A 57,671-nucleotide genomic window follows, 5' to 3' on the forward strand; every position below is an offset into this window, starting at 1 on the left:
GTTTTTCATCAAAAATTTTGATAAATTCTTCTTTTGAGAAAATCTCTTCTTCTCCCTCTGGAGACCAACCAAGTAGCGCAAAGAAGTTAAACATCGCTTCAGGAAGATAACCTAAATCTTTATATTGCGTAACAAATTGAATAATCGATTCATCACGCTTTGATAGTTTTTTACGGTTTTCGTTAATAATTAATGTCATATGACCAAAGCGTGGATATTCCCAACCAAATGCATCAAAGATCATCATTTGCTTAGGTGTATTCGATAAATGCTCCTCACCGCGGAAAACGTGAGAGATTTCCATAAAGTGATCATCTAAAACAACTGCATAGTTATATGTTGGAATACCATTAGCTTTTACAAGTACCCAATCACCAATATCTTTAGACTCAAATGTAACTTGTCCACGAACTAGATCTTCAAATTCGTATGTTACATTTTCAGGTACACGCATACGGATTGTGTATGGCTCACCTGCCGCTTCTTTAGCAGCGACTTCATCTGCTGATAAGTGGCGACATGTACCATCATAAGTAGGAGCAGCTACACCTCTTGCTTTTTGTTCTTCACGAGATGCTTCAAGCTTTTCAGAAGAACAGAAACACTTGTAGGCTACACCTTGCTCTAATAGTTTTTCAGCGTGTTCTTTATAGATATCAAGACGTTCCATTTGACGATAAGGCGCATAAGGTCCACCAATATCAATGGACTCATCATATTCAATACCTAACCATTTTAGGTTATCTAGCTGAGATGCTTCTCCGCCCTCTACATTACGTTCAATATCCGTATCTTCAATACGTACAATGAATTTACCGTTATGATGTTTTGCATATAAATAATTGAATAATGCTGTACGCGCTCCACCGATATGTAAATAACCTGTTGGAGATGGCGCGTAACGAACGCGAACTTCTTTCGTCATAATTAAAAGCCTCCTAAATTTTCGATCAAAAATTGACTTTGTTCATTTTACCACTCTGTTACAGGAAATAAAAGCGGGGTTCATCCACATTTATTTCTTGATCAATAGAATCGTTGCCATTGCCGCAATACCTTCCTCGCGACCTGTAAAACCTAATCGTTCAGTTGTAGTTGCTTTAACATTTACCTGTGAAGGCTCTGCGTGTAATAATTCAGCGATACGTTGTTGCATCTGCCCAATATAGGGTGCCATTTTAGGACGTTGTGCCATAATGGTACAATCGACATTACCTAGAGAATAACCCTTGTCCTCAACAATCTTCCAAATATACTCTAATAATTTTGCTGAATCCGCGTCCTTAAATGCAGGGTCTGTATCTGGAAAATGACGGCCAATATCCCCTTCTCCAATTGCTCCTAAAGCTGCATCTGTGACAGTGTGTAAAAGAACATCCGCATCTGAATGTCCTACGAGTCCTTTTTCATGCGGAATGGTAATGCCCCCAATAATTAATGGACGACCTTCTTCAAATGCATGTACGTCAAAACCTTGTCCAATTCGAAACATATTCATCTTCCTTTAATTAATATTTATCATTATCATATCAAAATTTGCCCTAGGTTGTTTGAAAAGCGCTTTAATAATTATCCTCCTATAGCAGTAATGGGCAGTTTAGAAAGCTACACTCTCTAGACTGCCCCATATTCTTTAAATATGATACTCTATATTTTTCATTTGACTGTTGCTAATATTCGGAGATGGCTGTGAATTATAGACACGTGAATAAGGGGGAACGGAGTGTGTTAGCCAAATATTACTCCCTAAGACGGAATCATGCCCAATCGTCGTCTCGCCCCCTAAAATAGTAGCACCAGCATAAATGACAACATTGTCAGCAATATTCGGATGACGCTTAATGCCCTTAATCGGATTACCATTTTCATCCAACGGGAAGCTTAGTGCACCTAATGTTACACCTTGATAAATTTTTACATTCTTACCGATAGTACAAGTTTCACCGATAACGACACCTGTTCCATGGTCAATAAAGAAAGATTCTCCTATGGTAGCCCCTGGATGAATATCGATACCTGTTAATCGGTGTGCATATTCTGACATAATACGAGGCACAATTTGTACGCCCATTTCGTATAACTCATGTGCGATGCGGTGAATATAAACAGCCACAATAGATGGATAACTTAGCAAAATCTCCTCTGTGGAAAGAGCTGCAGGGTCACCATTATATGCCGCTTGAATATCTGTTTGTAACACTTGGCGAATGGCAGGAAATCGATTAATCAAATTCATAACAATTTTGTCTGCTTGTTCACGGCAATACTTCTCGCAATTGGCAGGATCACTGTCCTCCATATTATAAAATAATACTTTTTCGATAATATCCCGCAAATCTAATGCTGTTTCACGTAGCTTATTACTGCAAACTACGTTCACCCTTGTTTCATCAATAGGTCTTGTCATATAAATACCAGGGAACAGCACCTCATGGAAATTATCAATTATTTTTATAACCCGATCCCGTCCATCAAAGCCTATTGAGTTGTCAACGTCGATGTACTGTTTATTTATACTAGTTAATGAACCTGTAATTTCTGGAACCTTTTGATTTAACCAATCATTTAATGACACAATAAACACCCCTCACATCTTTTCATCTATTCTATTACCTTATTAATCATATATCCACTATTTCATTTTACACGTAAAACGATCACAAATGGATAAAACCACTTTATTTGAGCTATTCCAACTTTTTATTCTCTTCCTACGCCTTCGCATCTAATTCGACTAGCAAAATGTCATTATTATCATACATATATAGATGAACAGATTACGAAGCAATAAGGCATTCTGACCATACAATTTTCCCCAACCAAAACAAATAAAAAAGACTATCCATCCTCAAAAAACTACGAATGAATAGCCTCTATAAATAATATTTCTTAATGATTGTATGATCCACGCTTACGCAAGATTGCCTCACCAAATACTAAGTCTTCTTGTGTTGTCATTTTTACATTTTCATAACTACTTTCTACGATGTGTACCTGATGTCCGAGACGCTCCATTAGCATTGCCTCATCTGTCCCAAGAAAACCTACCTTTTCAGCTACGTCCTCCGCTTCCATAATTAATTCAAAACGAAATGCTTGTGGAGTTTGCACCATCCAAAGGCTTTCTCGATCAACTGTTTCCTCTATAATGCCATTCTGTGATACTTTTTTCATCGTATCTTTCGCACGAACCCCTGCTATTGCTGCACCGTGATTATGCGCGTTCTGTACAAGCTTTGCAATGATATCATGCGTAATAAACGGGCGTGCTGCGTCATGGACAAGCACAATATCTACCTGTTGCATCTCTTTCATGCACGAATGGACCGAATGCTGTCGCTCAGCACCCCCATCAGGTAAACCCTTCACTTTGGTAATCCTATAGTCCTCTAGCATTTTTTGAACAAATCCACGTTCTTCTGGTTTTACAGCGAGCCAAATACCTGTGCAAGCGGGATCTTGTTGAAACACTTCTAGTGTGTGTACCAGAATAGGTTTCTCTAAAAGCTTTAAAAATAATTTATTTTGCCCTGCTCCCATACGCTTACCACTTCCAGCAGCAGGTAGAACCACTTCATATTGCATTTTCCCACATCCTAATCGTCCTTCGGCTTAGCAAATATCATACGACCTGCCGATGTTTGCAGCACACTAGTAACTGTAACTGTAATTGCCTGTCCGATATAACTACGACCACCTTCAACCACAATCATCGTACCATCATCTAAATAGGCAACTCCTTGGTTATGCTCTTTACCATCCTTTATAACCACAACCTGCATATCTTCACCTGGTATGACTACAGGTTTCACTGCATTCGCTAAATCATTGATATTTAAGACTTTTACATGATGGAGCTCACAGACTTTATTCAGGTTAAAATCATTCGTAACGATGCATGTATCGTTGCCCATTTTTTTTGCAAGACGGACAAGCTTTAAATCTACCTCTTGTACATCTTCAAAATCCTCGTCCGTAATTTCAACTTTTGTCTTACGCTCATCTTGTAATTTTTTTAAAATATCTAAACCACGCCGACCTCTTGTACGCTTTAAGGTATCAGAAGAATCAGCTATATGCTGAAGCTCTGTGAGCACAAATTGAGGTACAACTAATATACCTTCAATGAAGCCTGTTTCAGAAATATCAGCAATACGACCATCGATAATTACACTTGTATCTAGCAGTTTGTAGCTTCCACGAACCTCCTGAGCTTCAGCACCTTCAGCAGCTTTTTTCTTCGTATTGGTACTACGTAATGTAAAAAGCTGTATGAGCTCATCTCTTTTTCTAAAACCTAGTCGGAACCCTAAATACCCTAATACAAATGACAGGATGATAGGGAGTACTTCTGTGATAACAGGGAATTTTACACTATCAATGGCAAAGCCTAAAAAGTAAGCGACAATCAACCCAATTATTAAACCAAACGTACCAAATAATAAATCTCCGATAGGAACCTTAAACAGAACTTCTTCCATCCAGCTAATGAGCCTTACAAAGTAATCGGAAAATGCAAAAGATAGTGTAAACAGTAAAAGTGCGCCTAGAGCTACTGATACATAAGGATTATCTAGCCAAGGATTAGATGATAAATGAAGCAATTCGTATAATGGCGGTAAGAAAACAAGGCCCAATGCTCCTCCAATCAGTAAAAACGCAATTTGAACAAATTTTTTCACAAGCTGTCACCTCCTAATTGTTAGTTAAGATTATACATAGTTTATGGCAGAAAATCTTTCATGAGCTCAGTCAAATTCTCATTATTTTTGATGTTGTGTAACAAGGATAAGTTAGTTAGACAAAATTTCACAAATTTCTATTTTTGTTCGTACTAGATGACAATCCTTTATTCATTCATCAGCTATTATTTAGGACGATTATTCTTTTATTTGAGTTTCCGATATTCGCATCAAAAATTGAAGGAAAATGCATGTCAGATTAATATCCAACATGCACATTTTCCTTTATAACTCTCTAAAGCATGCATTTAGTGCATCTTTTATCGTTTCTACACCAACAATTTCAATTCCCTGCGGAAAATCCCAACCACCAATATTGGAAGAAGGAATGAAGGCTCTTTTAAATCCAAGCTTCGCCGCTTCAATGACCCGCTGTTCTATACGTGATACCCGACGGACCTCACCTGTTAGTCCGACCTCACCAATAAAACAATCCGTTGCACGCACTGCCTGATCCTTAAAACTAGATACAATGCTTGTCAACACTGCTAAATCTATTGCTGGCTCATCCAGCTTGACACCACCAGCAACTTTAATATATGCATCCTGAGCTTGTAGCATGAGACCCATACGCTTTTCTAGTACAGCCATTAGCAATTGTACTCGGTTTTGATCGACACCTGTGGCCATACGTTTAGGATAGTTAAAGCTTGTAGGTGTAACTAAGGATTGAATTTCAACAAGGATTGGCCTTGTCCCCTCCATTGATGCTACAATAGTTGACCCCGCCGCACCTTGTGAACGCTCCTGTAAAAATAACTCCGAAGGGTTTAGAACTTCCTTTAACCCTCCTTGAAGCATTTCAAATATAGCAATTTCATTTGTAGATCCGAAGCGGTTTTTTTGGCTTCGTAAAATACGATGATTATGATGTCTTTCCCCTTCAAAGTACAGTACAGTATCCACCATATGCTCTAAAATACGTGGCCCAGCAATTTGTCCCTCTTTTGTTACATGCCCTACTAGAAAAATAGCAATGCCTTTGGTTTTAGCGATTCGCATCAGCTCAGCTGTACATTCACGAACCTGTGAGACACTACCAGGGGCGCTTGTTACTTCTGGATGAAAGACCGTTTGTATGGAATCGACAATAACAAATTTAGGCTGTACTTCATCAATGGTTTGGTTTAAAAACTCTAGGTTTGTTTCGGAGTATATGTAAAGCTCTTGAGAAATCACTCCTAAACGCTCTGCTCGTAATTTCGTTTGACGAATAGATTCCTCTCCAGAAATATAAAGTACGCGATGCCCTTTATTCGATAGTAATGCGGAAACCTGTAATAGTAATGTTGATTTCCCTATTCCAGGATCGCCCCCGATCAATACTAGAGAACCAGGTACAATGCCCCCGCCTAATACACGATTGAGTTCGCCCATTTCTGTTGCTACACGCGATTCTTCAGTAGCTTCCACTTGGATAATCGGGATTGCCTTTTGTGTGACTGTAGCAGAATGTTGAAATGCTCCTCGTGGACCTTTTGCAACCATCTCTACTTCTTCCACCATTTTATTCCATTCACCACACCCAGGGCATCTTCCCATCCATTTAGCAGACTCATAGCCACAGCCTGAACATACAAATTTCGTTTTTTTCTTTGCCAAATTGCTTTCACCTCGAATATTTGTTCTTATCCTTAATTGTACAGAAAAAAAGACAGCTTGGCACTTAAAGCCTCACTGTCTTTCCTTGAAATTATTTAGAGATGGATACTCCCTCTTTTTTCTTTACAACAAACTCATCGTTTACGTAATCAATGATAACCTGATTACCCTTTTCTACATTACCCTTTAGTAATTCTTCCGATAATCGATCCTCTACTTGTTTTTGTAATGCACGACGTAGTGGACGAGCACCATATTGAGGGTCATAGCCTTCTTCAGCAATTTTCTCAAGTGCTGCATCAGTCAACTCTAACGAAATATCTTGCTCTTTCAAGCGTTTTGTTAAAGCATTGCCCATCATCGCAATGATTTCTTTTAAGTGCTCTTTTTCTAATGCGTGGAAGACAATCATTTCATCGATACGGTTTAAGAATTCTGGACGGAATGCTTTTTTCAATTCTTCTAACATCGTACCCTTCATGTCTTTATGCTTAGACTCTGCACCGCCTACATTGAAACCAAGGCTCTTTTGGTATTTTAATGCATCCGCACCAACGTTTGAAGTCATAATGACCACTGTATTGCGGAAGTCTACTACACGTCCCTTAGAGTCTGTTAAACGACCATCTTCAAGCACTTGTAATAGAATATTGAATACATCAGGGTGTGCCTTTTCAATTTCATCTAATAAAACGACTGAATATGGCTTACGACGAACTTTCTCTGTCAGTTGGCCACCATCATCGAAGCCTACATAGCCTGGAGGTGAACCTACTAGACGAGAAGTCGAATGTTTCTCCATATACTCGGACATATCAACACGAATCATCGCATCCTCATCGCCAAACATTACTTCAGCAAGTGCTCTTGCAAGCTCTGTTTTACCAACGCCTGTAGGTCCTAAGAAGATAAATGAACCAATTGGTCGTTTTGGATCCTTTAGGCCTGCTCTTGCACGACGTATTGCACGAGAAATTGCTTCTACCGCTTCTCCTTGCCCTACTACACGTTTGTGTAACTCTTCTTCGAGCTGTAATAACTTGGAAGATTCTTCAGAAGCAATTTTAGCTACTGGAATTCCTGTCCACATTGAGACAACTGCTGCTACATCATCCACAGTTACTTTAGATTCGGCTTTACCTTGCTCTTCTTTCCAATTTTTTCGGGTAACTTCAATTTCATCCTTCAGCTTTTGCTCTGTATCTCTTAGTGCTGCTGCCTTTTCAAATTCTTGACCTGATACGGCTGCATTTTTTTCAGAACGAACATTTTCAAGCTTATCCTCAAGCGCCTTTAAGTTTGGTGGCACTGCGAATGAGCGTAAGCGTACTTTAGAACCCGCTTCATCGATTAAGTCAATCGCTTTATCTGGTAAGAATCGGTCAGAAATATATCTATCACTCATTTTGGCCGCTGCTTCAATCGCTTCATCTGTAATTTTCACACGGTGATGCGCTTCATAACGATCGCGTAAGCCTTGAATAATTAGAATAGCCTCTTCCACTGTCGGCTCATCCACTTGGATTGGTTGGAAACGACGCTCTAAGGCTGCATCCTTTTCAATGTACTTGCGGTACTCATCAAGTGTTGTGGCACCAATACATTGAAGTTCACCACGTGCTAAAGATGGTTTTAAGATATTTGATGCATCAATCGCACCTTCAGCACCACCCGCGCCAATTAATGTATGCAATTCGTCAATAAATAAAATGATGTTGCCTGCTTGGCGAATTTCATCCATCACTTTTTTCAAACGATCTTCAAATTCTCCACGATATTTTGTACCTGCAACAACTGTCCCCATATCTAAGGTCATTACACGTTTGTCACGAAGGATTTCTGGAACTTCATTATTAATAATTTGCTGTGCCAATCCTTCAGCAATCGCTGTTTTACCAACACCTGGCTCACCAATCAATACAGGGTTATTTTTCGTACGACGCGATAAAACCTCAATAACTCGTGTAATTTCCTTGCTTCGGCCAATGACAGGGTCTAATGTACCTTCACGTGCAATTTGTGTTAAATCACGTGCTAGGCTATCTAATGTTGGTGTATTGGCAGCTTGAGCTGCTTGTTGGCCAGATTGTGCATTATCATTATTACCTAATAGCAATAATACTTGCTGGCGAGCTTTATTTAAGCCGACTCCCGCATTGTTTAAAACGCGAGCTGCCACGCCCTCACCCTCACGTATAAGCGCCAATAATAAATGCTCTGTACCGATATAGGAGTGACCCAATTTACGTGACTCATCAACAGATAATTCAATTACTTTTTTAGCTCTTGGCGTATAATGAACGATTGGACCGACATCTTCTTTGCCCTTACCAACTAATTCTTCAATGCCAGCTTCAATCGTTTGAGGACTAATATCAATGGCTTCTAACGCTTTCGCAGCAATACCGCCGCCTTCACGTATAAGCCCTAATAGAATATGCTCTGTACCGATAGATTCGTGCTTCCAACGAATAGCCTCTTCCTGAGCAAGCTGTAATACTTTTTGCGCGCGTTGTGTAAAACGATTAAACATCATATAAATCCTCTCCTTTTTCCCCATTTATAGGCTTATTCGCATGTTCTTGGGATAATGTCTCACGAAGCATCTCCGCTCGTACACGATCCCGTTCAGCAGGTGGTAATGCCTCACCTGCATAGTGCTGTAAAAAACCTGGTTGCATACTAACAACACATTCATTTAAGGTCGTTGCTTGTATACCATCAATCAATTGTAAATCTACTCCTAAACGAACATTAGATAGGCAAGTAGCAGCTTCCTCACTTGTTAAAATCCTTGCATGTGTAAGTGTGCCTAAAGCTCGATATACGCGATCTTCTAGCGCAAGCTCTGCCTTTTCCATTAATTTACCTCTTGCATGTCGCTCTTTTTGAATAATCTTTTCAGCGACACTTTGTATATCTGCTAATATATCTTCCTCTGTCTTCCCAAGTGTAATTTGGTTAGAGACTTGATAAACATTCCCTAAATTTTCGCTTCCTTCACCATATATACCTCTTACAGTCATTCCTAAGCGTGTCATGGCATTTATAATTTGATTCATTTGCCCAGTTAATGTAAGAGCGGGTAAATGCATCATGACGGATGCTCGTAGCCCCGTACCAATATTCGTTGGACAGCTTGTTAAATAACCAAAAGTATCTCGAAAAGCATATGGTAATACTTTCTCTAGGATACGATCAATCTTATTTGCTTGTTCATAGGCACTTTGAAGTTGAAAACTTGCTGTCATACATTGAATGCGTAAATGATCCTCTTCATTCACCATAATGCTAACGGATTCATCTTCAGAGAGTAGTATAGAGCCCACTTGCTCTTTTTTAGCCAGTTGCGGGCTAATCAAATGCTTTTCTACAAGAATTTGACGCTGTAAAGGGGTTAAATCCTTTATAGCAAAATAAGCATAATCATTTTGAAGCGTTGGGCTATCGCTGATTGCATGTGTAACGGCCTGTTCCACTTGCAGTGCCTCATTTTCTGAAAATGCTAATGGAAAACGATAGCCATCTAAATTTCGTGCAAGGCGGATCCGTGTACTAATGACGATATCTGAGTAATCATCTTTGATATGCATCCATGTTGGTGTCGCACGCTCTAAAAATGATTCAATCATCATGTCACATCACCACCTTCAAATTGTAGATGCTTCTCTAGCTCTTTGACTTCATCACGTAGCTTCGCCGCTTCTTCAAACTTTTCTTCATCTACGGCGGATTTCATACGCTTGCGGATATCCTCTATTTGCTTTTTAATAACATACACATTACTGCGAGCACCAGGCATTTTACCAATGTGTTGTGGACCTGCCTGAATACGATTAAAAAGCTTTGGCAAATGATCTCCAAATGTGTCATAACAGCTTGGGCACCCGAATTTTCCTTCTTTTAAAAATTGCTTATACGAAAATCCACATTGTGGGCATGTTTGCTGCTGTGGTTGTACCTGTTGTTTTTCCCCCACCTTTTGCCATGTAGGAGAGCCAAACCAGTTAGACAATAACTGTTGAATAGATACTGGCTCTTGTTTAAACTCTGCATGAAATGGATGGAATTGTGAGGCGCAGACGTCACAATAATGATGCTCTACTTTTTGCCCACTTTGAACTTGTGTTACTGTAACTGTCGCATTACGTTGTTTACAATGTTCGCATATCATTTCCATCACCTCACTATTTTTGTTGTTCATATTTTATTGTTGTCAGCATTGCTCGCAATATTTTTGATCGAATGACATCTCTTAATGGGAGATGCAAGTCGATCGTGGAGCGATCAATTGCTGCTAACATTAATTTCGCTTCTCGCTTGGAAATTACCTGCTCATCAATGAGTCGATAAACCAAATCTTCTGCCATCGTTTGTGATGCCCCACCTTCAATTTGCCTGAGAACATCGTCGATCAAATCAATCTGTGAATTCGCGCGGACACGTAAAATTCGAATGTATCCACCACCACCACGTTTGCTCTCAACAAGGTAACCCCGCTCGGCAGTAAATCTTGTATTAATAACATAATTTATTTGTGATGGTACACATTGAAATTTATCAGCAATTTCACTACGTTTAATTTCAATATGCCCTTCCCCACCTAATTCAAGTACTTGCTTTAAGTAACCCTCTATGATGTCTGATATATTACGCATTTTAGGAATACACCTCGCTTGCTTCACTGACTTTGACTATCTTTGACTTTCTTTGAGTATATTATACAAAACGCTTGAAAAAAATTGCAATGATTTCGCCCATAGAAAAGTGGAAAGTCTTGAAAATGGCTTTTTAATAAACGAAAAAGGCACTTTTCGATCATTTGTTTACGGTTTAATAATTTCCTCATACACCTAATGTACCCTTATTCGTCATAGAAAAAACGCAAGCATATGCAACTAGCATATACTTGCGTCTATGAAAATTATACCCAGCGACCAACAATTGGATAACGCCAAGGTTCATCAGACAATGCTTTTACGATACCGATAATCGGTACCACAAATAGCATAATGCCGAAAATGATTAAAAATGGTAAGCCAATAAGGACAAAGCTTAAAACAACAGAGATAGCAATTAAAACACCCATGACAATTTGGAATAGCAGTGCTTGAATAGAAATTGCCTTTATTTCCTCATCCGAACTAATTAAAAAGAAAATAATGGGCACTAACCATGGCGCAAAAAATGCACTTGCGTGTATGATTACTTTAGACCATTTAGACTCCATATATATCAACCCTTTCTTTGAACTTTATTCTATGTTTTATGTACTACTATTTACGGAACTATACCCGCAATAGTTTCACATTAAGAAGGATTTTTTAAAATTTTTTTGAAAGGCTGTGAGGAGCGTTGGAATTTAACAACACATTAGCAAATGAATATGAAAAGGGTATTCGCCGTACATTGCCTAGTTATGATACCATGCTACGTTTAATACAAACTTTTTATCATTCTAGGCTATCAGAAAATGCTAACATGTTAGTCGTGGGAGCAGGGAGTGGCAATGAAATTATACAGCTTGCAGAAGGAAGACCTCACTGGTCATTTACTGGCATTGATCCATCAGAATCCATGCTTACTATAGCTAAAGAGCGTTTGCTCACTCTACCAAATAATATGTCATTCCATCAGGCTACAATACTAGATGCTTCGCTGTCCTCTACTCAGTATGATGCAGCAAGTTGTGTTCTCGTCTTGCATTTTATTCACGATTATAAAGAAAAGCTAGAAACAATAAAAGCAATAGCAAGATATTTGAAACCTGGAGCACCGTTTGTCCTTGTTTCAAAATATGGTCAGCTAGGATCTTTAGAAACAGAACTACAATTTGATTTATGGCGTTCTTATTGGCTACAGCATACTAGACTTTCTTTATCCGAAGTAGCAGAGATGGAAAAATCCATTCGTTCCCTTTCTTTTATGAGTGAAGAGGAAATTTTAACACTTTTACAAAGTGCGGGCTTTACTAAACCTTCTAGATTTTTTGCCACTACTTTGTTCGGTGGTTGGGTATGCTTTAAAGAGGATCGCTAACTATTTTGTAGTAAATAATTTGAGGTGAAAACCGTGATAAGCACCATCGGCATTACAAAGCAGCAACAATTGTTAAAGGATTTTCCATTAGAAGAGATACATCAGCAAGAATTTGAATGGTATTGGGTTGATTTTAATTGTCCTACAGCGGAGGAAGAATTATTGTTGGATACATTTTTCCACTTTCACCCTCTTGCTATTGAAGATTGCTTAATGAGGTTGCAGCGTCCTAAGCTCGATTTCTATGATGATTTTCATTTCTTTGTCATTCATCGAGTAAACGAAGAGACGTTAGCTGCGGAGGAGGTTAATATTTTTGCCTCCAATAAATTCATCATAACCTTCCATAAAAATCCTGTCCCTGAGATAGAGAAGGTGCAAAAAATGCTGGAAAACCAACCGAAGAATTGGGAGCGAGGTACTGTATACCTAACGTATCAAACCATTGATAAAATTGTTGATAGTTATTTTCCACTCGTTTACAAAATTGAAGATCATCTAAATGCTTTAGAAGGTGAACTTACATACCAAAGTAATGTAAATGCCATGAAAATTGTCTTCGAGTTCCGTAGTGACTTGCTTGACTTAAGACGTACTATTTTACCAATGCGTGACCTTTTATATCGCATTCTTAATTCTTACCGTTTCTCACTAAAAAAATCGGAGAGAGCTTATTTTGGAGATATCTACGACCATCTACTTAAGCTAACAGAGATGGTTGAATCTAATCGAGAGCTTACAGCAGATATGCGAGATAGTTATATGGCTATGAGTTCTAGCCGAATGAACGGTATTATGATGACTTTAACAATTGTATCAACTATCTTTATACCACTTACTTTCATTGCTGGTGTGTATGGGATGAATTTCGATAACATGCCTGAGCTACATGGGCAATACAGCTATTTTATTGTACTCGGGATTATGATAATTATCGTTATCTTTATGTTGGCCGTCTTTAAACATAAAGGCTGGTTTAAACTGTTTAAACCATAAAAAGACTGCTCGTTTTAATAAAAACGAGCAGTTTTTTAATCTATTAATATGGTCCTCTGTCATCAATCTTATTATCACCTTGCTGTGGAAATAAAAAGTACGCTAATACCCCTGATCCCAAAGCTGCACATATTGTAATTAATAATTGCTCAATATCTGGTACCTCAGCATGATAGTTTCGTAGCATATAAACAGAGCCAATGGCAACAATCACCATAACAGGAATAACAAATTTAAAACGTTTTTTCTCCATACCACCCCTCCTTCCATTTTTATTTTCGTACGATTTTTATATTGCTAAACAGTTCGTATTTTACAGGTTTCCTATTTTAAATTCAAATTTACATTGCTTCACCATTTGGACTAACAATAAAGTAAAAAAAATAAAGAAATAACCAATTTTTTAACCAAATATTCAGCAAATAATAGTAAAATAGATTTAATACCATTTATTTATTAAATTTACAAACCTAACAAATTTCAAAAGTGCTTATTTACTTACAATTTATTATGGATATTAAGAATGGAGCAAATAATAATGAGTTGGTTTTCAAAAAATAGTAGTGCTAGCTACGCAATTACATTAACACCTGAAAATTTTAAGAGCAGTGTACAATTAGATGTATTGAACCACCCCAACCTTCAAAAACAATTACAACTTTTAAATTTAACTCTTGAGGATTTAGCTATCATTAAGCAACTACAGCCTTTAGCTAAAGACTTAATTCCTGAAATGGTGGAGAAATTTTATGCAGCCATTAGTTTGAGCCAAGATTTACTTGATATTATTAATAAAACATCACATATTGATCGTTTAAAAATTACGTTACATAAACATTTAAGTGACATTTTTGAAAGTCATATTAATGATGCCTATATTGCTGAACGAAAAGCCATTGCTGAGACTCACGTTCGAATTGGCTTGCAATCAAAGTGGTATATTGCCTCATTCCAGTCACTCACTACTACTTTTGCAAACTTTGTGAACGAGGTAGATATTTCCAAAACAGATGCTATTCGTGCTATAAACGCTTTTTGTAAAATCATTAATTTTGAGCAACAACTCGTGATTGAGGCATATGAAAAAGAGGAAGAACGTATTCGCTCAGCAGCAGATGCAACAAAAAATTCCCTTGTAACGACGATCCAAAGTACTGCAGAGGAGCTTAATGCCATTAGTGAAGAAACAGCCGCATCACTATTAGTGATTTCCTCACAAACAGATGATATTGCTGTAGCAACCAAGCAAGGATTGAGTTTCGTAGCAGATACACAAGAAAAATCAAGACGAGGCCAACAGCAATTGAAAGAACAAAATGATTTAATCCAAGTTATTTTGCAAAGTGTCAATGGTCTTGAAGTAACGATGAACCAACTACGTACCTCTTCTCAAAAAATTTCTGAAATCGTTGGGCTAGTTACAGGCATTGCTGATCAAACCAATTTATTAGCATTAAATGCTTCTATTGAAGCTGCTCGAGCTGGAGAACATGGGAAAGGTTTTGCAGTGGTGGCTGAGGAAGTTCGTAAACTTGCTGAGGAAACAAAAAATGCCGTCCAAAATGTTTCCCATCTTATTAAGGACACAGAAAGTAATATTACGACTATGGCTAATTCAGTTATTAATGTTGATCAAAAAATTCAACATAGTGTCAATACACAAGAAAGCTTATCCAAGTCATTTAATGATATTGCTGATGCAGTTTCTGGCATTCAGCAGCAATACGTAAATACATCTAGAGATATTTCAGCCATTTCTAATTTAATCACTGAATTATCGCAGGGCGCTACGCTAGTCTCTTCTTCTTCCGACTCGCTCATTAATGTTGTCAATGAACTAAATATGTAAAATAAAAAGGGAACTCATTTAGAGTTCCCTTTTTCCTTAATGCGGCAATGCACGTTTTTGTTTACGGTGCTCTCGTCTTGCTGGCCCAGTTTCAAATAAACGCTTCTCTTCATCTGTTTCAGGATAGATTGAGGGAACTGGTACGGGTTTCCCTTCCTCATTTACTGCAACCATCGTGACAAATGATTCTGTCGTTAATTTTTCCTCGCCAGTCTCAATATTGCGAGAAACAACGCGAACATAAACCTCCATTGAAGAACGTCCTGTAGACGAAACAATACTCTCAATTTCAAGAATATCTCCTACATGTGCAGCGGATAAAAAATCAACCGAGTCAATAGAAGCTGTCACTACAAGGCCTTTAGCATGTTTCATTGCTGTAATAGCAGCGATTTCATCAATATAAGCTAACACTCTTCCACCGAAAATAGAATTGTGATTATTTGTGTCTGGGGGTAATACGAGACGCGATTGAACCGTACGTGATTGGCTCATGGGTACAGCGTTGTTTGGCATAATTCTTGCAACTTCCCTTCTCATGTTGTTCTTTCGTCATCGTATCGCAGAAAAAGAGCTGATGCAAATTTAGAACGATTTTTTCATCGAAATAAATTTCATATCAGTCATTTCTTCTATAGCCCACTTAATTCCTTCACGTCCATAACCACTCATCTTTACTCCACCATATGGCATGTTATCTACTCGGAATGTCGGAATATCATTTATAATGACAGCACCAGCCTGTAATTCATCTGCTGCATATAAAGCATCTGACAATATATTCGTGTAAATACCTGCATTTAGGCCAAGGTCCGACTCATTTACAAGTCGAATTGCGTCGTCTAATGTTTCATATGAAACAATTGAGACGATTGGTGCGAATGTTTCCTGACAAACAATTTTCATATCAGCTGACACATTCGTCATAACTGTTGGCGTTAAAGTACGTTCAGTAAATACGCCTCCAGTTGCAATCGTAGCCCCCTGCTCTTGTGCCTCCTCAATCCATTCCCTGATGCGTTCCACCTCATTTGGGTTTATCATGGCACTAACATCTGTAGTCTTCTCTAATGGATCTCCTACTATAAGCCTTTCTGTTTCTGCAACAAATGCTTTAGTAAATTCATCAATAATGGAAGAATGCACATATATACGTTGTAACGAAATGCATACTTGTCCAGCAAAGTTAAAAGCACCGCTTACACAACGACCAATAATTTTATTTATTGGCGTAGATGGTTCGACAATTACTGCTGCATTAGAACCTAGCTCTAAAGTTACTTTACGTAAGCCTACTTTTTCTTTAATTTTCAAGCCAACTTTACCACTTCCTGTAAAGGTTACTTTTTTGACGTATGGATGTGTGACAAGTGTATCACTTAGCTCGCCTCCACTTCCTGTCACAATTTGTAATGCCCCATCCGGTAATCCGGCCTCTCGGAAAATCTCAGCCATAACGATAGCACTTAGTGGCGTTTGTGTTGCTGGCTTTAATACAACTGTATTGCCTACTGCAAATGCTGGACCTAACTTATGTGCCACTAAATTGAATGGAAAATTAAAAGGCGTAATGGCTGATATTACACCTAAAGGTTCTCTTTTTGTCCAGCCTATTCGATCTCCTGCTCCAGGGGCTGCATCCATTGGAACAGTCTCACCTTTTGACTGTTTAGCTCCCTCAGCCGCAAATTGATAGGTTGCGATTGTACGGTCAATTTCAGCTAAACCTGCAACAATAGGTTTTCCAGCCTCTAAGGCTAAAATCTCTGCTAGTTCTTCTTTTCTTTGTCGCATTATATCAACGACTTTATATAATATTTCGGCACGTTCGTAGGCTGTTGTCTTTTTAAACGATTGGAATGCCTGCTGCGCACCTTCGATAGCTTTCTCTACATCTTGAATAGATGCTTTAGCTACATGAGCAATAACCTCACCGCTATATGGAGAAGCTAGCTCATAGCTTTCCTCTGCATCAATCCACTGACCATTAATCCAAAGTTTTGTTTCCTTCATCCTTCAAATGCACCTCCAAATAATCATGTTCTTCTTTATTCTATCACGAAGAACTTGAGCTAGATGCAATGGCAGCTGCACTAACCGCTGCGATCATTGCTGCTTGCTGTGCTTGGATTAATAGCTCAATAGAAGACATAATGGTCATGGACAAAGACTTTTGTACCTTTGCCATATCATAAATAGCAATTTGTACAGCCATAAAGAGCACAAATTCACGATGCCATTTTAATAACTTCATGTCTTTTAATTCATGGTATAAATCAATCAACCCTTGAAGTTGTGCTTTATTCAGATTAAGTATGGCTAAAAAGCCAAGTAAAGGATAATGCATAGCCTTGACTTTAACGTTTTGCTTTTTGAGCCCATCACGAAGTGTCACAACATCTGGTACTAGCTGACCATCAAATTTGGATGATAAAAATGTTAATACCTGTGAAAGCCATTGGAGCTCATTGCCAGCATTAAAATTATAAGTTCTTAGTTCTTTATAGTATCGATTCATGGTATCCGCGCGTAATTCAACATCATCAGATGGACTGCTTAATAATATGGCATAAGGAATATCCTCATATGAGGTTAAAAATTGATGATGTTTACGTATGGCATCAAATAAGGCTCTAGCCGCCTGTGCATGTGTCTTTTTATCCTGTTCATCCTCCGTCAAAAATTGTGCTCCGATATAGCTAAAATTGCCGCTTCTGAATTTCGCCTGCTTTAAGATGCTCACATTTGTAAGTAAATTCTTTACTGCCTTTTCTGCATCACCTTGCTCCATGAGGTTGGCAGCAATACTATATCCAACTGTTGTTCGTAAAGGAGACAGCCAAGAAGATTGCTTCTTCATCTCTTGTAAAACATTTTTATACTTCGTTGCATCAAAAGTTTTTCCTGACGCTACAAATGTACTAGCAATAGCTAATACAATTTTACGGTCCACCGTCCAGCCTGCAGCCTTTGATACGTCCTCTACTGTATTAACAAATTCATTTTCAATCATCACATAATCCATATTTTTCACACTCCTTTACCCGTTTTACGTAACATAATGTAAGAAAGATTCACCCTCTTTGTAACAATTAACATAAAAAGTAAACATAATTTAATGTATGTTACTTACTTTATTTGATTTAATAGAAAATATTAACAACCTATAAAGGAGGTATGGCCGATGTTAGCAAAAACCACAAAGAAACTATTATTTACCATGACCTTAAAGGATCGATTAAATCTATTCCTTTTTCTAAGGAATTCATCCAATAATATCGCTTTACATACTCTTTTCCATAAAAATTAATATCGAAACACTTGAACGCCCAAAATCAATACTCAATATAAGAAAAGAGTCATGTGTTCTAAAGCCTCCCTTTCCATACAATAACTTTTCTACTTCCAGATAAAAAAACAGCGGCAGAAAAACTTTGCCGCTGTACAGATAACTTGTTAAATTAACCCTAGCTCTTGCACTTCTTCAGATGTGAAGGCTCTCGACCTTGTTAGGAAACGTTTTCCTTCTACGCCCTCGAGTGAAAACATGCCGCCTCTGCCATCCACCACATCCAATATGATTTGTGTATGCTTCCAGTAATCATATTGATTTTTATGCATATAGAAAGGAGCACCACCCACTTCACCAAGGCACACATCCTGATCTCCTATTAGCAAATCCCCTTCTGGATAACACATTGGTGAGGAGCCATCACAGCATCCACCTGATTGATGAAACATAACAGGTCCATGTTTCTCTTTTAATAGATCGATTAGTGCTAGCGCTTCTTCCGTAGCTAATACACGTTCAACCACGCTCATGCACCTCCCTACGAATTAGAAGAAACCAAGTTTGTTTTCGCTATAGCTAACTAATAAGTTTTTCGTTTGTTGGTAATGCGCTAACATCATTTTATGATTTTCACGACCAACACCAGACATTTTGTAGCCACCGAATGCAGCATGTGCAGGATATGCATGGTAACAGTTTGTCCAAACACGACCAGCTTGAATTTCACGACCGAAGCGATATGCCGTATTAATATCTCTCGTCCAAACACCTGATCCTAAACCATATAATGTATCATTAGCAATTTCCAATGCTTCCTCTTTCGTTTTAAATGTCGTGACAGCAACTACTGGTCCGAAAATTTCTTCTTGGAATATACGCATTTTATTATGCCCTTTGAAAACAGTTGGTTTAATGTAGTAGCCATTTTCGAAGCCTTCACCTACATTATTTTTGTCTCCTCCAATTAGACATTCTGCACCTTCTTGCTTACCAATATCTAAATAAGAAAGAATTTTTTCCATTTGCTCACTAGATGCCTGTGCACCCATCATTGTGTTTGGATCAAGTGGGTTGCCAACTTTAATGGCTTCTACTCGCTGTAATACGCGCTCCATAAATTTATCGTAAATAGATTCTTGAATTAGTGCACGTGAAGGACAAGTACATACTTCCCCTTGATTTAGAGCGAATAGCACAAAGCCCTCAACAGCTTTATCTAAAAAGGCATCATCTTTATCCATAATATCTTCAAAGAATATGTTTGGCGACTTACCACCCAGTTCTAATGTTACTGGAATAAGGTTTTGAGAAGCATATTGCATAATTAAACGCCCTGTTGTTGTCTCACCTGTAAAGGCAATCTTACCAATGCGTGGATTTGATGCAAGCGGTTTCCCTGCTTCTAAGCCAAATCCATTCACAACATTAATGACACCTGGTGGTAGTAAATCTTCTATTAATTCTAAAAGCACCATAATCGATGCTGGTGTTTGTTCTGCAGGTTTTAATACGACACAGTTTCCAGCTGCAAGTGCTGGCGCAAGCTTCCATACAGCCATTAATAACGGGAAGTTCCAAGGTATGATTTGGCCGACTACGCCAATTGGCTCGTGGAAATGATAAGCAACTGTATCGTTATCAATTTGGCTTACTGAGCCCTCTTGAGCACGTAATACCCCAGCAAAATAACGAAAATGATCAATTGCAAGAGGGATGTCTGCATTTAATGTTTCGCGTACCGCTTTACCGTTATCCCATGTTTCAGCAACGGCTAGCTTTTCTAAATTTTGCTCGATACGGTCCGCAATTTTAAGTAAAATGTTTGCGCGTTCGGTTGGTGATGTTTTGCCCCATGCATCCTTAGCAGCATGTGCCGCATCTAATGCATGTTCAATATCCTCAGCTGTGGAACGTGCTATTTGTGTAAAAACTTGTCCAGTAACAGGAGTAACGTTATCAAAGTACTGACCCTTCACTGGGGGTGTCCATTCGCCACCGATATAATTATCATATTTCTCTTTGAATTGAACTACCGATCCTTCAGTGTTTGGAAATGCATAAACCATTTTACTTCTCCCCTTTACACAATTTAATGAGAACTATCTACAAAAAACGTTATTTTATATCGGAATAACAATATTTTCATAGAAACCCTCTCACCTAATATATTGTCAGAAACATAAAATAATTTCAACTTTTTCAAAAACTTTTCCAACTAATTTATTTTTGCTAGAAAAGCTTCTAGCATTCACTGTATGTGCGACGTTAAGGTATACTTAAAAATAATATAAAATATAGGAGAACAATATGCGTATTAATAAATATTTAAGTGAAACAGGCATCATATCTCGTCGTGGCGCTGATAAATGGATAGCAGAAGGAAAGGTAACGATTAACGGAGAACTAGCAACAGTTGGTAGTCAAGTTGAAGCAGGAGACATTGTTTGCGTAGATGGTAAAGAGGTAAAGAAAGAACAACAGCTTGTTTACATTGCTCTGAATAAACCTGTCGGGATTACAAGTACGACAGAGCGTCATATAAAAGGCAATGTCGTTGATTTTGTCAATCATCCCCTACGTATTTTTCATATCGGACGTCTTGATAAGGAATCAGAGGGCCTATTGTTGTTAACGAATGATGGCGATATTGTCAATAAAATTCTACGTGCTGAAAATCATCATGAAAAAGAATATATTGTTCAAGTTGATAAGCCTATAACTGCGCAATTTATCCAAAAAATGGGCGCAGGTGTCGATATTTTAGATACAACAACCTTACCATGCCATGTGGAAAAGATTTCAGATAAAGTCTTTAAAATCATTTTAGAGCAAGGCTTAAACCGCCAAATTCGTCGAATGTGCTCAGCACTAGGGTATTCCGTTAAGCGTCTACAACGCATTCGTATTATGAATATTAAGCTTGGTAATTTAAAGGTAGGGCAATGGCGTGATTTAACGGAGAAGGAACGAGCAGAACTATTCAAACTACTCAATTACACACCAAAATAGACACATCCAAAGGGAGGGGCGAGGACTATGATATCCATTCAAAGCACAGACCAACTAACAGGGGTACGAATTAGTGCGGATTATTGGGATTTAGATGAACTAATTAATGCTATTTATAAAGTAACTGGTGATGAAAATAAATACTATGATTATCAGGGTCCTCGACTACGTATTTTAAGCGTTTGCTATAAACTAAGACATGCTATGCTTGGTGAGCATCACCTAGAGTTTGTTAGTAATGGACTTAATAAGAGTGTTCTAACACAACATGAACTCATCTTTCCAAATAAGAATGTCTATTTTTCAACAGAGATTCTTTGGCCAGAAATTATCTTTAGTGCAATCGCATTAAATGATTTTATTGACCTACACCAAAAATTAAACAATGCTTCTATATGGAATCATGAGATAGCTATTATACGCAAATTTCAAGCGGCTATTGCTGAATGTTTAGAACAGGAGGTAAGTGACGAAGATTATGTTGTGTTTTTAAGAATGTTACATGCTAAAAATCCCTTAACTTTCCGTTTCGCAACACAGTACGTGGATGTTCTAAATCTAGAATATATTGAATTAAGTAAAGAGGAACGTCAGGCGCATTTAGCTGCATTTGCTGTGCGATTAATGGTAGAGGACCATGAATATGTAGCATTAAAATCCCACCTGATGGAAGCAGCTATTGAAACGAAACAAGCATTACATGATATTCAAATTCAACTTAATTATCCTGAAGAAATACTGTGGTGAACGAATCATGCCGTCTCAAAATAATTGAGACGGCTGTTTTTCTATTCAATTGTTTTGTAGGCCATTTTATGAATAACTTCCTTGTGCTGAGGATAATCTGCTAAAAGCTCTTCCTGTGTAAACAATTCAAAATCCTCAAAGTCAAAGCCTGGCGCCACCATACATCCGACTAAACTAAATGTATCCGATTCCTCCACCGACGAGCCGAAAATTGTATGCTTTGGTACTGCAAGCTGAGGGACTTCCCCTGCTTCTATATTCAAGCCAAGCTTCTTCGCTTCATATGTCCCATCTGGGAAAATCATATGAACTGTTAGTGGGCTTCCTGCGTGATAATACCATAGCTCGTCCGATTGTAGGCGATGTAAATGTGAAATATCCTGTGAGCGCAGAAGGAAATATATACTAGTATAAATCGGTCTCTGTACATCTCTCACTGCTATATCGTCCGATGCACGAAACGATGAAATGTAATAGCCCCCTTCAGGATGTTCGGCTAACTTTAAATGTTCAATAAAATATTGTGCTGAATACTTCAAAAAGCATCACTCCTTTTTTCAACCTTACCAAAAAGTAAAGTGGAAATGCTACCTCTGATTTTCCTTCATCACGCAAGCCAAAAAGGACATCTCAACATGAGATGTCCTACATTTTTATAATCCGCCTAAATAAGCTGCCTTTACTTGCTCGCTCTCTTGTAGCTCTTTTGCTGAACCAGATAAAACAATACGCCCTGTTTCAAGTACATATGCACGGTTAGCGACAGATAATGCCATATTAGCATTTTGCTCTACAAGTAATACGGTTGTTCCTTCTTTATTAACCTGCTCAATAATATTGAAGATATTTTTCACCATCAACGGTGCAAGACCCATCGAAGGCTCATCCATTAATAACAGTTTTGGTTTTGCCATTAAGGCACGCCCCATCGCCAGCATCTGCTGTTCCCCACCAGACAATGTACCTGACTGCTGTTTTCGGCGCTCTAATAATCGTGGAAATAACTCGAAAACATGATCCATATCTTTCTTAATACCTGCTTTATCATTACGCAGATACGCACCAAGCTCTAAGTTTTCCTCAACTGACATATTAGCAAAAACACGGCGTCCTTCTGGAACGTGTGAAATCCCTGATTTAACAATAGTTTGTGCTGCTTTCCCAGCTATCGAAAAGCCTTCGTATTCAATAATGCCACCTTTTGGCTTTAATAAACCTGACAATGTCTTTAAGAGCGTGCTTTTTCCAGCACCGTTTGCACCGATTAACGTTACAATTTCACCCTCGTTTACTTCTAAAGAGAGGCCCTTTAATGCTTGGATGTTGCCATAATAAACATCGATATTTTGTACTTTTAGCATTAGCCGATAACCTCCTCTCCAAGGTACGCTTCTATTACCTTTGGATTGTTGCGAATTTCTTCTGGTGTCCCGTCAGCGATTAATTGTCCGTGATCAAGTACGTAAATACGCTCACAAATACCCATAACTAAGCTCATATCATGCTCAATCAGCAATATTGTTAAGCCGAACTCTTTACGAATAAATGCAATTAGCTCCATTAAATCGTGAGTTTCTTGTGGGTTCATCCCTGCTGCTGGTTCATCCAATAAGAGTAGTTTGGGATTTGCCGCTAACGCACGAGCAATCTCTAAACGACGTTGCATCCCGTATGGCAAATTCTTAGCTAGCTCATCTTTATAAACATCTAAGCCAAAGATTTTTAAGAACTCAATTGACTGTTGCTCCATTTCGGCCTCACCTTTGAAATGTGTAGGTAAACGAAATATAGAAGCCCACATAGAATGCTTTGCAAGTGAATGATTGGCTACCTTTACATTGTCAAGAACAGATAGCTCTTTAAATAATCGAATATTTTGGAACGTACGGCTGATCCCTTTCTGTGTAACCTGATAGGGTGCAAGTCCATTCAGTTTCAGACCATTAAAAGTAATTGTACCTTCCGTAGGTGTATATACCCCTGTTAACATATTAAAGCTAGTTGTTTTCCCAGCTCCGTTTGGCCCAATAAGTCCTACCAACTCGCCTTGGTTAAGGTACATATTAACGCCCTGTACTGCCTTTAAACCACCAAATTGAATACCCATATTTTCAACATTGATAAGAAGGTTTCCAGTCATTATTTCGTACCTCCCTTTTTACCAAACTTAAATAATTGTGTTATCTCTTTCGTTCCCATTAAGCCTGTTGGACGATAAAGCATCACGATAATTAATACTAAACTGTAGATAATCATACGTGTTTCTGGGAAGTTTGCTAGATAAGTAGACACGACTGTTAGGAAAATCGCAGCAATCACTGAACCAGAAAGACTTCCTAAACCACCAAGTACAACGTAAATTAAAATATCAAATGATTTTAAGAAACCGAATGTTGTCGGTTGAATAATGTAAAAGTTATGTGCAAAAATGGCTCCTGCTAGACCTGCGAAGAAAGACCCAATCGCAAATGCAACAACTTTATAGTAAGTTGTGTTAATACCCATCGCATCTGCTGCTATTTCATCTTCTCGAATGGAAATACACGCACGCCCATGACGAGAATTTGTAAAGTTTGAGATAACTAGAATCGTTAACACTACGCCAAAGAATGCGTATGTCCAGTTCGATAAATATTTAACCTGCATCCCTGCTGCGCCACCAACATAATCCGTATTTAAAAAGATAATACGAATAATCTCTGCAAATCCTAGTGTAGCAATCGCTAAGTAATCCCCTTTTAAACGAAGCGTTGGAATCCCTACGATTAAACCAGCAACTGCTGCTGCAGCAGCCCCTAATAAGATGGCCAATGGGAATGGTAACATTAGCTTTGTTGTAATAATAGCGGATACATATGCTCCAACTGCAAGGAACCCAGCATGCCCAATTGAAAACTGTCCAGTAACACCAATAACAATATGCAAGCTGACAGCCAACATGATGTTAATACACATTGTGATCAACATATTTTTATAGTACAAATCAATTACTTCTGTTGTAATCAACAATTGTACAACTGCATAGATGACTAGCGCTATTACGGCATAGCCCCAGAAAACTTTAGACTTTTTCATAAAACCGCTCACCTACACTTTCTCACGGGCGTTTTTACCAAAGATACCCGATGGTCTGAAGATTAAGATTAAAATTAAAATAACGAATGCCGCAGCATCACGCCATAACGAGAAGCCAAGTGCACTTACTAAGGACTCTACAACACCTAGTAACATACCACCAACCATAGCGCCTGGGATGATACCAATACCACCAAGAACAGCTGCGATAAATGCTTTAACCCCAGGAATAACACCCATTAACGGGTCAATTTTTGTATAATAAACCCCAAAGATAACACCTGCTGCACCAGCTAAAGCTGAACCAATCGCAAACGTTGCAGAGATTGTATTGTCAACGTTAATACCCATTAAGCGAGCTGCATCTGCATCGTGGGAAACAGCACGCATCGCTTTACCGATTTTTGTTTTATGTACGATGAATTGTAAAAGAATCATCAGTACAACTGCGACTGATAAAATTAAGATGGAAGTACTGCTGATTTGAACGCCAAAAATATCTAGTGATTTATTTTTGAAAACTTCAGGATATGCTGCCGGTTGAGCACCTCTGAAGAAAATTGTTGTATATTCAATTAATAGCGATACACCTATCGCTGTAATTAAAGCTGCGATACGTGTCGCATTTCGTAAACGTTTATAGGCAATACGTTCAATTAATACACCAAAAATTGCACAAACTAACATCGCCAATAATAATGCTGGGAAGAAACCAAGCTCCCATTTAGCAATAGCGTAAAAGCCAATAAATGACCCAATCATGAAGACATCACCATGAGCAAAGTTAATCAGCTTGATAATACCGTATACCATCGTATACCCTAACGCTATTAACGCGTAGATACTTCCAAGTGAAATACCGTTCACAAGTTGCTGTATCCATTCCATGCGCATTCACTCCTTTAAATTTTCTGAAAATTGAAAAATAAGTACATAGATCGATACTAAAAGTTATGTTTTGCTCTACGATTCTAGTTATCTAACACACAAAAAAGGAAGGCGTGTTTACCCGCCTCCCCCTTGCTTACAAAACATTAAGGATTAACTTTAGAGTTGAACACTTGTTTACCGTCTTTAAATTCAAGAACTGTTGCTGTTTTAATTGGGTTATGATTTTCGTCAACTGAGAAAGTACCTGTTACTAAAGAAAGATCTTTTGTTGCAGCTAATTCATTTTTAATTGCTTCCCCATCTGTAGAGCCTGCACGTTTAATTGCATCAGCAATGTAGTAAATTGTGTCATAACCAAGTGCGTTGAATGCGTCAGGCGCTTTGTCACCATTTGCCGCTTTAAATGCCTTTACGAAATCTTGAATTTTTTGATCTGGGTCCTCAGCAGAATAGTGGTTTGTGATGAATGTGTTATTCAATGCATCCGCGCCAGCTAATTCAATTAAAGTTGGAGAATCCCAACCATCAGCACCCATCAGAGGTACATCAATGCCCATTTCGCGTGCTTGTTTAACAATCAAACCTACTTCTTCATAGTATCCAGGGATAAAGATAAAGTCTGGATTTGCTGCTTTAATATTTGTTAATTGTGTACGGAAGTCTGTATCCTTCGCTACATAAGCTTCTTCTTTTACAACTTTTCCGCCACTCTTCGTAATCGTTTCTTTAAAGGATTTTGCTAAACCTTTTGCATAGTCTGATGCATTATCTGCAAAAATAGCTACATTTTTCGCATCTAGCTCACCTGAAGCAAAATTAGCTGCTACAATCCCCTGGAATGGGTCAATAAAGCATGTACGGAAAGCATATTCATTAACACTGCCATCCTCATTTACCGTGATATTCGGTGCTGTACCAGAACCCGTAACAATAGGAATTTTATTATCATTTGCAATTTGAACAGTAGCTACTGTATTACCTGAAGTCGCAGGTGCTAGCATTGCTACTACTTTATCCTGCGTTGCTAGTTTAATAGCAGCTGAAGTTGCTTCAGAGTTCTCTGATTTATTATCTACTTTAATCAGTTCAATTTTCTTACCATCAATACCGCCAGCATCATTAATTTCTTTTACAGCCAGTTCTGCACCTAGCCCAATAGAGGAACCATAAGATGCTACATTCCCTGAAAGCTCTAAGTTGGCACCAATTTTAATTGTATCGCCATCAGATGAGCCTCCGCCTGATGATGAGCCTCCGCCAGAACTTGAATCGTCTCCGTTACCGCAACCAGCAAGAACACCAGCAAGTAATGAAGATGCTACTAAAAGTGAACCGAACTTCTTAAGCTTTTTGCTCTCTCTCATAATTAAATTCCCCCTGAAAATTTCTCAAATATTAGATATTTCTGATAATTATAACCAATTAAATTCATTTACTCAATAGCCAAAATAATTATTTATAACTATCTAAAAACAAAAGAAAATATTATTCATATAAGCCTTTTTCATTGTAAAACATTCTTTATATTTAGTCTAGAGTGATTTTTCAGTATAATTAGTTATTTGTGAATTATCTTTTAATTCAAACTATAGACTAGTACAAAACTATCAGATGAAATTGTTTTTTCAAAATAAATTCTAGTTGATTGAAAGACCCCCTTCATCTATTACAATTATTTCCCTGAAAATAATCATAGGGTCTACGAGTAACTAATTGCTGATACCTGTACTGCAAATGGGAAAAGCTTAGAGTGGGCTTCCCCATACTCTAAGCTTTTTTTAATTCAAACACACAAATGCGCTCATTAATATTTGTTTCATTTTCTAAATGAACTTCATGAAGCAACTCAAATGGTGTTCCATGATGTAAAAATTGTAAATAATCGTAAGGCGGATAATATAAAATTATATGAATATCCCGCATGCGCTGCTCATAGGATTTCCAAATATTATGAATGACTGTGCGAAAAATATGGATGGAAAAGGGATTAAAAAAGAAAAACACATTATCACGTGACTTTATTTCATATGATTCGGCTATTGTATGAATAAACTTAATAGGGGCATGTGCTTTCATTTTTTGAAGATAATTACGTTTATTTTCTTCAGCCTCCGTATAAAAACCCGCATCCATCTCTATCCCAATGGTTGGTATATGAAACTTATGGTGCACAAAAATAGGAACTCGTCCTTTCCCGCACCCCATATCAATAAATACTGGATATTCAGGCATCTGATACGTAGCGAATAATTGCTCCAATCCACTGTAGGGTGTTGGCTCATAACGATGATAGTGTGCAAGCTTAGGAAAGCCATATTGCTCTCCCACCGTGTTTATATGCAAATGTTTATCAAATTGCTGTTCATTCATATGAAAGGACTCCTCAGAAAAGAATGCTTTATTTTAACAGATAAAAAGCAAAAACCATACCCAAAGATATTGGATATGGTTATTTTCTAACGACCTCTACGTTTAAATTTAACAACAAAGAGAAGTGCAAGAAGGAGTAGCACTAGACATGTAATGGCTGTAAACACTGTATTTTTATCAATAACAGGCCCGTGATTTGCAGCTTCACTATTCGCACCAGGCATTCCCATTGGGGCTCCATTTCCATCAGGAGGTTGCATTTGTTCTCCATTTTGTCCATCTCTCGGACCTCCACCCTCTCTATTAAAAGGTGGACTCTTTGATGGGTCAAAGTCCTCTGGTAGCTGACTTGGATCAAATTCATCTGGCATCGAATTCATTTCACCATTTTCACTTGGCATTGGCATACCCATATTGCCCTGAGAAGACGTAGATGCTTCCACTACAAGCTCCCCAGACAGTTGCTTTAATATAGATTCCGAGCGCCTTTTGGCAAATTCCGGCAAGCTATTTTCACCTTCAACTGCTTCTAAAAATTGCTCCGTAGTAGAGAACTTGGTTGGATCTGCCTCCACATAAGTAGTTAATAGCACAGCTAACTTTTTAGTAATAGTTTGCACATAATCTTCTGTTAAATAAGTGGACGCTAGCTCTTCTAGATACTCTTCATATTTGGCACGGTATTCTTCATTAGCAAGCAATGCATTTAGGAGTGGCCGCTCCTCTAATGTTGTGCCGGAAACAGGGGTTGTTACACTAAAATTAATAGCACTATCATTTAATAAATTGCCCGACATGCCCATTCCCATATCAAAGCCGCCATCTCGTTGTTGCTTATCCCCATCAACAGTTTGATCGGGTTGTCCATTGTTTTGTGCCACTGGTTTTTCCTTATTAGTAGTAGCGTCAGCTTGATTTCCGCTGTTTCCTCCTGCTATTCTACCACCTCCAGCCCCAAAGCCACCAAAGGACATGTTGTAATCCCAAGGAATAATAGAAAATACACCGTTCTGTTCATATAAATAATAGTTATGTTTCATATTCCCTTGATAACTATCTAAATTCACAAGTGCTGTGTTGACAGCAAAATAACGTAACATTTCATCGACATCGATATACTTTTCTATGTTTCCGCCATTATTAATAGCATCTAGCATTTCAACAAACTTTGATTGTTCAATATTACCTTCATTAGTTTTTAATCCAATGCCTGTATAGTCTTCGATATCGTCGCTAATATATTTTAAATCGCTGCCTATCCCATCTGGCTTAAATAAAAAGCCATCATTAGAGCCGTAATAATTAGCCAGGAATGTCTCATCCACAGCTTCTACCCCTAAAAACAAACCCCGCTCCTCACCATTCACTGTCACATACATATAGGAGTGTGCCGGTGTTGGTAAACCCATTTGCTCCATCAATTCATAAGAGATATACTCTCTCATTAATGTAGAGTCACTATAATTATTGTTTAAATTTAATTTTTTTAAGCCATATAAGCTTTGTGTATCATCATAATAATCAAAATCAATTTTTAAGCTATAGCGATCTGAGTCACTATTGACAACCGATCGTAATGATAGATTGCCCTTAGTACGAATAGCAACATTCTCAATTTTCTTTCCATTTACTGTAATATCTGCTTGTTTTAATTCTTCAGCAGAAGCATTTTCCAGCAGATCTGCCCAATCTTCCTCAGCTATCTCGATATCTACAGTGGTTACTTTATTGCTATTAAACACTATATTCTCATATGAGAACTCAGATTTTTTCGTTTCAATGCCTACATTCGGAAGTACAGCATATATCACGACAAAGTGAAGGAGTAAAATTGCCATGCACAGATAGACAATTCGGGTTTTAATCATAGCCGTCACCTCTCAACGTAGTTCTATTTATTATTGAGGTCATTACGCTGTGAAATTCCCATCATAGCTCAGCATAATGGCTGATTTTACACCAGCTACCTTTGTTAGTTCATCCATCAGTTTTGCATCATTTTGTTTTACACGAATTTCATAAGTTGTTTCGATTTCATTCTGTTGCATAATGGATTTCGATTTGAGAGCGAATTTTTTTGTTTGCGCAGCAATAATTCGCTCAATTTCAGCATTAGCCAACTCTTCTTCAAACTTTACAATCAGTAAATACGGATTTTCTACCGTTATTTTATTAACGAATATGAGCAATACAAGTCCGATTAAAACAGCACCAATAATGACTAATGGAATAAAGCCAGCACCACATAAAATACCTGAAACAATTGCCCAGAAAATATAGACTAAATCCATTGGATCCTTAATAGGTGTACGGAAACGTACAATAGATAAAGCACCAACCATACCAAGTGACAGCAGAACATTTGAACTGATTCCCATAATCACTAGTGCTGTTGCCATTGTCATTATAAGTAGTGAGATATTGAATGAATGGGAGTAAATGACTCCATTAAAGGTCTTCTTATAAACAGCATAAATGAAAAGCCCAATAAAAAACGCGACTACTAAACCAATAATTGAATCGATTAATGAAAATGAGGTTGTTTTTTCTAAAAAGTTGGATTTAAAAATATCACTAAATTTAATTGTATCCATTGTTCATTCTCCTTTATTATTAGCCGTACATACGACTAAGTTGATATTTTGAATAGGCCTCAGCACGAGTATCTACTGACTGTAGTAAATACTTGATGATGTCTGGTAGATACTCATCGTACTTTACCTCTAAAATTACAAGATTCGGCTCCAGCACATCGACCATAGGCAAGTTTTGATTAAACATATCAGTGTTGCGTAGACTCGATTGCACCTTACTATCAAATGTCACACGCACATTGCCAAACGGATAGACATAGGCTTCTCGTTCGTAATCCACTACCGTAGTAGGTCGCAACTGGTTGTAATTCATCTCGAGATATAAATCTCGAATTAGCGCTCGATCATCATTCTCCATCCAGGCTATCTCGCCAATACGTAGTTTTTCATACTCAGCTTGAGATATTGAACATTTTGTTTTAAAGGTTACATTGTTACGTTTACTCTTCCGCTCAAGATTAATAACATCACTCGATTTGCAGTATATGCGTACTCGATATTTATCTCGATTAATAAAGCCCTCTTTTTTCTCATTTAACACTTTATTGGCAAAATTATCGAAGTACGTACTACGAATCAAATATTTACCGTCTAAGCCAGCATGTTGATCTCGCTGCATAACATGCTGAAGCTTGGCTTTTAATAATGCATAATCTGGATAGGAGATCGCTTGTTTTATTTCTTGGCGACCATTTGGATTAAATGAAGTAATTATTGGCATCTCATCACTCTCCCTACTTGTATTAGTGTCAGACTGACAAACCTTCAATGATGCTCGTCCCTATGTTCATTTCCCGTCTACATCGTTTACTATAAAGGGCTTTTATGTCAGGCAGATGTCAGCTTTACAAATTCTTCAACTCTCTTTTACAATACAAAGCAGTTTTCTGGGAGACGGATTAAAACAACATAAAAAGGCTACTGCGCTCTTATAGCGCAGTAGCCTTTTGCAATACTAATTCAAAATGTGTTCCAGAGGGATTGCTTTCAATTAATCGCAAATCGCCCCCTACGGATTGGGCCATCATTTTACTAAGTGGTAATCCTAAACCCAAGCCGCGAACAGTATATTTTTTATTTTCTCCTCTATAAAAGCGCTCAAAAATAAATGCCTGATCCTCTAGAGGGATTCCTTGTCCTGTGTCCTTCACCAACACTGACAGAGTCTCCGCTTGATCTATCACCGTCAAGGTTATTGTTCCTTTGTCCATCGCCTGTTTAGCATTGGTTAATAGGTTTGTAATGATTTGTTGGATACGAACAATATCTACCTGTACCAATGCAGGGTGTTCCAACAAATGTAAATGAACTTTTACATGTTCATCTTCCTGTATTACTTCCCACTGTGCCACCGCCTCTCGTAGTAGCTGATTAACATCAACTGACTCTATCTGCACAGGGATAGCATCGACAGCAAAATGGTTAAAGGCAAGTAAGTCACCAACCATTGTTTTCATTTTTGTCGTTTCGACCATAGCCATTTCAATGAATTCCATAGCATCCTGTCCCGTTACAACACCATCTCTTACAGCCTGTAATAAACCACTTATAGAGGTGACAGGTGTTTTCAATTCATGGGTGACACCTGCTAGTAATTCCGTTCGAGTTTTCTCCAGCTGTTCTAATTTATTTGCCATATTTTTAAAGGAGGAAACAAGCTCATAGACCTCCTCTTCCTTACTATCTTGAGGCAAATCAATTGCATAATTGCCTTCTTGTACATGCTTGGCAGCCTCTGCTACTTGTTTAATGGGATGGGCCAAGCGCTTTGACAGAAAGTAAATAGCGATCCATCCTAATAATGCTAATGCTCCAATTAATATGGCAAGCTGTCCATATGCTTGATTAACTCTTGTTAAATTCTCCTTCTTCTCCATCACCAGGGCCCAACCCAATAACTCATGATTATTTTCTATCTTTCTTTTCACTACATATTCAGGTTCAAGTCCATCCTTTATTTCCTTAGTACCTTCTTTTCCATCCAACAAGTCAGCTACATTTTTGGCACTATCAGGCGGTACTGGACGGTTGCTTGTCAGTATATTTCCCTCTGTATCTACAACATACAAAATCGGATCGATCTCTTTCATATTAAAACGCTGACGATCCCCTATGAAACCTGGAATACCATTTATAGGTCCATTATTAGGATTTGTTGTATCCGTTAAACGATAGACCGTCTCGTCTGCTAAAAACTCCATTAATTCTAATCGGTTTTCAAATGTTGTATGACGAATCCACGTTGCTGAGATCAAAGATACAATAGCTAAGCCTATAAAGAGTGTCAGTAAATATCGGCTCGTCCAATATTGAAGTAAGGATATTCGCTTATTTTTTTTGAACACTTAGCTGATACCCCAATCCACGTAGTGTCTTTATTTCTCCTTCCGCCTCATCCCATTCTTTTAAAGCCTTCCTAAGCCTCTTTATAGCTAAATCTACAGCACGATCACTACCCTCATACTCCCATCCCCAAACTTGATCTATAAGCTGATCACGGGTAAATGTTTGATTAGGGTGATCAGCTAAAAACATGAGCACTGATAAATCTCTTGGCGTTAATACAATCTCTTCTCCATGCAAACACACTTTATGCGCTTTACAATCAATCACTAGAGATCCATACTGCTTACTAGTAGCTGACTCAGGACTACCTATAGCACGTCTTAAAACAGCCCTCACTCTTGCAACAACTTCATCTGCGATAAAAGGCTTGACAATATAATCATCTGCCCCATGATCAAACCCCTTTAGACGGTAATTAACCTCACCTAATGCTGTTAACATGATAACTGGGCAAGTACTTCGTTCTCTTATTTCTTTTAAAATGGTCCAACCATTTTTTTCTGGCAACATAATATCTAGCAACACTAGATCTGGCTGTGTTTCACGAAACATGACCAAGGCTTGACCACCATTGAAACATTGTGTCACACTATAACCCACTTTTTGTAAATACACCTTTAAAACCTGGCTTATTGGATATTCATCCTCTATTACTAGAATGTTTGCCAAAGTCAATCACCTCGCTACTAGTTCACTCTTATGTTCATTATAGCACTGGATTATGTCAGTTAAATGTCAGCCTATCCATTACCCATTAACTACTAGCACAGATTATATAGAGGACATCTATTGACAATGTCTTCCTCAGCCACTTATCATTGAGTGCGAATGATAATCACTGATAATTCATTCAAAAACCTAGTAAATGAAATTAAGGGGGGTAAAAGCATGATTATTGTAACTAATCGTATTCAAGTAAAACCCGGTTTTGCTGCGAGAATGGCACCAAATTTTACAAAGCCAGGTCCTCTGCAACAGTTTGAAGGCTTTCATAAAGTAGAGGTATTAATTTCAACTGATGATCCTACTTATGACGAAATGAGTGTTAATATGTATTGGGAATCTAAGGAGCATTTCCAAGCATGGCGTAATAGCGATGCATTTGCTGCAGCCCATCAACGCCCAAATTCGGGTTCTGAGGGAGAAAAGGCTGACAGTCCAATTATCGGCAGCAAAATAGTGGTGGCGGAATTAGCTTCTTCTATAGAAGCTTTAAATTAGTAAACGACGATTAAATTACTTATACATTATCTTCTGATTCTATCTAAAAAGCCCTGCATGTTGAACGATCATGCAGGGTCTTTTTTCTTGGTATAACAAACACTGATTAAATCAATATAAAAGAATGACTAGTATATAGCCCAGCACGGATAGACAGACTGAGCCAATTAAACCTGCAATAAATGCCTTTACACCTAGCTCCTTAAACGTTTTCATCTCAACATTTAGTCCTAGACCTGCCATTGCCATAGCAATTAAGATATAAGCAGTATCTACTAATACTTGCGATACATTCGCTGGTATAATCCCTAAGGAGTTTATAGCACTCATCGCTAAAAATCCTAAAATAAACCACGGTATGATGGATAAAGAAAATGCTTTTTTCTCTTCACTTTTGTCCATTCTTCGATAGAAAATACCAATAACAATCGCTACAGGTACGAGCAGGGCCACACGTGTTAATTTCACAATGACGGCTATATCAATTGCTTCATTTCCACCAGCTGATGCAGCTGCAATTACATGAGCAATTTCATGTAATGTCCCCCCTGCGAAAATACCATACGCAGTAGGTGTTAAATCGATGATGGAATAGAGTACCGTATAAATAAGTGTAAATATAGTCCCCAATAACGCAACAATCGCTGCCCCTACCGCCGTTTCCTTTTCATTTGCTTTAATTTGAGGTGCAATTGCCACTACTGCAGCAGCTCCGCAAATGGCAGTCCCGCAAGCTGTTAATATCCCTAGCTTTTGTTCGACTTTAAATATTTTTGTTAGGCCGTACACAACAATTAATGCAAATAGCAAATTAATGACTGCAATAAAAAAAACGTTAGCTCCCGCATGATAAATATCTGCCAAATTTAAGCGCATACCCAATAAAATAATACCAAAGCGTAATAGCTTCTTGCTAGAAAATGAAATACCTACTTGCCAAGAATCTTGTACTTTAAATGCTGCTCGCCAGGTCATCCCTAATATAATGGCAATAACCAACTGTCCCAATATTGATAGGAAAGGAAATGTGGCAATATATTTCGCTACTAAAGCAATAAGAAGCGTTAATAATATCCCCTTCAAGAAATTTGGATTAAGGGTGGATTTTAATTTATGTTGTCTATTAACCATGATGTTCACTTCTTTCTCCCTTGTTGATTATTACTTTAATAAAGAGTGCACTATTAGTAAAATACATATATATAATCATTATTATTAATATTTCTAATAATAGAGGTGAAGATATGCAATTGGATGCTTTAAAAACATTTATCACACTGGTTGAGATCAATAATTTTACAAAGACCTCTGAAATACTTCATATTTCACAACCAAGTGTTAGCTTACACATTAAGAATCTAGAGCAAGAATTACAAACAACCTTATTTATTCGCTCCCCAAAATCGGTGCAAATTACACCAACTGGTGAAATTCTTTATAAACGAGCAAAGCAAATCATGGCGATAGCTGAAGCTGCAAAAGAAGATATCGCTGCCTATCACCAAGAAGTACAAGGTACGCTAGTCATTGGGGCAAGCTTTACAATTGGCGAATATATATTACCTCCAATCATTGCAAGCTTACAGCAACAATTCCCACAACTTGAACTTCAAATTATTATTGGCAATACAAAAGAAATCATTCAATATACAAAATTACTGCAAGTCGATATTGGTCTAATTGAAGGACAGGCTCATGATAATGAACTAGTCATTAAGCCATTTATGCAAGATGAGTTATTTATTGTTAGCGACAGTAATCATCCTCTTACAAAGCAACAATCTCTGACTGCTGATAAACTCCAGCAACAAAGCTGGGTTGCGCGTGAAGAAGGCTCTGGAACACGTTATTATCTGGATCATTTATTCAGAGCAAATGGTTTACAGATTCAATCGCTTTTGACTATTAGCAGTAATCAGGGCGTGAAGGAGAGCGTTATGCAGGGACTTGGTCTTTCCTTATTGTCTGCCTGTGTGATAGAACGTGAATTAAAAAATGGGGATATGACTATTCTGCCCCTTGAAGGACAGCATTTTATGCGAACATTTTCTTATCTTTGCTCACCAACCATGAAAAATAAACGCAATGTCGACATACTGATTGATATCTTAATAAAAAAAGCATAGCGGCCTTATCTCGTCGCTAAGCTCTTTTTATGGTTCTTCTCGTATTAAAATGTTTATTTTCGATGATTTCAACAAATTTCATTGCAGCTCTAGAAAGAGGTACTGACTGCAAATAACACATACCAATGCTTCTCGTAGGAATACTTTCCATTAAAGTTAATTCATAAAGAAGACCTCGTTGAAGATAGTCCTTTGAAAATTCCTTTGTTACACATGCAATGCCAAGGTTACTACGCGCAAACTCGAGTACCAAATCATGTGAGCCTAGCTCAAACTCTGGCTCTATGTGAACGCCTCTTGTAAAAAGATAATCTTCCACATACTTCCTTGAATTCGATTTTTTCTCTAGAAAGATAAGAGGAAATTTTAAAAGATCCTCATAGCTTAAACTTTTAGATGAAAGTGTTTTATATTTTTCCCCACAGACAAAAATATCCTGAATATCTGTACATACCGTTAACTGTAATGTTGAATCTTCTATTGGAAAATTACAAAATCCTATATCTACTTCACCTGATTTAATAAAATTACAAATTTCAGAGGTTGTTCCATTTAGCATTTGCAATTTAATATTCGGATACATTGTATGGAATGCTTCTAAATAAGGCATTAAAAAGAAACGTGAGATCGTATCTCCTACCCCTATTTTTAATTGCCCTGTTGTTAAATTTTTGAATTCAAGTAACTTTTCTTCACCAGCATCTAAAAGTCCTAAGGCAGAATTAGTATATTCAAAAAGTAGGCTGCCTTCTGTTGTTAATGTCACACCTTTAGGTGTTCGATTAAAAAGACGTGTGCCAAGCTCATTTTCTAATTGCATCATTGCCTGACTAACAGCTGGCTGTGTCATATATAAATCTTTTGCTGCACTAGAAAAGCTATTATTTTTTGCTACAACACTAAAAACACGATATAAATCTAATTTCCCTATCATATAAGCACCTCTTATAGCTATTATATGAACTATTAATTTTACTTATATCATTAACGAGCCTTATAGTAAAATCATATGGATTTTATATCACTTTACGCTAGATAGAATGAGGAGAGATTAAATTGGAACGTGTAATCGGTACAGTTGTAAGAGGTCTTCGTGGTCCTATTATTAATGAAGGCGATAATATTGAACAAATTGTTGTAGATACAGTGTTAAATGCAGCACATATTGAAGGATATGCAATCGAGGATCGTGATATTGTGACAGTAACTGAATCTGTCGTGGCACGTGCACAAGGAAACTATGCTACGATTGATGATATTGCCATAGATGTAGCGGCTAAGTTTGGTGATGATACGGTAGGGGTTATTTTCCCCATATTAAGTCGAAACCGCTTCGCCAATTGTTTACGAGGCATTGCTAAAGGTGTAAAAAAGGTAGTATTAATGCTAAGCTACCCATCTGATGAAGTGGGTAATCACCTTGTAGATATTGATGAGCTCGATGTAAAAGGCATTAACCCATGGACGGATACACTCAATGAGGTTGAATTCCGCGAGCATTTTGGCTATAAAAAACACACATTTACTGGTGTAGATTATATTGAATACTATAAAGAGTTAATTGAAGCAGAAGGGGCTACGTGTGAGGTCATCTTCTCAAATAATCCAAAAACAATTTTAAATTACACAAAGAGTATCTTAACGTGTGATATTCATTCACGCTTCCGCACAAAACGTATTCTAACAGCGAACGGTGCTGAAAAGGTTTACAGCCTTGATAATATTTTAGCTGAATCAATTAATGGCTCTGGTTTCAATGCTGAGTACGGTCTACTTGGCTCGAACAAAGCAACAGAGGATAGTGTTAAATTATTCCCACATACTTGCCAACCAATTGTTGATGGAATCCAAGCAAAAATTAAAGAAGCTACAGGAAAAACAGTAGAAGTTATGATTTATGGTGACGGCGCATTCAAAGATCCTGTGGGTAAAATTTGGGAGCTTGCAGATCCTGTTGTATCCCCGGCATTTACCGCTGGATTACATGGAACACCGAACGAGGTTAAATTGAAATATTTAGCGGACAATGATTTTGCAGACCTTCGAGGTGAAGAACTAAAGGCTGCTATTTCTGAATACATTCAAAATAAAGATGAAGATTTAACAGGTCAAATGGCTGCACAAGGAACAACGCCTCGTCGATTAACAGACCTTATCGGTTCCTTATCTGACCTTACATCTGGTTCGGGTGACAAAGGAACACCAATGATTTACATTCAAGGCTACTTCGATAATTACACTAAATAAACAAACAAAAATGAACTCTCGTCCTCAAGAAGAGAGTTCATTTTTTTATGGCGAGGATAACAGGAATCGAACCCGTAGTCCCATTGGAAAGGGATATGCACTCCATGCACCTACCTCGTAATAGATGATTGTTGAATGCTTGCTATAGTATTACATTGTGCTCAGTCCCTTCTTTTCTTAATTGGTTAGGATTTTAATTTATTTGGAATAATTTCTTCTCTTAGCCAATGCTCACTTGTTTGAACATGTTTCGGTCTCACAAACTTTCCTAAATTATAGCGGAAATCTTCGTAATGGAATGAGCTAGTATTTCTAATGACATACCCCTCTTGTTCCCCTTCAAAGAATGATTTTCCAGTGAATGTACGTTTTATCTGTTCTTCGTCAAAAATTCCTCGGTATAAAACAGGCACTGTTTCTATACCTAACTCTGCAGCAAAGGCAACGGTTTCATCCCAGCTCAAACAAATATTTTCTTCGTTCCAAATACTAAACAAGTAGAAATAGCTTGTTAATCCTTGATAATAAATAGAATGCTTGGCATAAACATTTTCACCACATAAGCGCCAGTCCTTTGGAATCCGATACGCAAAATTCGCGTGAAATGTTTTTACCCAATGTCTTGTAGGATGGTTGGCTGAATGAATACTTCTAGCATGCATATAGTCTCTGTAAAGTGTTGTCCCTTCTCCATCTAACTTTTCAGTGACAACAACCTCTTTTCCAATAAAATGATTCACATTTCTAGCAACTTTATCATCATCGGTGTAGCCTCTGCTCCACGGTAAATGAAAACTTCTTGGGTATTTCATGAATTTCGTCATATTTTCACCTCCCTTTCCTAATGTCTATTTGGCAAATTGATCTGCCTCACGGAAAAAATAAAGCCTTGTTAATAAATCACCGTCTAATAAATGATAAATTTGGCTTCCCCCTCTATCTCCCCCATACTGGATTAACATATGATATTGCACTAAATGAACAACCTTTAATACAAGTTCCTTTTCAAAGCCCAACTCTAATAGAAAATGGCAAACCAGTTGAGCAGATACATTTTCATGTCCAAAATAACCATAACGCTGTTGCAAAGGTTTATATTTTTTACAAAATGGTTTACCGACATCATGAAACAATGCAGCTATTTGTAGAGCTAGTTTATCGCTTTCTAAGTAGTACTCATTGATATACGCGTACACAAAATACGTATGCTGACATAGCAAAAATTGATGGAATGGATTTTCTTGATCGAATTGATAAATTTCTTTGAAAAGTGGGACTGCTTGAAGTGTTTGAAAAAGCTCTTCATAGGTGGGGTGGCCTTGTATGAGTGAAATAAACTGTTGTCGAGAAAGATCATAGGGACTTGATTCATGGACAATATGCAATTCATTAAATCCTTCTCCTAGTGTTGGGAATTCTAAATGCTTTCTCATTTTTTCCATCACGATTAATGGTACATGCCTTTTCCTTTGCTGGTTTCTGGCTACACAGATTGAATAAGGTGTATCAAAGTAATAACATACCTTTAGCACTGTACTTGGTATTTTACGAAGTGCAAACATCCTGCGCTCTCGTTCAATATTGGTTGCATCCACAATGACAGAAAATCCTTTTGCCACTAAATCATTAAGACGTTCATATAACGTACGAAAGACTATACGTGATTTTTGCTTCGTTGAATCTCCAAATAACTCCTGGCGTATAGCGTCGCTTGATAGGACAATTGCATTTTCATTTTTAGCTAACTGTTTCACAAATGTACTTTTTCCACTACCCGGCAACCCCACTGTAAAGATTACCTTCATTCTTTTCACCTCCCTTCAAGTTTCTATATCGTATGACATGCCACATTCTTTAGTGTCTCTATAGCATTTCATTCACTTATTTTTAATAACAATTTATTATAATCAGTCATAATATGAAGCAATATTACATATAAAAAAGACGGCTCCACCTTTTTGTAGAGCAGTCTCTGTATATCAATATCTTATTACCTTACACATTTATTGTATCATAAATTTACAATAATTTCTAGACTATACTTCTTTCCGAAGTAGATGTATGATAAATTTCCTGCTTCAATCCCCCCATATCACCTGCATTTGGATACTTTCACTATATTCTAATTGGTGGTTGGACAAACAATTAAAATAGCATCACAATTACCTTCTTCTCACCATCTATTGAGGTGAGGGTTACTGTCAAAGGAAGCAAATAACTATGGAGAGGAATGTGAGTAAACGTTGGAAAATCAAAAAGAATGGCTGGAAGAAAAGCATCACCTTGAGGATTCTTTAAACATTATTGTTCATAAAATAAAAGAGTTAGAGCATAAAGAAAAAGGCTTTAAAGAAAATGCTGTTGTCTTAAAGAAATCCTTTTGGAACGATGTGAGAGTCAATCTAGATACCGCTGAGGATGTAGACGAAACCTTTTTTGCAATTAAGCAGCAGGCAGAGCTTTTATCTGACTCAGAGCTTGCACAGGAACGTGCAATTCGTAATGTAAAGGTATATGAACGTTTACAACAGTCACCCTATTTTGCTCGTATTGACTTTTTACAAGATGGGCAACAAGACCCTTTAAAAATTTATATCGGTGTAGCCACATTATTAGATAAACAGGATGAAAATATCGTCATTTTTGATTGGCGAGCGCCTATATCGAGTATGTATTATGATTACACACCTGGTGATGCATCCTACGAAACATTAGGTGAAGAAATTCATGGAGAAATGCTGTTAAAACGGCAATTTATCATTAAAAATGGTCAACTACAATCCATGTTTAATACAGGCCTTACAATTGGTGATGACCTATTGCTCGATATCCTTGCCCAAAATGCAAATGAGCATATTCGTAGTATTGTTGCGACAATCCAAGCAGAGCAAAATAAAATTATTCGCCATGTAAATTCACGCTATCTTATTGTCGAAGGCGTTGCAGGTAGTGGCAAAACAGCTGTAGCCTTACAGCGGGTAGCTTATCTTCTTTACCGTTATCGTGATGAAATGACAGCCGATCAAATATTGCTAATTACACCTAATCAACTTTTTAATCAATATGTTCATTCAGTCTTACCTGATTTAGGTGAAGATAATATGCAGCAGTTAACGTTTATAGAATATGCTGAAAAGCGATTAGGTAAACAGTTTCAATTGGAATATCCTTATGAGCAACTTGAAGATCTGTTAATAGAAAAAGATGATGCTCAGTATCAAACAAAATTAAGCATCATTTCATTTAAAGCGAGCCTCACTTTTAAACATTTGCTGGATCAGTATGTTCGTTATTTATCTGATAAAGGCTTGTTATTTAAAAATATCGTTTTTCGCGGTGAACGTATTATTACTGCACAGGAGATTTCCGAATACTTCTATTCTTTCCCTTCTACTATGTCGATACCAGATCGTCTACAATTAGTAAAAGAATGGTTATTGCAACGGCTAACGAAATTGGAAAAGGCTGAGCGTACAAAGGTGTGGGTAGAAGAAGCTACTGAGCTATTAGATAAAGAAGACTACTCCAAATCATATAGTGAACTTTTATATGAGGGGCGTTATACTGAAAATTCATTTGATGATTTTGATCAAGAACGCTATAAATTAGCAAGACAAATTGTCAAAAAACACTTTAAACCATTACGTAACTCCGTTCACCAGTTAAAGTTTGTCCATATGTTGGGTACATATCGACAGCTCTTTGATTTGAATAGTTCTATTAACAAGGTTTTACAACACCTTAAGCCAGACAACTGGGAGGACATTTGTCTACAAACACTCCCTAATTTAGCAAAGCGTTTGATTGCCTATGAGGATGCTGCACCATTTTTATACTTACAGGACAAAATTGAAGGACAACAGACCAATAGGATGATCCGTCATGTATTAATTGATGAAGCACAGGATTATTCACCATTCCAACTTACTGTATTACAGCAGTTATTCCCAAAAGCACGTATGACCATTTTAGGTGATGGCCATCAAACGATTCATCCACATACCTTTAGTAATCCTTCTCTACTGGACACTCCATTATATGGTGAGCAGGCAGAAAAAATGATATTAACAAAAAGCTATCGTTCGACAAAGCAAATCATACAACTCACTTCCAAAATTTTAAATGACGGTAGTGAAGTAGAAGCTTTTAATCGAACTGGCCCCGAACCATCGATTACTATTGTGCCAAATGAAGTGGAATTAATGGATCAAATTATTCAAAACATCAACCATTTATCTGTTGAATTCGAAACAATTGCTGTCATCTGTAAAACTGCAGCCGAGTGCTCTGCTGTTTACAAGCAATTAAACAATCGAGTAGATATTCAATTGATCAATCATCATACAAAGCAGTTTAAAAAGGGTATTTTATTACTTCCAGCTTATATGGCAAAAGGCATCGAATTTGATGCGGTCATCATCTATAATGCATCTGCAGCTAATTACTCAAGAGAAAGCGAACGGTACTATTTCTATACGGCGTGTACGAGAGCTATGCATGAGCTGCACATTTATTCCATTAATAAATTAACGTATTTCCTTCAATAATAGGTAACAGGAGAATCTGTAAATAACAGATTCTCCTGTTCTATTGCTGTTTTATATATAGAACGTATAGTCTTCTGGAATGACACGTTTTAAAAATTTCTTCGTTCGCTCCTCTTTTGGGCTGACGAAAATATCATGAGGGCTACCTTCCTCTACAACCACTCCTCCATCCATGAAAATTACGCGATTGGCAACATCTTTGGCAAAGCCCATTTCATGTGTTACTACAAGCATTGTTGTACCCTCCGCTGCAATATTTTTCATGACCTGTAGAACCTCACCTACCAATTCAGGGTCAAGTGCGGACGTTGGTTCATCAAATAAAATAATATCAGGATTCAAAGCAACAGCTCGTGCAATACCAACACGTTGCTGTTGACCTCCTGACAACTGACTCGGATAGGCATCATATTTGTCTGATAAACCTACTTTATCAAGTGCCTTTTTACCAATTTCCACAGCCTGTGCTTTAGGAATTTTACGTCCAATGATTAACCCTTCTGTTACATTCTCTAATGCCGTTTTATTAGTGAATAGATTATAGTTTTGAAAGACAAATGCGACACGTTGGCGAATTGCATGCACGTCTTTTTTCTTTACATGTTGAAAATCAACCTGAATATCACCAAATGTCGCATGGCCTTGATCAGCCTTCTCTAAAAAATTGATACAACGTAATAATGTTGTTTTTCCTGAGCCACTGGGGCCTAAAATAACAACAACATCCCCTTTATCAATAGCTAAATCAACACCCTTTAAAATTTCATTGCCACCAAATGATTTATGAATATTTTTAATTTCTAACATGCTCGTTCACCCCTTAGACATTTGCCATTTTGTATTTGCTTAAATATTTTTCATAACGCTTAAACAAGTATTCAACCGTACTACATAAAATTAAGTACACAATAAAGATATCCAAATAGGCCTCTACATAATTGTAGCCAACGTTTGCCGCTACTTTTGCCTTCAGTGTAATTTCCGGAAGCGACATTGCGTAGCCTAGCGATGTAGCTTTAATGAGATTAACAGTAGCTGTGCAAATATTCGGCAATGCCACTACTAATGCCTGTGGAATGATGATGCGAGTATATGCTTGGAATGTTGACAAACCTACTGAGTGTGCAGCCTCTAGTTGCCCCTTTTCAATGGTACTTAACGCCGATCGAAAGACCTCAATTAAAATGGCTGTTGAGCTGAATGCAAATACAATAAACGCATACCAAATTGGATTGATTTTATAAATATCATACGCAATATGATATTTTTCAAAAATAATTTTTAACATTAACGGTATACTGCTATAGATAATGAAAATTTGTATTATAATCGGCGTTCCTCGAACAAAAGAAACATAAATCTTCGCTAGGTGATGGATAACTGGAATTTTATTGATCCTAGTTAGTGCTAGCAAAAACCCCAGTGGCAAAGCTATCACCAAAGCAACACCTGTGACTAGAAGCGCGATAGGTACACCAGACAAAGCTACGAAAAATGTTTCAAGTAAAAATTGATAATTCACCTTCACGCCTCCTTAAGTTGTTTCTAGGGTCTTCTTACCCTTGCCAAATACCTTTTCTAATATAGTAAATATTTTTTCTATAATAATAGATAACACCCAATAAATAATAGCCAATGCAATATAAATTTCTAAGGCATGAGCATTGATGTTACTTGCTATAATTAGATTTGCCTTACCTACAATATCAATTAGACCAATAGTATAAGCGAGTGCACCTTCTTGTAATAAAGCAATCATGCCATTTCCAAAGTTTGGTAAAGCAACAACCAGTGCCTGTGGAAAAATAATTCGACGATAGGCTTGGAATGGTGTTAGCCCTACACTAACGGCTGCTTCAAACTGCCCTTTTGGAATGGCTAAGTAGGCAGACCGTATCACCTCAGACATGATTGCCGCGAATTGTAAGGTGAAGGTTACAACAACAAATATGGCCGTTTCAATTGAATGGAGATTAAGACCAACATTTTCTGCTAATGCTGGGACGCCATAATAGACAAGAAATAACAAAACAATGGAGGGTGTACAACGCATAATCGTTGTATACAGATTGGCGAATTTAGTTAGCCACTTGACTGAAGATAGCTTAGCTGCCGCCAGCAATAAGCCGAATAGGGTACCTAAGATAATGGAGGACCCTGCAACTAAGAACGTAATTTTTAAAAATGGCAATAACACTGGGACTGCGTTCCAAATGTAGGTTGCGTCAAAATATTTATCCATTTCCTCACCAACTTTTGTTTTTATGAATAAAGACTGCTGAGCATTACTGACTCAACAGCCTAACTATTCGTTCCGATTTAAACTAACGATTTACGTTTTCCAGTACTTCAAATAAATCACGGCCATAGAATTTTGTACTTAATTCATTTGTTTTCTTTTGTTCTTTAACCTGAGCTATTGCTTTATCATAAGCGTCAGCAAATTCTTGCTCTTTTTTATTGAACAGTGGCCATGTTTTTATAACAGCAAATTCGTTATAGACAACGTCATCTTTTAGGTTATAATATGGGCCATCTTCTGCAAGTACTTGTTGTTTAAATGGTCCTTCAATCATGACACCACCATCAACACGACCTTCATTTACCCACTGCACTACATCAACAGTAAATGCGTCACCAGCCTTAAGTTTTACTTTATTATCTGGATTTGACATATTATATTCATCGATAATTGTATATTGAGCATTATTTGCAGCAATTGGTGCTAAAGAATAGCCCTTTTTCGCAAAATCTGCTAATGTTTTCACGCCTTCATCTTCTTTACGCAAAACTAAACCTGCGCTACTTAAACCTAAGAATTCCTTCGGGAAAATAAATTTCTCTGTACGTTCCTGAGTAAAGAATGCGTTTTTAACCCCTACTTGATATTTCCCTTGCTCCACACCAATTAATAAATCATCACTTGTTGTACCTACATACTCAAATTGATAATCAGGTAACAATTCATCTACTAATTTCATTACTTCTACATCATAACCAGTTGGATTTCCATTATCGTCAATGTAACTAATAGGCTTTGACGCTTGATCGTAGGCTACTTTTACTGTACGTACCTTTTCGCCATCACCCGAATCTTTATCTGCAGACTCTCCTGAATTACAACCTGCTAATAATGCGATAGAAGCCAAACCAATTGCTGCAAATTGAAAAATCTTATTCTTCTTCATATGTCATTTCTCCTTATTTTTCACGTGATTTAATGATTGATTTTCCCATAATTTCTGCTGTTCAATAGCGGCAGTCGCTAATTTAATAATCGTCATATCATCCATCGGTGGATTATGAAGCCCTGCACGAACATTGCGGTAATAACGTTGTAATGGATTGGATAGTTGCAAGCTTTTCGCCCCCACTACACGCATCGCTTTATCGACTATATCTATTGCCATGTTTGTTACTGTATGTTTAGCAATGGCCATTTCATTTGTTATTAGTCCACGTCTAGCAGGATCATCGTAAGCCTCAGCCACTCCGTATAAGACAAAACGTGCTTGATGGAGCTTTAATTCAATATCCCCTAAAAGCTGTTGTACGTTTGGCAATGTACTAATTGGCGCATTCAGGCTATTCGGTTGATGGTGATTAGCAAAATGAATAGCATAATCACGAGCTGCTTGTGCAATGCCTAAGTAAGTTGCTGGGATATGGAGTATCCAGCCATTTATCTTGCCACCACTCGGATGACTTGGTAACTCTACTAAATGCTCTGTTGCAATAAGCACATCTTTTAACACAAGGTCGTGGCTGCTTGTGCCTCGCATTGCAGACATCTCCCAATTCTCCTCAATGGATAGACCTGCTGAATCCTTATGAATGAGGAAGAAACCAACTTGCTGCTTTTCTTCAATCCAGGCGGAGGTAAGGAAATAATCGAGGACCGGAGATGCAGTCGTAAAAATCTTGCGCCCATTTATTAGCCAGCCACCTTTAGTAGAAATGGCATTTGTCCCTGGCCGCCCTCCTCGTGTTGGGCTACCTGTTGCCGCTTCACTAACAGCTCTATTAATCATGGCCCCTCTCTTTATTTCTTCAGCAAAAGTTATTAATAGATCATCAGTCCATAGTTTAGTTTCATAAATTTCACCGACAACGCCTAATGTCCACCCAAGGGAAAGAGAGGCATTTTCGTCATAGCTTGCTAGCGTCTCTTGTATGAGGACCATATCATAGACAGATAACCCTTCTCCGCCATATTGTTTCGGTAAAGTAAGTTGAGGATAGCCAATTTGTAAAAGTAATCGATGTGCTTCGAATGGAAAACGAGATTGCTCATCTACCTCAACAGCCTCTGCCTTGATTGGCTCAGCTAAAGCAGCTAGCTGATCTAGCCAATATCGTTGTCGCTCTGTTTTTACAAATAAATTCTTCAAATGAATCTCCTTCTTCCCAATATATATAAATCGTATAAATTTACTAAGGATTGATAGTGAAAAAAAATCTCTTGCTACATGAATGTAGTGAGATACTATTTGGTACTGAATTTTCTGATTCGTTGACACTTATAATACTTTTCGCATTAGAAAATGTCAATGGGTGAAATTCTAGTTTTTTTGTAAGTTTAATATGTATTACAAAGTTTCAATTTTTACCTTTGATTTATGCACCAAGCTTTTCTTACAACATATGCTAAGACTAATGAAAGAGGTGCATATATGACCAATAATTTAAATTCACCACTAAACGGTGGTATCATAACCCATTCGGCTCCACAAGTTATTCAAACTAAGTTTGGAGATATTAACGGGGATGGTTTTTTTGAAACCATTTTTTTAATGGGCACTAAACAGCCTGATAGTCCTTTATGGAGAAATCTAACACTGTCTATTTTTTATGGTCAAACACGACAAATGGAGCAAATTCCATTGAAACAGAATATGGGCTATAATCCGACTATTTTTTTGGGCGATTTTACTGGTAATCATATTGAGGATATTCTTGTTGTGTCTGATACAGGAGGTAGCGGTGGAATTGTTAATGGTGAGATTTTTTCCTCCATCAACAATCAAGTTCGTTCCATCTTTGATGCAGAGTCTTTTAATAATAAACTTAAATATAATGTCAATTATGTAGATCATTATAAGGCTGTTGTTCAGAGTTTTAATCCTGCTATTAAATACACAATTGATTTACAGTATAAAGGAGCCGATTACTTAGCTGAAATTTATAATTCAGATGGCACCTTGAAGCAACCGATTGAAGGCTGGGTAGATCCTTTTGGAGGACTATATCCTGTTGATTACGACCGAGATGGAACGTATGAAATTTTAGGATATCAAGAAATTGCAGGTAGATATCATGCTGATGGGTTAGGCTATGTAGAAAATATTTTAAAATGGAACGGTCATGAATTTATAATAGATCGACAAACGGTTGGTATTTTTGGTGAGGATTTATCATAGACGACAAATCTAGCTATTAAATATAGCTAAAACAGGAATCTGCTCATTTTTACTTAACTCTAACAAAAAACAAGCAGATTCCGTTTTTTACTTTTTCTTTTCAACCAAGGCAAAGTAATTATTTTCAGGGTCAGCAAAGTTAAAAACCCTACCCATTGGCATCATGACTAGATCTCCTACTTTAACGCCCTTTGCCTGAAAATCTTGGTACATCTCTTCAATTTTATCAGCGTAAAACATAATAGAAGGTGTTCCTAAATTTAGATCAGGTTGCATTTTAGCAATAATTTCTTTGTTGTGAAGCACAAAGGATGTTTGAGCTTCCTTAGTTGGTGCAATTTCAATCCAGCGCATGCCTGCCTCTTCCTGTTCAGAAATGACAACAAACCCCACTTTTTCTGTCCAAAACTTTACAATTGCATCTTGATCATTGACATATAACATTACTTGTCCAATTTGATGAATCATGACTTCATTCCCTCCTCTTTTGAGCATTAGTATACATCAAAAAGTGGCTTTATATAGCTTCTAACGCCATCAATTTAGGGAAATTTCGAACAATTGATAATGATATATATTACTAGGAAATAATTAATTCAAAGTACTTAACTTTTCTTTTATTTCTGATAGAATGAGTATTATTTACCTTTAAGGGAAAAGTATAGAATAAAACATTATGTGAGGATAATACAATTGAAACAACTAAGTTTAAGAAAAAAGCTTATTTTTTCGTTTTTAGCCATGCTTCTCATCCCAACACTATTGATTGGAATAGTATCTTACCAAAGTGCTGAACAACAAATTTCAGAGGAACAACGCGCAAGTGCGACTGAAAGTGTACGCATTCTAAATTCCAATATTACAAACATGATTGAACCAAAATTGAAAGATGTACAATATTTTTCACAAAAATTTAGTGAAACCTACTTTCTAGATGATAGCATTTTAGAATTGAAGTCATTATTAAGTGAATATGTCAACATGCACCCTGAAGTAGATTTGATATATATTGGGACTGCTGAAGGCAAACTATATGATCAGCCTGTTCAAGAGTATCCTGATGGCTTCGACCCTCGGACAAGGCCTTGGTATAAGCAGGCTTTAGCTAATAATGGGAAGACCTCAATTACTGCACCATATGTTACACAATCTACAGGTGACATTGTCATTACAATTACTCAGGCATTACCAGATGGTTCTGGCGTATTAGGATTAGATCTAAATATTTCTACATTAAGTGACATTACGAATAATATACGTATTGGAGAAACTGGCTTCGCTTCTCTTTTAGATAACAATAAAATTTACATTGCTCAGCCAGATAAAGAAAGTGGTACAGAGGCAACGGAAAGCTACATTACAAAAATTTATGAGCAGGAAAGCGGTACTATCATTGAAAAAGACCGTCACTTACAATTTGTTACGAATGAGTTAACAGGTTGGAAGGTAATTGGCACAATGTTTACTGCGGAAGCTGCAAAAGCTGCGGCATCCACATTGAACATTAATTTAATTATCATTATTATTTCCATTCTCGTTGGCGTTATTTTCATGCTCTTCATGATAAAGTCTATTGTTAACCCAATTAATCAATTGAAGCAAAGCGCATTAAAAATTAGTGACGGTAATTTAACGGAGTTTATTGAAATCCATTCTAAAGATGAAATTGGTCAGCTTGGCGAAGCCTTTATCTCTATGAAGGTAAGCTTAAAAAAATTAATTCGTAATGTTGATCAAAGCTCACAACATGTCCAAACAGCCGCTCAAAATTTATCTGCTAATGCAGAACAAAACATCGCTGCCTCAGAGCAAGTTGCTGATGCTATACAACAAATGGCAATTAGTACAGAAAAACAAACAACAGGTATTGATCAGAATGCCATTTCAGTTGAAGAGATTGCTAAAGGCGTTGTTGAAGTGGCAGACAGTTCCATGCAGGTTTCTGACCTCTCTAGCCATGCTATCCAATTGGCAGAAGAAGGTGGACAATCTGTCAAACAAACTGTACATCAAATGAATTCTATCCATAATTCTGTAACACAATCAGATACAATGATTAAAGCACTCTATGACCGCACGAAAGAGATCGGCTCCATTTTAGAAATGATTAGTGCTATTTCAGATCAAACAAATTTACTAGCACTAAATGCTGCTATAGAAGCAGCTAGAGCAGGAGAACATGGCAAAGGCTTCGCAGTAGTGGCGGATGAAGTACGCAAATTAGCAGAACAATCACATCAGTCAGCAGAGCAAATTTCTGCGCTCATTACTACTATTCAGCAGGATACGGCAAAATCTGTAGAGACAATGGTCAAAGCGTCGACAGATGTTCAAGAAGGCTTACAATTGACAGAAGAAACAAGTAGAAAATTCGAGAGCATTATTGAAAGTCTTCGGAACATTGCTCCGAAAATGGAGGATATTTCAGCATCTGCTCAAGAAATGTCTGCCGTTGTAGAAGAAGTGTCAGCGACCGCTATTGAACTTTCCGATCACGCAAAATTAAATGCTGCTGCTACGGAAGAAGTTGCCGCTTCCACGGAACAAACTTTATCTTCTATGCAAGATATGGCTTCGTCTGCCAAAACTCTACTTGATATGGCGGATGAATTGCAGGGTTATGTCAATCGTTTTAAATATTAATTATTTAACTGCTAGATCTGAGTTCAAGAAAGTATGGAACTCAGATTTTTTCTATTCCAAAAAGATAGGAAATTACAAAATAAGATATTTTTCTACAAATAATAGCGTTACATAACTTTATTTTCCAGATTTTTCAGAAAATTGTGTTGATTATTATTCATTTTCCTCTTAGAATCAGATTAAACATTTGAACGACTTAGGAGACTACTAGTGTAATAAAACCAATCACGTAGTTAATTGTATTACACTTCAATAATGTCGTTTAAGGAGGAATACTATATGAAACGAATTAGTTTAAGAAAGAAACTCATCTTTGCATTTTTAGTCATACTTCTCATTCCCGCACTTTTAATCGGGTATACCTCCTTTAAAAGTACCAAAAATCAAATACTAGAAGAGCAGCAAGCAAGCGCCAAGGAAAGTGTGCGTATGCTTAATAGTAATATTACCAATACAATTGCTCCTAGAGTTCATGATATCGAATATTTTGCCAAGAAAATAAATCAGTCTTATTTACAAGATGATAAAAAAGCTGAATTAAAAGGTCTTTTTCAGGAATATGTAAATACACACCCTGAAGTAGAACTAGTATATATAGGGACTGCTGATGGGCGAATCATTGATGAACCTGTCCATGACTATGCAAGTGATTATGATCCTCGGAAACGTCCTTGGTATATAGAAGCCATTGATAATAAAGGGCATGTATCCATCACTTCTCCATACATCTCAAAATCAACAAATAACATCGTTGTGACAGTTATGCAAGCTCTTCCTGATGATTCTGGCGTAATTGCCTTAGATTTAAATATCTCTCTTCTAAGTGCACTGACAGATCAAACACGTATTGGAGAAACGGGCTTTGCCTCTCTGTTAGATAATAATAAGTTATATATTGCTCAAAAGGATAAGGAAAGTGGCACAGAGGCAACAGAAGAATATGTTTCAAAAGTTTACGAAAAACAGGAAGGTACAATTACTGAAGGTGACCGTCATTTACGCTTTGAAACAAATGAAATCACAGGTTGGAAGATAATCGGTACAATGTTCATTGCAGAGGCTACTAACGCGGCTACCTCAACCTTTACTATTACATTACTCATTATTGGTATTTCTATTATTGTTGGTATTATCTTTATGCTCTCAATGATTAAATCTATTGTTAATCCGATTAAACAACTACAGCAAAGTGCTCTGAAAATTAGTGAAGGTGATTTGACAGAGTATATTGATATTCATACGAAAGATGAAATAGGACAGCTTGCTGAGGCATTTGTCTCAATGAAAGTTAGCTTAAAAAGACTGATCCGCAATGTTGATCAAAGCTCACAACACGTTCAAACCTCGGCACAAGGTCTTTCAGCAAATGCTGAGCAAAATATCGCCGCATCTGAGCAAGTGACAGAGGCTATGCAACAGGTAGCGATTAGTACGGAAAAACAAACAACAGGAATCGATCAAAATGCTGTTTCTATTGAGGAAATTGCAAAGGGTGTTGTAGAGGTAGCAGATAGTGCCCTACAAGTTTCAGACCTATCCAGCCAGGCCATCCAATTAGCGGAAGAAGGTAGTCAATCTGTTGAGCACACTGTTAATCAAATGGTATCCATTCATGATTCTGTGGCACAATCCGATACGATGATTAAATCCCTATTTGATCGTACAAAAGAAATTGGCTCCATTATAGAAATTATTAGCGCTATTTCAGACCAAACAAACCTTCTTGCTCTTAATGCCGCTATTGAAGCAGCACGAGCAGGTGAACACGGTAAAGGCTTTGCAGTTGTAGCAGATGAAGTACGTAAATTAGCGGAGCAATCTCATCAATCAGCAGAGCAAATTTCTACCCTGATTACAGGCATACAACAAGATACAGCTAAATCTGTACAAACGATGACGAAAGCTTCTGCAGACGTTCAAGAAGGTTTACAGCTATCCGAGGATACGAAAAAGAAATTTACAAGTATCGTTGGAAGTCTTCGAGAAATTGCACCTAAAATGGAGGATATATCAGCTTCAGCACAAGAAATGTCTGCCGTTGTAGAGGAGGTATCCGCAACAGCTATTGAACTGTCAGATCATGCAAAACTAAACGCAGCTGCATCTGAAGAGGTTGCCGCTTCAACGGAACAAACATTATCTTCCATGCAGGAAATCGCCTCTTCTGCTAAAACATTGCTTGATATGGCTGATGAATTACAAGGCTATGTAGATCGTTTTAATTACTAAATAAGAAAGCACGATGATACTTGGTTTAGCCCTATCATCGTGCTTTTATCTTGTTATTTAATTATTCATTTACCTCATGGCTAAATTGCCATTCAACGCCAAATTTGTCTGTAAGTGAGCCGTAACATTTGCTCCAAAATGTTTCTTGAAGCCCCATTCTCACGTTACCACCTTCTTTAAGCTTATCAAATGCTTGACGCATTTGCTCTTCGTCATCAGAGACAACAGCTAATGTGACATTATTCCCTGTGGAAAATGGCATGCCTGGAAATGTATCTGAGAACATAATTCTGCTACCGAATACAATAAGTCGTGTATGCATGACAAGATCTTTTGCTTCTTCTGGTAATGGATAGTCTGGATTTTGTGGTGTCTCTCCAAACGTCATAATTTCAGCCTTGTCCGTATTAAAAACGTCTTCGTAAAACGCAACTGCCTCTCGACAATTTCCATTAAAATTCAAATAAACCTCTACTGCCATTTTCAACACTCCTTTGTCATTTATTGAAACAATTCTATTGTACATGGATTACAAAACTTAACACAAATTATAACTAGAATATTTCATCTTCAAAGTAAGTTTGCTCCTTTCTTTTTAAATTTTTTATTTATTTTCACAAAAGCTTTGACATTTACTCAAAAATCATGTAAATTACCAAATGGCGAACAATTTAAATTAAATCTTAAAAAATATTCGTATTTTAGGAGTGTATATAATGGATAACGTATTTGACTATGAGGATATTCAACTAATTCCCGCAAAATGTATTGTAGAAAGTCGTTCAGAATGTGATACTTCTGTTACTTTAGGTGGTCACACTTTTAAACTTCCAGTAGTACCTGCAAATATGCAAACAATTATCGATGAAAATCTTGCTAAGAAACTTGCTGAAAACGGTTACTTTTATATCATGCACCGTTTCCAACCAGAAACTCGTCGAAACTTTATTCTAGAAATGCAAGGAAATGGCTTAATTGCTTCTATTAGCGTTGGTGTAAAAGAAGAGGAATATACATTTATCGAAGAATTAGCAGCTGCTAATTTGGTACCTGATTTTATTACAATTGATATTGCACATGGTCATTCAAACGCTGTTATTCGTATGATTCAACATATTAAAAAGCATTTACCAAAAAGCTTTGTCATTGCAGGTAATGTAGGGACACCTGAAGCGGTGCGTGAGCTTGAAAATGCTGGTGCAGATGCAACAAAAGTTGGGATTGGACCAGGTAAAGTATGTATTACTAAAATCAAAACAGGTTTTGGTACTGGCGGCTGGCAACTAGCTGCACTACGTTGGTGCGCAAAGGCTGCTACAAAACCAATTATTGCTGATGGTGGCATTCGTACACATGGAGATATCGCTAAATCTGTACGTTTTGGTGCTTCAATGGTAATGATCGGTTCATTATTCGCTGGTCATGAAGAGTCACCTGGTGAAACAATCGAAATCGAAGGTAGAACAGTGAAGGAATACTTCGGTTCTGCTTCTGAATTCCAAAAAGGCGAACGTAAAAACGTCGAAGGTAAGAAAATGTACGTTGAACATAAAGGTAGCATCAAAGATACATTAATCGAGATGCAACAAGATTTACAATCATCTATTTCATATGCTGGTGGCACAAAGCTAGAGGCTATTCGCAATGTTGATTATGTAATCGTGAAGAACTCTATTTTTAATGGAGACAAAGTGTACTAATTGATGTAAATCGCTATATTAAGCTTCAACATCCCCCCAATTAAGAGCCGTTTTTTCTCTTGGTTGGGGGGATTTTTTTGGGACATATTTCACTTAAAATACGGTACTTATTTTCAGAATTTTCTATTTTATTAAAAAATTATATATTATAATAGAACTATATTGAAGGAATGAAGGAACGGGGGTTGTATCTTATGAAATCAGTACGTAATAAACTTGTTAGTCTTGCTATTATAGTTATTCTACTATCAACAGGACTAGTTGGAACAGTCAATTATATGGTGGTGAAAGGAGAACTCGATCAGGTAGGTCGAGATAGTCTTAAAAATGGCACACTTGGCATACTTGAACTAATTGCCCAGTTAGATACTCAAGTTCAAAATGGGAAATTAACGTTAGAAGAAGCTCAGGAAAGTGCTAGAACACAGATCGTTGGTAATAAAATTGAAGATAACAAAAGATCCATTGATAATCCGGTTAAATATGGAGATAATTTTTATTTCTACGCTTTCCAAGATAGTGGTATGGTTGAAACTCATCCATCTCTAGAAGGACAAAATATTTCAGATTTACAAACAGAGGATGGGCGCTATTTTGTACGAGAAATGATTGAAGCAGCAAATGCTGGAGGAGGATATGTACGTTATGATTGGGCCCTTCCCTCAAATCCTGATATAGTTGCGCCTAAGATTACTTATGTAGAAAAGGACAAGCATTGGGGCTGGATTATAGCAGCTGGTACATACGAAATGGACTTTAATGCAGGTACGAATAATGTTTTATACTACACACTAGGCATGACCATCCTTGCAACGATTATTGGTGTATCACTCTTCTGGTTCTTCTCTGGACGAATGACAACCTATATACGAAAAATTATGGTCATTACATCTGATATTGCTAAAGGCAAGCTAACTGGTGATGACATACCTGTTACTACAGAAGATGAACTAGGTATACTAGCTAGTAACGTGAATAATATGAAACATAGCTTACACGAAATGGTCAACAATACAAAGGATAGTGCGTCCAAAATGCGCGTTTCTTCAGAAATGCTGAGTGCAATTACTGAGGAGACGACTGCTTCTGCTGATGAAATTCATCAAGCCATCAATGATATATCTAAGGGAGCTGTAGTACAAGCTGAGGAAGCAGAAATGGCCATTAGTAAAGTAGAAACACTATCCTCACTTATCTCAAATGCTACAGATAAATATAGTGAGATTACAGAAAATATGAATATCATTAATCAATCTCAAGAAAACGGTAGACAAAAAGTAGATGTATTACTTCAAAATTCAAGTGAGTTTACGCAAGTGATTGAGGAATTAAGAACAACTTTCTCAAGTTTGACGAGCCAAATGAAAGAAATTCATCAAGTCGTACAAACAATTACATCCATTTCTGAACAAACAAATCTATTAGCACTAAATGCAAGTATTGAAGCAGCCCGTGCAGGTGAACATGGCAAAGGATTTGCTGTCGTAGCTGAGGAAGTCCGTCATTTATCTGAGGATACGAATGAAGCCACTAATCGGGTTAGAAACCTATTACAGCGTATTGAGGTCGATACCGCTAATTCAGATTCAAAAATGATACACACGCTCCAACTGTCACAAAATCAGGCAATGTCGATTACGGAAGTAAAGGGAGCCTTTACTTTCCTAGCAGACTCCATTCATGACATTACAAAGCACCTTGTTTCTTTAGACAAAGGAATGAATGACATGGCGGAAAATCGAATAGTCGTGATGAACGCCATCAATGAAATAGCAAGTGTCGCTACACAATCTGCCGCAGCTACCGAACAAATTAACGCTTCTATTGACGAACAAAAGTCAGCAGTGACATCTATCATGCACTCCTCTATGGAGCTTCATACAGAGGCAGAGCGTATGTACGACTTGGTAGAACGCTTTACATGATAAAATACTATAAAAAAAGAATGCTACGCATATCCGTAGCATTCCTCTTTACATTATAGTT

The 57,671-nt window shown here is 37.4% G+C and carries 55 protein-coding genes and 1 pseudogene (2 of these 56 cut by a window edge); 15 read left to right on the forward strand and 41 right to left on the reverse strand.

Annotated features, from left to right (window positions below):
• The 11 genes from gltX to HCH28_RS17360 all read right to left on the reverse strand — a co-directional run.
• Positions 1-925, reverse strand: the 5' portion of a protein-coding gene (gltX, locus tag HCH28_RS17310; protein WP_221682387.1) for a glutamate--tRNA ligase. 536 nt of this gene lie to the left of the window's left edge; 925 of the gene's 1,461 nt are visible here — the first part of the coding sequence; the start codon lies at positions 923-925; its stop codon lies beyond the left edge, outside the window.
• Between the two features lie 90 nt (positions 926-1,015).
• Positions 1,016-1,492 carry a 2-C-methyl-D-erythritol 2,4-cyclodiphosphate synthase gene (ispF, locus tag HCH28_RS17315; RefSeq protein WP_004233581.1) on the reverse strand — a complete coding sequence of 159 codons (477 nt, stop codon included), beginning with the start codon at positions 1,490-1,492 and terminating at the stop codon, positions 1,016-1,018.
• Between the two features lie 141 nt (positions 1,493-1,633).
• A complete protein-coding gene (gene epsC / locus HCH28_RS17320) occupies positions 1,634-2,575 on the reverse strand; it encodes a serine O-acetyltransferase EpsC (protein WP_004233580.1) in 942 nt (313 codons plus the stop codon).
• A gap of 314 nt (positions 2,576-2,889) precedes the next feature.
• Positions 2,890-3,585: a 2-C-methyl-D-erythritol 4-phosphate cytidylyltransferase gene (gene ispD / locus HCH28_RS17325; RefSeq protein WP_221682388.1), complete on the reverse strand. Its 696-nt coding sequence runs from the start codon at positions 3,583-3,585 to the stop codon at positions 2,890-2,892.
• 11 nt (positions 3,586-3,596) lie between these two features.
• Positions 3,597-4,682 carry a PIN/TRAM domain-containing protein gene (locus HCH28_RS17330; protein WP_131521807.1) on the reverse strand — a complete coding sequence of 362 codons (1,086 nt, stop codon included), beginning with the start codon at positions 4,680-4,682 and terminating at the stop codon, positions 3,597-3,599.
• A 285-nt stretch (positions 4,683-4,967) separates the two neighbouring features.
• Positions 4,968-6,344: a DNA repair protein RadA gene (radA, locus tag HCH28_RS17335; protein ID WP_221682389.1), complete on the reverse strand. Its 1,377-nt coding sequence runs from the start codon at positions 6,342-6,344 to the stop codon at positions 4,968-4,970.
• Positions 6,345-6,435: 91 nt separating this feature from the next.
• Positions 6,436-8,880 (reverse strand): ATP-dependent Clp protease ATP-binding subunit, encoded by a 2,445-nt coding sequence (locus tag HCH28_RS17340; protein ID WP_221682390.1) that lies wholly within the window; start codon positions 8,878-8,880, stop codon positions 6,436-6,438.
• The gene (mcsB, locus tag HCH28_RS17345) at positions 8,870-9,979 is read right to left on the reverse strand and encodes a protein-arginine kinase McsB (protein ID WP_131521806.1); all 1,110 of its coding nucleotides are present in this window, start codon (positions 9,977-9,979) and stop codon (positions 8,870-8,872) included. Before mcsB ends, HCH28_RS17340 begins: the two co-directional genes overlap by 11 nt.
• Positions 9,976-10,518, reverse strand: coding sequence for a UvrB/UvrC motif-containing protein (locus tag HCH28_RS17350; protein ID WP_221682391.1), 543 nt, complete (start codon positions 10,516-10,518; stop codon positions 9,976-9,978). The genes mcsB and HCH28_RS17350 overlap by 4 nt, the downstream gene beginning before the upstream one ends.
• Before the next feature lie 13 nt (positions 10,519-10,531).
• Entirely contained in the window at positions 10,532-11,002 is a 471-nt protein-coding gene (locus HCH28_RS17355) for a CtsR family transcriptional regulator (RefSeq protein WP_004233573.1), read from the reverse strand.
• 266 nt (positions 11,003-11,268) lie between these two features.
• The gene (locus tag HCH28_RS17360) at positions 11,269-11,574 is read right to left on the reverse strand and encodes a DUF4870 domain-containing protein (protein WP_004233571.1); all 306 of its coding nucleotides are present in this window, start codon (positions 11,572-11,574) and stop codon (positions 11,269-11,271) included.
• 125 nt (positions 11,575-11,699) lie between these two features.
• On the opposite strand from HCH28_RS17360, the gene HCH28_RS17365 reads away from it, so the two are divergent.
• Both HCH28_RS17365 and corA read left to right on the forward strand, forming a co-directional pair.
• On the forward strand, positions 11,700-12,383 hold the full coding sequence (locus HCH28_RS17365; RefSeq protein WP_221682392.1) for a class I SAM-dependent methyltransferase: 684 nt from the start codon (positions 11,700-11,702) through the stop codon (positions 12,381-12,383).
• 33 nt (positions 12,384-12,416) lie between these two features.
• The gene (corA, locus tag HCH28_RS17370; protein WP_004233569.1) at positions 12,417-13,379 is read left to right on the forward strand and encodes a magnesium/cobalt transporter CorA; all 963 of its coding nucleotides are present in this window, start codon (positions 12,417-12,419) and stop codon (positions 13,377-13,379) included.
• A 43-nt stretch (positions 13,380-13,422) separates the two neighbouring features.
• Here corA and HCH28_RS17375 read toward each other — a convergent pair whose 3' ends face one another.
• Positions 13,423-13,632, reverse strand: coding sequence for a hypothetical protein (locus HCH28_RS17375; protein WP_066038316.1), 210 nt, complete (start codon positions 13,630-13,632; stop codon positions 13,423-13,425).
• A gap of 285 nt (positions 13,633-13,917) precedes the next feature.
• On the opposite strand from HCH28_RS17375, the pseudogene HCH28_RS25470 reads away from it, so the two are divergent.
• Positions 13,918-14,463 (forward strand): annotated as a pseudogene (locus HCH28_RS25470) (protoglobin domain-containing protein); the annotation flags it as partial.
• A gap of 120 nt (positions 14,464-14,583) precedes the next feature.
• Positions 14,584-15,228 carry a methyl-accepting chemotaxis protein gene (locus HCH28_RS25475; RefSeq protein WP_225341061.1) on the forward strand — a complete coding sequence of 215 codons (645 nt, stop codon included), beginning with the start codon at positions 14,584-14,586 and terminating at the stop codon, positions 15,226-15,228.
• 36 nt (positions 15,229-15,264) lie between these two features.
• On the opposite strand, the gene HCH28_RS17385 is transcribed toward HCH28_RS25475, so the two are convergent.
• The 5 genes from HCH28_RS17385 to adh form a co-directional block, all read right to left on the reverse strand.
• The gene (locus HCH28_RS17385) at positions 15,265-15,744 is read right to left on the reverse strand and encodes an acyl-CoA thioesterase (RefSeq protein WP_004233566.1); all 480 of its coding nucleotides are present in this window, start codon (positions 15,742-15,744) and stop codon (positions 15,265-15,267) included.
• Between the two features lie 69 nt (positions 15,745-15,813).
• Complete coding sequence (locus tag HCH28_RS17390) at positions 15,814-17,241, reverse strand: aldehyde dehydrogenase family protein (RefSeq protein WP_221682394.1); 1,428 nt, start codon at positions 17,239-17,241, stop codon at positions 15,814-15,816.
• 43 nt (positions 17,242-17,284) lie between these two features.
• Positions 17,285-18,253, reverse strand: a complete 969-nt coding sequence (locus HCH28_RS17395) for a DUF4003 family protein (RefSeq protein WP_221682395.1) — start codon at positions 18,251-18,253, stop codon at positions 17,285-17,287.
• Between the two features lie 431 nt (positions 18,254-18,684).
• Entirely contained in the window at positions 18,685-19,044 is a 360-nt protein-coding gene (locus HCH28_RS17400) for a DUF779 domain-containing protein (protein WP_221682396.1), read from the reverse strand.
• A gap of 21 nt (positions 19,045-19,065) precedes the next feature.
• A complete protein-coding gene (gene adh / locus HCH28_RS17405) occupies positions 19,066-20,586 on the reverse strand; it encodes an aldehyde dehydrogenase (RefSeq protein ID WP_004233561.1) in 1,521 nt (506 codons plus the stop codon).
• Positions 20,587-20,827: 241 nt separating this feature from the next.
• Between adh and rluF the strand changes: the two genes are divergently transcribed.
• Both rluF and HCH28_RS17415 read left to right on the forward strand, forming a co-directional pair.
• Positions 20,828-21,529 carry a 23S rRNA pseudouridine(2604) synthase RluF gene (gene rluF / locus HCH28_RS17410; RefSeq protein WP_221682397.1) on the forward strand — a complete coding sequence of 234 codons (702 nt, stop codon included), beginning with the start codon at positions 20,828-20,830 and terminating at the stop codon, positions 21,527-21,529.
• A gap of 27 nt (positions 21,530-21,556) precedes the next feature.
• Entirely contained in the window at positions 21,557-22,276 is a 720-nt protein-coding gene (locus HCH28_RS17415; RefSeq protein WP_221682398.1) for a DUF6904 family protein, read from the forward strand.
• A gap of 41 nt (positions 22,277-22,317) precedes the next feature.
• Here the strand turns inward: HCH28_RS17415 and HCH28_RS17420 are convergent, their stop codons facing one another.
• The 12 genes from HCH28_RS17420 to HCH28_RS17475 form a co-directional block, all read right to left on the reverse strand.
• Positions 22,318-22,815 (reverse strand): cupin domain-containing protein, encoded by a 498-nt coding sequence (locus HCH28_RS17420; protein ID WP_202342475.1) that lies wholly within the window; start codon positions 22,813-22,815, stop codon positions 22,318-22,320.
• 114 nt (positions 22,816-22,929) lie between these two features.
• Entirely contained in the window at positions 22,930-23,637 is a 708-nt protein-coding gene (locus HCH28_RS17425) for an ABC transporter ATP-binding protein (protein ID WP_004233555.1), read from the reverse strand.
• Complete coding sequence (locus HCH28_RS17430; protein ID WP_048395513.1) at positions 23,637-24,416, reverse strand: ABC transporter ATP-binding protein; 780 nt, start codon at positions 24,414-24,416, stop codon at positions 23,637-23,639. Before HCH28_RS17430 ends, HCH28_RS17425 begins: the two co-directional genes overlap by 1 nt.
• The gene (locus HCH28_RS17435; protein ID WP_048395511.1) at positions 24,416-25,351 is read right to left on the reverse strand and encodes a branched-chain amino acid ABC transporter permease; all 936 of its coding nucleotides are present in this window, start codon (positions 25,349-25,351) and stop codon (positions 24,416-24,418) included. Before HCH28_RS17435 ends, HCH28_RS17430 begins: the two co-directional genes overlap by 1 nt.
• A gap of 12 nt (positions 25,352-25,363) precedes the next feature.
• On the reverse strand, positions 25,364-26,239 hold the full coding sequence (locus HCH28_RS17440; protein WP_016992164.1) for a branched-chain amino acid ABC transporter permease: 876 nt from the start codon (positions 26,237-26,239) through the stop codon (positions 25,364-25,366).
• Positions 26,240-26,385: 146 nt separating this feature from the next.
• On the reverse strand, positions 26,386-27,606 hold the full coding sequence (locus HCH28_RS17445) for an ABC transporter substrate-binding protein (protein ID WP_016992165.1): 1,221 nt from the start codon (positions 27,604-27,606) through the stop codon (positions 26,386-26,388).
• A gap of 403 nt (positions 27,607-28,009) precedes the next feature.
• On the reverse strand, positions 28,010-28,612 hold the full coding sequence (locus tag HCH28_RS17450; protein WP_221682399.1) for a class I SAM-dependent methyltransferase: 603 nt from the start codon (positions 28,610-28,612) through the stop codon (positions 28,010-28,012).
• Between the two features lie 86 nt (positions 28,613-28,698).
• Complete coding sequence (locus HCH28_RS17455) at positions 28,699-30,480, reverse strand: CotH kinase family protein (RefSeq protein WP_221682400.1); 1,782 nt, start codon at positions 30,478-30,480, stop codon at positions 28,699-28,701.
• Between the two features lie 42 nt (positions 30,481-30,522).
• Entirely contained in the window at positions 30,523-31,206 is a 684-nt protein-coding gene (locus tag HCH28_RS17460) for a DUF4956 domain-containing protein (RefSeq protein WP_131521792.1), read from the reverse strand.
• A gap of 19 nt (positions 31,207-31,225) precedes the next feature.
• A complete protein-coding gene (locus HCH28_RS17465; protein ID WP_221682401.1) occupies positions 31,226-31,927 on the reverse strand; it encodes a polyphosphate polymerase domain-containing protein in 702 nt (233 codons plus the stop codon).
• A 208-nt stretch (positions 31,928-32,135) separates the two neighbouring features.
• Positions 32,136-33,551 carry a sensor histidine kinase gene (locus tag HCH28_RS17470; RefSeq protein ID WP_221682402.1) on the reverse strand — a complete coding sequence of 472 codons (1,416 nt, stop codon included), beginning with the start codon at positions 33,549-33,551 and terminating at the stop codon, positions 32,136-32,138.
• On the reverse strand, positions 33,535-34,221 hold the full coding sequence (locus tag HCH28_RS17475; RefSeq protein ID WP_221682403.1) for a response regulator transcription factor: 687 nt from the start codon (positions 34,219-34,221) through the stop codon (positions 33,535-33,537). The genes HCH28_RS17470 and HCH28_RS17475 overlap by 17 nt, the downstream gene beginning before the upstream one ends.
• Positions 34,222-34,440: 219 nt before the next feature.
• Here HCH28_RS17475 and HCH28_RS17480 point away from each other — a divergent pair, with 219 nt between their 5' ends.
• A complete protein-coding gene (locus HCH28_RS17480) occupies positions 34,441-34,773 on the forward strand; it encodes a heme oxygenase (RefSeq protein WP_048395499.1) in 333 nt (110 codons plus the stop codon).
• Between the two features lie 111 nt (positions 34,774-34,884).
• Here HCH28_RS17480 and HCH28_RS17485 read toward each other — a convergent pair whose 3' ends face one another.
• On the reverse strand, positions 34,885-35,904 hold the full coding sequence (locus tag HCH28_RS17485) for a YeiH family protein (RefSeq protein WP_221682404.1): 1,020 nt from the start codon (positions 35,902-35,904) through the stop codon (positions 34,885-34,887).
• 113 nt (positions 35,905-36,017) lie between these two features.
• Between HCH28_RS17485 and HCH28_RS17490 the strand changes: the two genes are divergently transcribed.
• Positions 36,018-36,899: a LysR family transcriptional regulator gene (locus HCH28_RS17490; RefSeq protein ID WP_221682405.1), complete on the forward strand. Its 882-nt coding sequence runs from the start codon at positions 36,018-36,020 to the stop codon at positions 36,897-36,899.
• A gap of 16 nt (positions 36,900-36,915) precedes the next feature.
• Here HCH28_RS17490 and HCH28_RS17495 read toward each other — a convergent pair whose 3' ends face one another.
• On the reverse strand, positions 36,916-37,833 hold the full coding sequence (locus tag HCH28_RS17495) for a LysR family transcriptional regulator (RefSeq protein ID WP_221682406.1): 918 nt from the start codon (positions 37,831-37,833) through the stop codon (positions 36,916-36,918).
• 122 nt (positions 37,834-37,955) lie between these two features.
• Here HCH28_RS17495 and HCH28_RS17500 point away from each other — a divergent pair, with 122 nt between their 5' ends.
• Positions 37,956-39,146 carry a coenzyme F420-0:L-glutamate ligase gene (locus tag HCH28_RS17500; protein ID WP_004233524.1) on the forward strand — a complete coding sequence of 397 codons (1,191 nt, stop codon included), beginning with the start codon at positions 37,956-37,958 and terminating at the stop codon, positions 39,144-39,146.
• 185 nt (positions 39,147-39,331) lie between these two features.
• On the opposite strand, the gene HCH28_RS17505 is transcribed toward HCH28_RS17500, so the two are convergent.
• Positions 39,332-39,970, reverse strand: a complete 639-nt coding sequence (locus HCH28_RS17505; RefSeq protein ID WP_221682407.1) for an RNA ligase family protein — start codon at positions 39,968-39,970, stop codon at positions 39,332-39,334.
• 24 nt (positions 39,971-39,994) lie between these two features.
• Entirely contained in the window at positions 39,995-40,951 is a 957-nt protein-coding gene (locus HCH28_RS17510) for an AAA family ATPase (RefSeq protein ID WP_221682408.1), read from the reverse strand.
• A 438-nt stretch (positions 40,952-41,389) separates the two neighbouring features.
• Here HCH28_RS17510 and helD point away from each other — a divergent pair, with 438 nt between their 5' ends.
• Positions 41,390-43,693: an RNA polymerase recycling motor HelD gene (gene helD, locus HCH28_RS17515; protein ID WP_221682409.1), complete on the forward strand. Its 2,304-nt coding sequence runs from the start codon at positions 41,390-41,392 to the stop codon at positions 43,691-43,693.
• Between the two features lie 51 nt (positions 43,694-43,744).
• Here helD and HCH28_RS17520 read toward each other — a convergent pair whose 3' ends face one another.
• The 5 genes from HCH28_RS17520 to HCH28_RS17540 form a co-directional block, all read right to left on the reverse strand.
• The gene (locus HCH28_RS17520) at positions 43,745-44,500 is read right to left on the reverse strand and encodes an amino acid ABC transporter ATP-binding protein (RefSeq protein WP_048395482.1); all 756 of its coding nucleotides are present in this window, start codon (positions 44,498-44,500) and stop codon (positions 43,745-43,747) included.
• Between the two features lie 13 nt (positions 44,501-44,513).
• A complete protein-coding gene (locus tag HCH28_RS17525) occupies positions 44,514-45,215 on the reverse strand; it encodes an amino acid ABC transporter permease (RefSeq protein ID WP_221682410.1) in 702 nt (233 codons plus the stop codon).
• Between the two features lie 12 nt (positions 45,216-45,227).
• On the reverse strand, positions 45,228-45,935 hold the full coding sequence (locus HCH28_RS17530; protein ID WP_221682411.1) for an amino acid ABC transporter permease: 708 nt from the start codon (positions 45,933-45,935) through the stop codon (positions 45,228-45,230).
• Positions 45,936-46,017: 82 nt separating this feature from the next.
• Positions 46,018-46,881 (reverse strand): transporter substrate-binding domain-containing protein, encoded by an 864-nt coding sequence (locus tag HCH28_RS17535; RefSeq protein ID WP_221682412.1) that lies wholly within the window; start codon positions 46,879-46,881, stop codon positions 46,018-46,020.
• A gap of 3 nt (positions 46,882-46,884) precedes the next feature.
• Positions 46,885-48,084, reverse strand: coding sequence for an acyl-CoA dehydrogenase family protein (locus HCH28_RS17540; protein ID WP_221682413.1), 1,200 nt, complete (start codon positions 48,082-48,084; stop codon positions 46,885-46,887).
• Positions 48,085-48,366: 282 nt separating this feature from the next.
• On the opposite strand from HCH28_RS17540, the gene HCH28_RS17545 reads away from it, so the two are divergent.
• Positions 48,367-49,113, forward strand: coding sequence for a hypothetical protein (locus HCH28_RS17545; protein WP_221682414.1), 747 nt, complete (start codon positions 48,367-48,369; stop codon positions 49,111-49,113).
• Positions 49,114-49,200: 87 nt separating this feature from the next.
• Here the strand turns inward: HCH28_RS17545 and HCH28_RS17550 are convergent, their stop codons facing one another.
• The gene (locus HCH28_RS17550) at positions 49,201-49,581 is read right to left on the reverse strand and encodes a VOC family protein (protein WP_048395473.1); all 381 of its coding nucleotides are present in this window, start codon (positions 49,579-49,581) and stop codon (positions 49,201-49,203) included.
• 225 nt (positions 49,582-49,806) lie between these two features.
• Between HCH28_RS17550 and HCH28_RS17555 the strand changes: the two genes are divergently transcribed.
• A complete protein-coding gene (locus HCH28_RS17555; protein WP_221682415.1) occupies positions 49,807-51,756 on the forward strand; it encodes a methyl-accepting chemotaxis protein in 1,950 nt (649 codons plus the stop codon).
• Positions 51,757-52,035: 279 nt separating this feature from the next.
• Positions 52,036-53,985 (forward strand): methyl-accepting chemotaxis protein, encoded by a 1,950-nt coding sequence (locus tag HCH28_RS17560; protein ID WP_221682416.1) that lies wholly within the window; start codon positions 52,036-52,038, stop codon positions 53,983-53,985.
• Between the two features lie 61 nt (positions 53,986-54,046).
• Here HCH28_RS17560 and HCH28_RS17565 read toward each other — a convergent pair whose 3' ends face one another.
• A complete protein-coding gene (locus HCH28_RS17565) occupies positions 54,047-54,466 on the reverse strand; it encodes a VOC family protein (RefSeq protein ID WP_221682417.1) in 420 nt (139 codons plus the stop codon).
• Between the two features lie 235 nt (positions 54,467-54,701).
• Here HCH28_RS17565 and guaC point away from each other — a divergent pair, with 235 nt between their 5' ends.
• Positions 54,702-55,685 (forward strand): GMP reductase, encoded by a 984-nt coding sequence (gene guaC, locus HCH28_RS17570; RefSeq protein WP_004233490.1) that lies wholly within the window; start codon positions 54,702-54,704, stop codon positions 55,683-55,685.
• A 194-nt stretch (positions 55,686-55,879) separates the two neighbouring features.
• Positions 55,880-57,610, forward strand: coding sequence for a methyl-accepting chemotaxis protein (locus tag HCH28_RS17575; protein WP_221682418.1), 1,731 nt, complete (start codon positions 55,880-55,882; stop codon positions 57,608-57,610).
• A 53-nt stretch (positions 57,611-57,663) separates the two neighbouring features.
• Here the strand turns inward: HCH28_RS17575 and HCH28_RS17580 are convergent, their stop codons facing one another.
• A protein-coding gene (locus tag HCH28_RS17580; protein WP_004233486.1) for a hypothetical protein crosses the window boundary here: on the reverse strand, positions 57,664-57,671 show its end. The gene runs 217 nt beyond the window's last position; the window shows 8 of its 225 coding nt (coding positions 218-225); its start codon lies beyond the right edge, outside the window — the gene reads right to left on this strand; the stop codon is at positions 57,664-57,666.

The sequence above is a fragment of the Lysinibacillus sp. K60 genome (assembly GCF_019731275.1).
Taxonomy (GTDB): Bacteria; Bacillota; Bacilli; order Bacillales_A; family Planococcaceae; genus Lysinibacillus; species Lysinibacillus capsici.

Bases quoted from the DNA above. Each gene is read 5' to 3' on its own strand.
- ispF (WP_004233581.1), bottom strand. From the start codon at position 1,492: ATGTTTCGAATTGGACAAGGTTTTGACGTACATGCATTTGAAGAAGGT.
- ispD (WP_221682388.1), bottom strand. From the start codon at position 3,585: ATGCAATATGAAGTGGTTCTACCTGCTGCTGGAAGTGGTAAGCGTATG.
- HCH28_RS17340 (WP_221682390.1), bottom strand. From the start codon at position 8,880: ATGATGTTTAATCGTTTTACACAACGCGCGCAAAAAGTATTACAGCTT.
- mcsB (WP_131521806.1), bottom strand. From the start codon at position 9,979: ATGATGATTGAATCATTTTTAGAGCGTGCGACACCAACATGGATGCAT.
- HCH28_RS17350 (WP_221682391.1), bottom strand. From the start codon at position 10,518: ATGATATGCGAACATTGTAAACAACGTAATGCGACAGTTACAGTAACA.
- HCH28_RS17355 (WP_004233573.1), bottom strand. From the start codon at position 11,002: ATGCGTAATATATCAGACATCATAGAGGGTTACTTAAAGCAAGTACTT.
- HCH28_RS17360 (WP_004233571.1), bottom strand. From the start codon at position 11,574: ATGGAGTCTAAATGGTCTAAAGTAATCATACACGCAAGTGCATTTTTT.
- HCH28_RS17375 (WP_066038316.1), bottom strand. From the start codon at position 13,632: ATGGAGAAAAAACGTTTTAAATTTGTTATTCCTGTTATGGTGATTGTT.
- HCH28_RS17385 (WP_004233566.1), bottom strand. From the start codon at position 15,744: ATGCCAAACAACGCTGTACCCATGAGCCAATCACGTACGGTTCAATCG.
- HCH28_RS17390 (WP_221682394.1), bottom strand. From the start codon at position 17,241: ATGAAGGAAACAAAACTTTGGATTAATGGTCAGTGGATTGATGCAGAG.
- HCH28_RS17395 (WP_221682395.1), bottom strand. From the start codon at position 18,253: ATGGATTATGTGATGATTGAAAATGAATTTGTTAATACAGTAGAGGAC.
- adh (WP_004233561.1), bottom strand. From the start codon at position 20,586: ATGGTTTATGCATTTCCAAACACTGAAGGATCGGTAGTTCAATTCAAA.
- rluF (WP_221682397.1), top strand. From the start codon at position 20,828: ATGCGTATTAATAAATATTTAAGTGAAACAGGCATCATATCTCGTCGT.
- HCH28_RS17415 (WP_221682398.1), top strand. From the start codon at position 21,557: ATGATATCCATTCAAAGCACAGACCAACTAACAGGGGTACGAATTAGT.
- HCH28_RS17425 (WP_004233555.1), bottom strand. From the start codon at position 23,637: ATGCTAAAAGTACAAAATATCGATGTTTATTATGGCAACATCCAAGCA.
- HCH28_RS17430 (WP_048395513.1), bottom strand. From the start codon at position 24,416: ATGACTGGAAACCTTCTTATCAATGTTGAAAATATGGGTATTCAATTT.
- HCH28_RS17435 (WP_048395511.1), bottom strand. From the start codon at position 25,351: ATGAAAAAGTCTAAAGTTTTCTGGGGCTATGCCGTAATAGCGCTAGTC.
- HCH28_RS17440 (WP_016992164.1), bottom strand. From the start codon at position 26,239: ATGGAATGGATACAGCAACTTGTGAACGGTATTTCACTTGGAAGTATC.
- HCH28_RS17445 (WP_016992165.1), bottom strand. From the start codon at position 27,606: ATGAGAGAGAGCAAAAAGCTTAAGAAGTTCGGTTCACTTTTAGTAGCA.
- HCH28_RS17450 (WP_221682399.1), bottom strand. From the start codon at position 28,612: ATGAATGAACAGCAATTTGATAAACATTTGCATATAAACACGGTGGGA.
- HCH28_RS17455 (WP_221682400.1), bottom strand. From the start codon at position 30,480: ATGATTAAAACCCGAATTGTCTATCTGTGCATGGCAATTTTACTCCTT.
- HCH28_RS17460 (WP_131521792.1), bottom strand. From the start codon at position 31,206: ATGGATACAATTAAATTTAGTGATATTTTTAAATCCAACTTTTTAGAA.
- HCH28_RS17465 (WP_221682401.1), bottom strand. From the start codon at position 31,927: ATGCCAATAATTACTTCATTTAATCCAAATGGTCGCCAAGAAATAAAA.
- HCH28_RS17480 (WP_048395499.1), top strand. From the start codon at position 34,441: ATGATTATTGTAACTAATCGTATTCAAGTAAAACCCGGTTTTGCTGCG.
- HCH28_RS17485 (WP_221682404.1), bottom strand. From the start codon at position 35,904: ATGGTTAATAGACAACATAAATTAAAATCCACCCTTAATCCAAATTTC.
- HCH28_RS17490 (WP_221682405.1), top strand. From the start codon at position 36,018: ATGCAATTGGATGCTTTAAAAACATTTATCACACTGGTTGAGATCAAT.
- HCH28_RS17495 (WP_221682406.1), bottom strand. From the start codon at position 37,833: ATGATAGGGAAATTAGATTTATATCGTGTTTTTAGTGTTGTAGCAAAA.
- HCH28_RS17505 (WP_221682407.1), bottom strand. From the start codon at position 39,970: ATGACGAAATTCATGAAATACCCAAGAAGTTTTCATTTACCGTGGAGC.
- HCH28_RS17510 (WP_221682408.1), bottom strand. From the start codon at position 40,951: ATGAAGGTAATCTTTACAGTGGGGTTGCCGGGTAGTGGAAAAAGTACA.
- HCH28_RS17520 (WP_048395482.1), bottom strand. From the start codon at position 44,500: ATGTTAGAAATTAAAAATATTCATAAATCATTTGGTGGCAATGAAATT.
- HCH28_RS17530 (WP_221682411.1), bottom strand. From the start codon at position 45,935: ATGGATAAATATTTTGACGCAACCTACATTTGGAACGCAGTCCCAGTG.
- HCH28_RS17535 (WP_221682412.1), bottom strand. From the start codon at position 46,881: ATGAAGAAGAATAAGATTTTTCAATTTGCAGCAATTGGTTTGGCTTCT.
- HCH28_RS17545 (WP_221682414.1), top strand. From the start codon at position 48,367: ATGACCAATAATTTAAATTCACCACTAAACGGTGGTATCATAACCCAT.
- HCH28_RS17550 (WP_048395473.1), bottom strand. From the start codon at position 49,581: ATGATTCATCAAATTGGACAAGTAATGTTATATGTCAATGATCAAGAT.
- HCH28_RS17560 (WP_221682416.1), top strand. From the start codon at position 52,036: ATGAAACGAATTAGTTTAAGAAAGAAACTCATCTTTGCATTTTTAGTC.
- HCH28_RS17565 (WP_221682417.1), bottom strand. From the start codon at position 54,466: ATGGCAGTAGAGGTTTATTTGAATTTTAATGGAAATTGTCGAGAGGCA.
- guaC (WP_004233490.1), top strand. From the start codon at position 54,702: ATGGATAACGTATTTGACTATGAGGATATTCAACTAATTCCCGCAAAA.
- HCH28_RS17575 (WP_221682418.1), top strand. From the start codon at position 55,880: ATGAAATCAGTACGTAATAAACTTGTTAGTCTTGCTATTATAGTTATT.